55 protein-coding genes (1 of these 55 running past the window's edge) are annotated in these 56,988 nt (G+C 58.1%); 34 read left to right on the forward strand and 21 right to left on the reverse strand.

The annotated features are described in order from the left end of the window. From ACONT6_RS01465 to ACONT6_RS01480, 4 genes are all read right to left on the reverse strand, one after another. Window positions 1–834, reverse strand: the 5' portion of a protein-coding gene (locus tag ACONT6_RS01465; RefSeq protein WP_428820120.1) for an ELM1/GtrOC1 family putative glycosyltransferase. It extends 192 nt beyond the left edge of the window; only the first 834 of its 1,026 coding nucleotides appear in the window; the start codon lies at window positions 832–834; its stop codon lies beyond the left edge, outside the window. A gap of 42 nt (window positions 835–876) precedes the next feature. Next, window positions 877–1,707 (reverse strand): hypothetical protein, encoded by an 831-nt coding sequence (locus tag ACONT6_RS01470; protein ID WP_428820121.1) that lies wholly within the window; start codon window positions 1,705–1,707, stop codon window positions 877–879. Between the two features lie 48 nt (window positions 1,708–1,755). Beyond that, the gene (locus tag ACONT6_RS01475; RefSeq protein ID WP_428820122.1) at window positions 1,756–3,024 is read right to left on the reverse strand and encodes an O-antigen ligase family protein; all 1,269 of its coding nucleotides are present in this window, start codon (window positions 3,022–3,024) and stop codon (window positions 1,756–1,758) included. A 105-nt stretch (window positions 3,025–3,129) separates the two neighbouring features. Beyond that, window positions 3,130–4,245, reverse strand: a complete 1,116-nt coding sequence (locus tag ACONT6_RS01480) for a glycosyltransferase family 4 protein (RefSeq protein ID WP_428820123.1) — start codon at window positions 4,243–4,245, stop codon at window positions 3,130–3,132. Between the two features lie 203 nt (window positions 4,246–4,448). Between ACONT6_RS01480 and waaA the strand changes: the two genes are divergently transcribed. Beyond that, complete coding sequence (gene waaA / locus ACONT6_RS01485) at window positions 4,449–5,789, forward strand: lipid IV(A) 3-deoxy-D-manno-octulosonic acid transferase (RefSeq protein WP_428820124.1); 1,341 nt, start codon at window positions 4,449–4,451, stop codon at window positions 5,787–5,789. Window positions 5,790–5,898: 109 nt separating this feature from the next. On the opposite strand, the gene ACONT6_RS01490 is transcribed toward waaA, so the two are convergent. After that, window positions 5,899–6,798: a glycosyltransferase gene (locus ACONT6_RS01490; protein WP_428820125.1), complete on the reverse strand. Its 900-nt coding sequence runs from the start codon at window positions 6,796–6,798 to the stop codon at window positions 5,899–5,901. A 52-nt stretch (window positions 6,799–6,850) separates the two neighbouring features. Beyond that, the gene (locus ACONT6_RS01495; protein WP_428820126.1) at window positions 6,851–7,699 is read right to left on the reverse strand and encodes a glycosyltransferase family 2 protein; all 849 of its coding nucleotides are present in this window, start codon (window positions 7,697–7,699) and stop codon (window positions 6,851–6,853) included. Window positions 7,700–8,021: 322 nt separating this feature from the next. Between ACONT6_RS01495 and ACONT6_RS01500 the strand changes: the two genes are divergently transcribed. Next, a complete protein-coding gene (locus ACONT6_RS01500) occupies window positions 8,022–8,921 on the forward strand; it encodes a glycosyltransferase family A protein (protein ID WP_428820127.1) in 900 nt (299 codons plus the stop codon). A gap of 127 nt (window positions 8,922–9,048) precedes the next feature. After that, on the forward strand, window positions 9,049–9,795 hold the full coding sequence (locus tag ACONT6_RS01505) for a 3-deoxy-D-manno-octulosonic acid kinase (protein WP_428820128.1): 747 nt from the start codon (window positions 9,049–9,051) through the stop codon (window positions 9,793–9,795). Here the strand turns inward: ACONT6_RS01505 and ACONT6_RS01510 are convergent. Further along, on the reverse strand, window positions 9,780–10,808 hold the full coding sequence (locus ACONT6_RS01510) for an NAD-dependent epimerase (protein ID WP_428820129.1): 1,029 nt from the start codon (window positions 10,806–10,808) through the stop codon (window positions 9,780–9,782). The two genes, ACONT6_RS01505 and ACONT6_RS01510, sit on opposite strands and share 16 nt — an antisense overlap. Before the next feature lie 162 nt (window positions 10,809–10,970). After that, window positions 10,971–12,479 carry a TolC family outer membrane protein gene (locus ACONT6_RS01515; protein WP_428820130.1) on the reverse strand — a complete coding sequence of 503 codons (1,509 nt, stop codon included), beginning with the start codon at window positions 12,477–12,479 and terminating at the stop codon, window positions 10,971–10,973. Between the two features lie 469 nt (window positions 12,480–12,948). Here ACONT6_RS01515 and ACONT6_RS01520 point away from each other — a divergent pair, with 469 nt between their 5' ends. The 19 genes from ACONT6_RS01520 to ACONT6_RS01610 all read left to right on the forward strand — a co-directional run bounded on the left by ACONT6_RS01520 (window position 12,949) and on the right by ACONT6_RS01610 (window position 30,396). Beyond that, the gene (locus ACONT6_RS01520; RefSeq protein ID WP_428820131.1) at window positions 12,949–13,662 is read left to right on the forward strand and encodes a paraquat-inducible protein A; all 714 of its coding nucleotides are present in this window, start codon (window positions 12,949–12,951) and stop codon (window positions 13,660–13,662) included. Next, complete coding sequence (locus ACONT6_RS01525; RefSeq protein ID WP_255463465.1) at window positions 13,659–14,330, forward strand: paraquat-inducible protein A; 672 nt, start codon at window positions 13,659–13,661, stop codon at window positions 14,328–14,330. Before ACONT6_RS01520 ends, ACONT6_RS01525 begins: the two co-directional genes overlap by 4 nt. Beyond that, window positions 14,327–16,687, forward strand: a complete 2,361-nt coding sequence (locus tag ACONT6_RS01530; RefSeq protein ID WP_428820132.1) for an MlaD family protein — start codon at window positions 14,327–14,329, stop codon at window positions 16,685–16,687. Before ACONT6_RS01525 ends, ACONT6_RS01530 begins: the two co-directional genes overlap by 4 nt. Window positions 16,688–16,740: 53 nt before the next feature. Further along, a complete protein-coding gene (locus ACONT6_RS01535) occupies window positions 16,741–17,304 on the forward strand; it encodes a DUF4136 domain-containing protein (protein ID WP_428820133.1) in 564 nt (187 codons plus the stop codon). A 103-nt stretch (window positions 17,305–17,407) separates the two neighbouring features. Next, window positions 17,408–17,974, forward strand: coding sequence for a DUF4136 domain-containing protein (locus tag ACONT6_RS01540; protein WP_428820134.1), 567 nt, complete (start codon window positions 17,408–17,410; stop codon window positions 17,972–17,974). A gap of 34 nt (window positions 17,975–18,008) precedes the next feature. Next, window positions 18,009–18,635 (forward strand): NUDIX domain-containing protein, encoded by a 627-nt coding sequence (locus ACONT6_RS01545; protein WP_428820135.1) that lies wholly within the window; start codon window positions 18,009–18,011, stop codon window positions 18,633–18,635. Window positions 18,636–18,849: 214 nt separating this feature from the next. Further along, complete coding sequence (locus ACONT6_RS01550; protein WP_428820136.1) at window positions 18,850–19,386, forward strand: DUF1249 domain-containing protein; 537 nt, start codon at window positions 18,850–18,852, stop codon at window positions 19,384–19,386. Between the two features lie 53 nt (window positions 19,387–19,439). Further along, window positions 19,440–20,243 carry a phosphodiesterase gene (locus ACONT6_RS01555; protein WP_428820137.1) on the forward strand — a complete coding sequence of 268 codons (804 nt, stop codon included), beginning with the start codon at window positions 19,440–19,442 and terminating at the stop codon, window positions 20,241–20,243. A 212-nt stretch (window positions 20,244–20,455) separates the two neighbouring features. Continuing rightward, the gene (locus tag ACONT6_RS01560) at window positions 20,456–21,118 is read left to right on the forward strand and encodes a hypothetical protein (RefSeq protein WP_428820138.1); all 663 of its coding nucleotides are present in this window, start codon (window positions 20,456–20,458) and stop codon (window positions 21,116–21,118) included. Window positions 21,119–21,194: 76 nt separating this feature from the next. Beyond that, a complete protein-coding gene (locus tag ACONT6_RS01565; RefSeq protein ID WP_428820139.1) occupies window positions 21,195–21,842 on the forward strand; it encodes a YqiA/YcfP family alpha/beta fold hydrolase in 648 nt (215 codons plus the stop codon). A 66-nt stretch (window positions 21,843–21,908) separates the two neighbouring features. Beyond that, window positions 21,909–23,795, forward strand: coding sequence for a DNA topoisomerase IV subunit B (parE, locus tag ACONT6_RS01570; protein ID WP_181254291.1), 1,887 nt, complete (start codon window positions 21,909–21,911; stop codon window positions 23,793–23,795). Window positions 23,796–24,102: 307 nt separating this feature from the next. Then, window positions 24,103–24,756, forward strand: coding sequence for a hypothetical protein (locus ACONT6_RS01575; RefSeq protein WP_428820140.1), 654 nt, complete (start codon window positions 24,103–24,105; stop codon window positions 24,754–24,756). 127 nt (window positions 24,757–24,883) lie between these two features. Further along, window positions 24,884–25,318, forward strand: coding sequence for a hypothetical protein (locus ACONT6_RS01580; RefSeq protein WP_428820141.1), 435 nt, complete (start codon window positions 24,884–24,886; stop codon window positions 25,316–25,318). A 120-nt stretch (window positions 25,319–25,438) separates the two neighbouring features. After that, a complete protein-coding gene (locus ACONT6_RS01585) occupies window positions 25,439–25,840 on the forward strand; it encodes a hypothetical protein (protein ID WP_428820142.1) in 402 nt (133 codons plus the stop codon). A gap of 614 nt (window positions 25,841–26,454) precedes the next feature. Further along, window positions 26,455–26,874: a hypothetical protein gene (locus ACONT6_RS01590; RefSeq protein ID WP_428820143.1), complete on the forward strand. Its 420-nt coding sequence runs from the start codon at window positions 26,455–26,457 to the stop codon at window positions 26,872–26,874. Between the two features lie 115 nt (window positions 26,875–26,989). Then, a complete protein-coding gene (locus tag ACONT6_RS01595; protein ID WP_428820144.1) occupies window positions 26,990–27,664 on the forward strand; it encodes a penicillin-insensitive murein endopeptidase in 675 nt (224 codons plus the stop codon). Window positions 27,665–27,776: 112 nt separating this feature from the next. After that, window positions 27,777–28,502 carry an alpha/beta fold hydrolase gene (locus tag ACONT6_RS01600; protein WP_428820145.1) on the forward strand — a complete coding sequence of 242 codons (726 nt, stop codon included), beginning with the start codon at window positions 27,777–27,779 and terminating at the stop codon, window positions 28,500–28,502. Window positions 28,503–29,009: 507 nt separating this feature from the next. Further along, the gene (locus ACONT6_RS01605; RefSeq protein WP_181254285.1) at window positions 29,010–29,378 is read left to right on the forward strand and encodes a DUF4870 domain-containing protein; all 369 of its coding nucleotides are present in this window, start codon (window positions 29,010–29,012) and stop codon (window positions 29,376–29,378) included. A 136-nt stretch (window positions 29,379–29,514) separates the two neighbouring features. Further along, the gene (locus ACONT6_RS01610; protein WP_428820146.1) at window positions 29,515–30,396 is read left to right on the forward strand and encodes a hypothetical protein; all 882 of its coding nucleotides are present in this window, start codon (window positions 29,515–29,517) and stop codon (window positions 30,394–30,396) included. A gap of 51 nt (window positions 30,397–30,447) precedes the next feature. On the opposite strand, the gene ACONT6_RS01615 is transcribed toward ACONT6_RS01610, so the two are convergent. Both ACONT6_RS01615 and ACONT6_RS01620 read right to left on the reverse strand, forming a co-directional pair. Then, on the reverse strand, window positions 30,448–31,083 hold the full coding sequence (locus ACONT6_RS01615; RefSeq protein ID WP_181254284.1) for an HD domain-containing protein: 636 nt from the start codon (window positions 31,081–31,083) through the stop codon (window positions 30,448–30,450). Window positions 31,084–31,102: 19 nt separating this feature from the next. Next, window positions 31,103–31,900: a class II aldolase/adducin family protein gene (locus ACONT6_RS01620; protein WP_428820147.1), complete on the reverse strand. Its 798-nt coding sequence runs from the start codon at window positions 31,898–31,900 to the stop codon at window positions 31,103–31,105. A gap of 105 nt (window positions 31,901–32,005) precedes the next feature. On the opposite strand from ACONT6_RS01620, the gene ACONT6_RS01625 reads away from it, so the two are divergent. Beyond that, a complete protein-coding gene (locus ACONT6_RS01625; RefSeq protein WP_428820148.1) occupies window positions 32,006–32,701 on the forward strand; it encodes a Crp/Fnr family transcriptional regulator in 696 nt (231 codons plus the stop codon). A gap of 40 nt (window positions 32,702–32,741) precedes the next feature. Here ACONT6_RS01625 and ACONT6_RS01630 read toward each other — a convergent pair whose 3' ends face one another. From ACONT6_RS01630 to ACONT6_RS01640, 3 genes are all read right to left on the reverse strand, one after another. Further along, window positions 32,742–33,827, reverse strand: coding sequence for an alpha/beta hydrolase (locus ACONT6_RS01630; protein ID WP_428820149.1), 1,086 nt, complete (start codon window positions 33,825–33,827; stop codon window positions 32,742–32,744). Window positions 33,828–33,903: 76 nt separating this feature from the next. Beyond that, complete coding sequence (locus tag ACONT6_RS01635; RefSeq protein WP_428820150.1) at window positions 33,904–34,818, reverse strand: bile acid:sodium symporter family protein; 915 nt, start codon at window positions 34,816–34,818, stop codon at window positions 33,904–33,906. Window positions 34,819–35,153: 335 nt separating this feature from the next. Then, the gene (locus ACONT6_RS01640; RefSeq protein WP_428820151.1) at window positions 35,154–35,738 is read right to left on the reverse strand and encodes an N-acetyltransferase family protein; all 585 of its coding nucleotides are present in this window, start codon (window positions 35,736–35,738) and stop codon (window positions 35,154–35,156) included. Between the two features lie 452 nt (window positions 35,739–36,190). Here ACONT6_RS01640 and ACONT6_RS01645 point away from each other — a divergent pair, with 452 nt between their 5' ends. After that, window positions 36,191–37,630 (forward strand): DEAD/DEAH box helicase, encoded by a 1,440-nt coding sequence (locus tag ACONT6_RS01645; protein ID WP_428820152.1) that lies wholly within the window; start codon window positions 36,191–36,193, stop codon window positions 37,628–37,630. A gap of 97 nt (window positions 37,631–37,727) precedes the next feature. Here the strand turns inward: ACONT6_RS01645 and ACONT6_RS01650 are convergent, their stop codons facing one another. Together ACONT6_RS01650 and ACONT6_RS01655 are read right to left on the reverse strand one after the other, a co-directional pair. Beyond that, window positions 37,728–38,774 (reverse strand): NADP-dependent oxidoreductase, encoded by a 1,047-nt coding sequence (locus tag ACONT6_RS01650; RefSeq protein ID WP_428820153.1) that lies wholly within the window; start codon window positions 38,772–38,774, stop codon window positions 37,728–37,730. 122 nt (window positions 38,775–38,896) lie between these two features. Further along, on the reverse strand, window positions 38,897–40,198 hold the full coding sequence (locus tag ACONT6_RS01655; protein ID WP_428820154.1) for a M20 family metallopeptidase: 1,302 nt from the start codon (window positions 40,196–40,198) through the stop codon (window positions 38,897–38,899). 132 nt (window positions 40,199–40,330) lie between these two features. Between ACONT6_RS01655 and ACONT6_RS01660 the strand changes: the two genes are divergently transcribed. Beyond that, window positions 40,331–40,657 carry a tetratricopeptide repeat protein gene (locus ACONT6_RS01660; protein ID WP_428820155.1) on the forward strand — a complete coding sequence of 109 codons (327 nt, stop codon included), beginning with the start codon at window positions 40,331–40,333 and terminating at the stop codon, window positions 40,655–40,657. 51 nt (window positions 40,658–40,708) lie between these two features. Here ACONT6_RS01660 and ACONT6_RS01665 read toward each other — a convergent pair whose 3' ends face one another. From ACONT6_RS01665 to ACONT6_RS01675, 3 genes are all read right to left on the reverse strand, one after another. Continuing rightward, window positions 40,709–41,701, reverse strand: a complete 993-nt coding sequence (locus tag ACONT6_RS01665) for a family 43 glycosylhydrolase (RefSeq protein WP_428820156.1) — start codon at window positions 41,699–41,701, stop codon at window positions 40,709–40,711. 141 nt (window positions 41,702–41,842) lie between these two features. Next, window positions 41,843–43,444, reverse strand: coding sequence for an AbgT family transporter (locus tag ACONT6_RS01670; protein ID WP_428820157.1), 1,602 nt, complete (start codon window positions 43,442–43,444; stop codon window positions 41,843–41,845). A 294-nt stretch (window positions 43,445–43,738) separates the two neighbouring features. Then, a complete protein-coding gene (locus ACONT6_RS01675; protein ID WP_428820158.1) occupies window positions 43,739–44,488 on the reverse strand; it encodes an OmpW/AlkL family protein in 750 nt (249 codons plus the stop codon). 204 nt (window positions 44,489–44,692) lie between these two features. Here ACONT6_RS01675 and ACONT6_RS01680 point away from each other — a divergent pair, with 204 nt between their 5' ends. Next, on the forward strand, window positions 44,693–45,400 hold the full coding sequence (locus ACONT6_RS01680) for a glutamine amidotransferase-related protein (RefSeq protein ID WP_428820159.1): 708 nt from the start codon (window positions 44,693–44,695) through the stop codon (window positions 45,398–45,400). Between the two features lie 171 nt (window positions 45,401–45,571). Here ACONT6_RS01680 and ACONT6_RS01685 read toward each other — a convergent pair whose 3' ends face one another. Beyond that, on the reverse strand, window positions 45,572–46,120 hold the full coding sequence (locus ACONT6_RS01685) for a thioredoxin family protein (protein ID WP_428820160.1): 549 nt from the start codon (window positions 46,118–46,120) through the stop codon (window positions 45,572–45,574). Window positions 46,121–46,361: 241 nt separating this feature from the next. Between ACONT6_RS01685 and ACONT6_RS01690 the strand changes: the two genes are divergently transcribed. From ACONT6_RS01690 to ACONT6_RS01725, 8 genes are all read left to right on the forward strand, one after another. After that, the gene (locus ACONT6_RS01690) at window positions 46,362–47,282 is read left to right on the forward strand and encodes an urease accessory protein UreD (RefSeq protein ID WP_428820161.1); all 921 of its coding nucleotides are present in this window, start codon (window positions 46,362–46,364) and stop codon (window positions 47,280–47,282) included. A gap of 41 nt (window positions 47,283–47,323) precedes the next feature. Continuing rightward, the gene (locus ACONT6_RS01695) at window positions 47,324–47,626 is read left to right on the forward strand and encodes an urease subunit gamma (protein WP_428820162.1); all 303 of its coding nucleotides are present in this window, start codon (window positions 47,324–47,326) and stop codon (window positions 47,624–47,626) included. A gap of 26 nt (window positions 47,627–47,652) precedes the next feature. Next, window positions 47,653–47,988, forward strand: a complete 336-nt coding sequence (locus ACONT6_RS01700; RefSeq protein ID WP_428820163.1) for an urease subunit beta — start codon at window positions 47,653–47,655, stop codon at window positions 47,986–47,988. After that, window positions 47,985–49,700 (forward strand): urease subunit alpha, encoded by a 1,716-nt coding sequence (gene ureC, locus ACONT6_RS01705; RefSeq protein WP_428820164.1) that lies wholly within the window; start codon window positions 47,985–47,987, stop codon window positions 49,698–49,700. Before ACONT6_RS01700 ends, ureC begins: the two co-directional genes overlap by 4 nt. A 20-nt stretch (window positions 49,701–49,720) precedes the next feature. Further along, a complete protein-coding gene (gene ureE, locus ACONT6_RS01710; RefSeq protein WP_428820165.1) occupies window positions 49,721–50,248 on the forward strand; it encodes an urease accessory protein UreE in 528 nt (175 codons plus the stop codon). After that, window positions 50,214–50,903, forward strand: coding sequence for an urease accessory protein UreF (locus ACONT6_RS01715; protein ID WP_428820166.1), 690 nt, complete (start codon window positions 50,214–50,216; stop codon window positions 50,901–50,903). Before ureE ends, ACONT6_RS01715 begins: the two co-directional genes overlap by 35 nt. A 73-nt stretch (window positions 50,904–50,976) precedes the next feature. Beyond that, window positions 50,977–51,618, forward strand: a complete 642-nt coding sequence (gene ureG / locus ACONT6_RS01720) for an urease accessory protein UreG (RefSeq protein WP_181254269.1) — start codon at window positions 50,977–50,979, stop codon at window positions 51,616–51,618. A gap of 38 nt (window positions 51,619–51,656) precedes the next feature. Beyond that, complete coding sequence (locus ACONT6_RS01725; protein ID WP_428820167.1) at window positions 51,657–51,866, forward strand: hypothetical protein; 210 nt, start codon at window positions 51,657–51,659, stop codon at window positions 51,864–51,866. Window positions 51,867–51,987: 121 nt separating this feature from the next. Here ACONT6_RS01725 and ACONT6_RS01730 read toward each other — a convergent pair whose 3' ends face one another. Then, complete coding sequence (locus ACONT6_RS01730) at window positions 51,988–52,938, reverse strand: response regulator (RefSeq protein ID WP_428820168.1); 951 nt, start codon at window positions 52,936–52,938, stop codon at window positions 51,988–51,990. Further along, window positions 52,935–56,498 (reverse strand): hybrid sensor histidine kinase/response regulator, encoded by a 3,564-nt coding sequence (locus ACONT6_RS01735; RefSeq protein WP_428820169.1) that lies wholly within the window; start codon window positions 56,496–56,498, stop codon window positions 52,935–52,937. Before ACONT6_RS01735 ends, ACONT6_RS01730 begins: the two co-directional genes overlap by 4 nt. Window positions 56,499–56,988 lie beyond the last annotated feature (490 nt).

The following is a 56,988-nucleotide window of genomic DNA, read 5'->3' on the forward strand; positions in this document are numbered from 1 at the left end:
GAATTTGGCAATCGCCTGGCGGTATCTTGCCGGAGGCTGCGCATTGGCCGGCCGCAGGCTCAATAGCGGGCGTGCCAGATTCATCGACTCACACAACATACTCATGCTGTCTTCGGTGCAGGCGATACTTTCAGCAGTGGGCAACAGGTCGGAGAGTGCCTGCGCGGAACCTGGCCAGCACCAGGCTTCTACCAGATCCGCGTCCAGCTGCTCCTCACACAGATCGCGCAAGTATGCGGGACTGCGCCGCGAGCCGGCCACGATCCAGCGGACCCCGAGCGCACGCGCCTGCACATTGGCCCAGCGTAAAATGTCTTTCCAGTCCTGTTGCCGGTACTCGTAGCCGCTGCCGTCACCACCGAGTAGCAGCGCCCGGGTTCCCGGGTTGGGCGCCTTGGTACTTACCCTGGCCGGGGCGATATCCACCACCACATTATTGCGCTCGAATCCGGCGCTGGGTTCCAGGGTCAGCAGCGCGGACACGGTGCCGGCGGAAAGTTTTCTTGGGGAGCCAATAAAGATATTCGGCACACCTTGCGAATGCGCGAGGGCGGCACTGGCGAAGCTGGTGTTGCCACCGGCGGAGAGGATCAGGTCGGTGGCAGCGGGCGTGGGAGAAAATCGGTAACAGTGCAGCACGGCGCGGGCGAGCAACGGGTGGCGGGAAAGCCTGTTGCATGCGGCGGCTAGCAGGGGGCGCAGCCATTTTGCCCGCAACCGGCACTGGTAGATGTCCACTTCCAGCGCAATCCCCTCGGCACGCAGCCAGTCGAGCAGGCCGTGGGCCTGGTTGACGTGGCCGGGAATGCCGTCACTCAGCACACAGACTTTCATAGTATGCGGATGTGCAACACTGCAGTGGCGGGCTCGCGCATATCAGTCGTAAAAGGGTTCCGAGGGGTTGGCGTAGTAGATCTGCATCAGACTGCGTCGTTCAGACTCGCCGTGAATTTCAGGGCGACCGTGCCAGCTGTGTTTACCCACCACAAACGCATAGGCGCTGTTGGGTACAAACGGGAAGCGTTTGACCTCGCGGAAGCCGCTCTTTTTCCCCAGCCCGAGCTTCCTGAATTCATATTGCAGCCGTCCGATGATGCCGCGCTCGTACAGGCTGGTACCCATGGATTCCTGGCTGCGGTCCGCGGGCAGGTACACCTGCATGGTGACAATTTTGCGGGCCACGTCCCGGTGTGGGGAAATCTGGTATCCACTGTGATCGCAGAAGTAACCGGTTTTGGGGTGTGCCTCAATATCCGGCACCGCGCCGGTGGGCACCTTGAAACGAGACGCGAGATCGGTGCCCAAACACTCAAACAGGGCCTGCTTCACCTCTGGAGCCTGCATACCCTCGGTGATACCGCGCCACAGGGTTTGCGCTTCGCCTTCGAGTCGCTCCAGGTTGCCCGGATTGAACGGGAATACCTGTCGCGTGCTGCTGCCGTCGCTGCGCATGGCTTCCTTGTGATTCAGGCCCTTGCAGTACTCCGCCGGCGGTGGGCAGGCGAGAATGCGCTGGTAGACGCTGTCCGGGAAGAAGTTTTCCAGATACAGGTGGGAAAAGGGTTGGTCCTGGGCCACAGTCTCGCGCAGGCGGCTTACCAGATGATCCCGCACGGCCTGTGCGATATCCGCAGTAGCGCCCGCGGCCGCTTCGGCTGAGGTTTCAACAGAAGCTTCGACGACGTCAGTTTCTGGACTTGCTTGCATAACGTTTCCCTGTCTCGTTGTTCTTGTCTGTTTGTGAATGGGGCGGGATCAGCGCACCTGTGCCTGGCGATCATCGCCAGTGGACAGCCTGGAGCGGGACACAACCAGGGCAATGGTCATCCATGTTAGCACCATCATTTCTGAGCTGAACAGTTCGCGGTGGGTGTTCACCGGGAACCAGGCGCAGGCCAGAATCAACAGTGGCACCAGCGGCCGCTGGTGCTCCGCCAGGCTGCGGTAGTCTGCCCGCCAGACCAAGCGGAAGAACACGATTGCGGCGGCGATAAACAACAGACTGCCGACAATACCGGAGCCTGCAAGTATCTCCAGGACCACCTGGTGGGTGTAGGGTTGCTCTAACCTGGTGCCGGCCCAGCTCTCGGGCAGATTGAGCATATAGTTGCCCGCCCCGGTGCCGAACCACAGATTATCCATAAATTGTGTCCATGCCTGGGCCCACAACTGTGCGCGCACCGGGATGACCGCACTCAGGCCCTCCACATCAAAACTTTGCGGAATGGTGGCGGCAATGCGCTTGCTGACCTGGGGATCGCTGACCAGCCACCAGCCGGCCACCGCGATGCCTGCGGGTACCATACACAGCAGCCACGGGGAGGCGAGCAGTTTGCCGCGGTTCAGGTACAGCCACACCGCAGAGATCAGGATAAAACTGACCCAGCCCGCGCGAGTGTTACCGAAGATGGTGATCGCCAGACACAGTAGGTAGATCACGCTCTGCAGGGGCAGGCTCCACTGGCGCACGGGGGGGGCGAACAGCACCCAGGCGCACAGCATGGAAATATAAAAGCCGAACTTGTCCGGATGGCTGAAGTAGCCACCCAGCCGCTCCGACCGCGGTACACCGAACAGGTCGAAGCCCATCATCGCCTGGAACAGACCGTCGACGATCCAGAAGCCGATGATCGCAAACAGGCACAGCTGGATCTTGCGCCAGATGGCGTCATCCCGGGCCCATATCAGCACCGGCATACCGGCGAGCAGCAGGAACAGCTGAAACCCGGCCAGCTCAAGGGGCTTGCCCGGGTGTTCGCTGAACGTCGCCGACAGCGCCAGCGCCGCTGCAGCCAGCAGGTTCATGGTGCACCAGCTCTGCGCACCCGGTGCCCACCAGCGCTGGCGATCGCGCACCAGCAGCACGATGGAGGTAATCGCCAGAACCAGCACCGAAAGCTGGAAGGTGCGCGACCAGGGCAGTACCCACACAAAGCTGCTCAGCAGCAGCGCAATGGCAACATGCCGGTCCAGGAATCGGGCGGCGAGGGATTGTTCGGCAGGTGCAGGGGAAACGGTAGACATACAGCTATTTTGTCCGCGCGGCGGCTCTTCTTCGAATTTGCCGGCCATTGTACGTGGCTCGCACAGAGGGGGCTATAGACCCTGTCTCGCTTTGCCAGTGGGCGCTTACTTGCCGGGTGGTGTCTGGCACAGTGACCGGTACAGAGACAGTGTGTGTCTCACCATGGTATCGAGGGTGAATTCCGGGGCGAGGATGGGGCGCACGTCGCTGTCGAGCAGGGTGTTGGTGGTTTCCAGCAACTGCTCGGCAGAGCCGGGCGCCACCAGTCCCTGGGGAAAGCAAGCGCGCAGGGATTCCGCGGGGCCGCCGATATCGTAGCCGATCACCGGGGTGCCCATGGCGGCGGACTCGATCACGGTGCGCCCGAAGGGCTCTACGCGCTGGGACAGGTTGTAGACCAGAACGGACTCACCGTACCAGTAGGGCATGTCGTTGCGACTGCCGGTAAAGGTTACATAGTCGGAGATACCCAGCTCTCGCGCCCGCAGTTGCAGTTCCTCGGCATAGTGCTCCTTGTTGGGCTCGGCTCCACCGACGATCACCCCTTGCACGTCACTGCGCAGGTCCTTGAGGTTGGCGATCATTTCGAGAAAAGCGTGCTGTCCCTTCCAGCGGGTGAGACGCCCGGGGAGCAGCAGCCAGCGCTTGTTCCTGAGCGCCGGGAATTCGGATTCGACCTGCTGACGCCAGTCGGCGGGCGGAGTGATTCCCGGGTTGAACTCAGCGGTGTCGACGCCGCGGTAGATCAGCTCCGGCGGCTGTTGCAGATAACGGGCGTAATTTTGTGTGAGGTAATCGCGCACACATTCGCTGATGGCGATTACACGCTCACTGCGCGCCATGATGGCGCTGTAGCGATTGATGGAGTAAAGCCCGTGTGCCGTGCTTACCAGTCGCGGGCGTGTTTCCCGCGGAAGCTTCCGCCACGCCAGGTACGTCAGCCAGGCGGGAACCCGGGAGCGCACGTGCAATATGTCCGGGTTCAGTTCGCAGATTTTCGCGCGCAGGGGCGCGACCTGGAGCAGGCTGGAAAGTGACTTTTTATGTACCGGCAGGGTGATATGCCGGCTGCCCTCGGCTTCCAGTTGCGCCACCAAGCGCCCGCCACTGGAGATAACAATGGACTCGTGCCCGGCCTTCACCAGCCCCCGGGCGACATCCAGCGTGCCACGCTCGACGCCGCCGTAGTTCAGAGCCGGTAGCAGTTGCACGATTTTCATGAGCGGTGGTTCACAGTGGTTGGTGTTGCGGGTCACAAGAAGCGAAGCCAGAGCCCTGTCCGAGGAAATGCGTGGGCAAGTGCGGCGGATTCCGGTTAAATGGGCAGCTTGAAGTTGGGGTAGAATGCTACCAAACAGCGGGGGTATTTCCACGGAATTTGTCGTGATTCCCCGAGAGATCAACCTGTACCAGTTTTTATTTGATGCGCCACCTTTACACCTGGTTTTTTCGCCTTTCCCTTCCGTTGATGCTGTTGCATCTCTGGTGGCGCGGTCGGGCGGATCCTGCCTATCGCAAGCGCTGGAGTGAGCGGTTCGGGCTGGTGCCCTCGCGACCTGGTGCGCGGCGACGCTGGCGTGAGCGCTTCGGCATGGTGCCGGACCGCGCGAGCCGCGCGCCACTGATCTGGATTCACTCGGTGTCCGTGGGCGAGACGCTGGCAGCGGTGCCGCTGATCGAGGCCCTGGCTGCACGTCATTCGAAATGGCAGTGGCTGGTCACCACTACAACCCCCACCGGTTCCCAGCGGGTGCACAACGCACTGGAACCCATTCTCAACGGGCGCCTATTGCACTATTACCTGCCGTTCGACCTGCCCGAATGCCTGACCCCGTTCCTGGACGCACTGCGGCCCAATATCCTTGTGAGCATGGAAACGGAGCTGTGGCCCAACCTGTTGTCTATCTGCGGCAAGCGCGAGATCCCCACGATACTGGTTAATGGGCGCCTGAGTGCCAAATCCGCCCATGGGTACGGCAAGTTTTCGCGACTCAGCCGGGAGATGCTAAGCCACCTGTCGCGGGTTGTGGCGCAATACCCGGCGGATGCCGAGCGATTCATGGCACTGGGGGTACCTGCTGAGCGGGTGTCGGTAGTGGGCAATATCAAGTTCGATCTGCACATCGATTCCGGCCAGATCAGTGAGGCGCAGGCGCTGTCACACCAGTGGCAGGGCGCGGGCAAGCGGCCGGTGTGGCTGGCGGCGAGTACCCACGCCGGTGAAGATGAAGTGGTATTGCAGGCGTATAACGCGCTGCGTGCAGAATTCCCCGACCTGCTACTGGTGCTGGTGCCGCGTCACCCGGTGCGTTTTGACAGCGTTGCGCGGCTTTGTCGCGAACAGGGCCTGCGTATTGCGCGCCGCAGCGATGGTGTGGCGCCCGCAGCGAACGATCAGGTGTTACTGGGGGATACCATGGGCGAGCTGCTGCGTTTTTACGGCGCCAGCGACGTGGCTTTTGTCGGCGGCAGTCTCGTTGATGTTGGTGGCCACAACATGATCGAGCCCGCAGCCTGGGGCGTTCCGGTGGTATGTGGCCCCCATCTGCACAACTTCAGCACCGTCTCCAGCCTGATGCAGGAGTCGGGCGGGTTAGTGGTGGTAAAGGATGCCGGGCAGATGGCGCAGCAGGTGGGTGCCTGGCTGCGCGATGATCAGAGCCGCCAGCAAGCCGGTGCCAGTGCGCGGGAAGTGGCAGCGCAGAACAGTGGTGCGCTGGCGCGGACCGTGGAGGAAGTCGAGTCGCTGATGCGGGTGTTCTGACTTGCGAAGATAAAGTCTGCAGTGACTATTAAAGTAGACATTAAAAAAGCCGGTCGTGTAAGCGACCGGCTTTTTTATGCTTCTCGTTTAATCCTTTCGGGCGACCGGCTCAGTGTTTGTCGGTCGCCTTGCGCACGCTGCTGCGGATCTGGGTATTCAGTTTACTGCCGGTGTAGCGGCCCTTGCTCACATGGCGAATGCGGTACACCCCGGGAATGTCGAGCGGCTCCCCCTGGGTGCCCAGCAGCCAGCGGAAGGCGCGGTCTTCGTGGGCTTTGCACCAGCTGTCGGCGGGTTTCTGGTAATAGGTCAGACTGTCGCAGTAGCCACCGGCACGGGCGATATCGCCGTGGGCGATCTGCAGCGGGCCGGTGGCGCGGTCGCGGGTCTGTTCCACAAAGCGGCTGTCGTCGATATCGATGACGCGCAGTTCCGCTGGATCGAAATTCAGCATTGGATCGTCGTCGGCCAGCAGCGAGGTAATGCGCTCGCGGGACGGGAACACCAGGCTGTCCTGACGCCCCTGCAGCAGCTCGGCCAGCTGATCGATACAGTGCTCGCGGAACATCAGGTCGCAATCGGTAAACCAGATCCAGTCTGCCTTGGTGGCGAGCGCGGCCTCATTGCGGCCGATGGCCCGCCGGTACAGGGACTCTTTGGGCAGCTCGCGCCAGTTCCAGGTCACGCCCGGCACTTGCTGTTTGCCGAAGAAGTCGAGTACCGCGGCGGTGCGGGTATCTTCGCCGTTGTAGTACACGGTCATGGTTACCGTGGCCTTGGTCGGCGGGTAAAGAGCCAGGGAGCTCAGTTGGTAAATCAGGAAATGCGAGTACTGCCAGCAGTGGCTGACAATCTCGATATCCAGAATGCCGGTGCGCGCGGCGCGCTCGTTCCTGGTCGGCAGCGGCTTCTGGAACAGGGAAGCGGGTACCCAGCCGCTGGCTGCCAGGCGCAGAAAGCGACTGACTAGCGGGTCTGACCAGTGTTTTTTCGGAGTGGTTGTGTCCATGGTATAGCTCTTCTGCCGGGGCATCGGGATTCGGTGTGGTTGCGCTGCCGTTTTATTGAGGGGGCTGCTCGGGGGTATAGCCGCTTTCGGTCAACTGGCGGATGCCCTGGGGCGTCTCCACGATGCCCTCTTTGGCCACCCGCAGGCGCAGGGCCTTGTTGCGCGCGACAATTTCGGGGTCGGCGTAGCCGCGGGGATGGTCCAGGTGGACGCAGATTGCATCAAAGCGAACATGGCGCGGCTTGATGCCGGCATTTTCCAGACGCACACCAAATTCCCGATCCAGACCGCCCCAGGCCATGCGTTCGTCAAAACCATTGACCTTCAGGATGTCCTCCCGCCAGGCCGAGGCATTGGAGCCCTTCAGGTTGCAGGCGGTGGGGGTGAGGCGGTTAAGCAGTGGGGCCCAGCGTTCGCTGGCGCGCAGTTTCAGCGTCTTGCGGCGGGCTTTCAGGCCATTGGCCCTAAGCCACGCGTAATCGAAGCAGCGTCCGGACTCGATATCATCCCGGGTGATTGCCTCGCTGGTGCTCATGGGCAGTTTGAAGTAGCTGCCGGAGAGAAAATAACCGGGTTCCGCGCGACGTTTGTGTACGGCGAGGAAATCCCCGCGTGGGATGCAGTCGCCATCGGTGAACACGATATAGTCCCCGCGCGCCTGCAGAATCGCCTTGTTGAGGATACGGCATTTGCGGAAACCGTCGTCTTTCTGCCACACATGGCGGATGTCGAGTCCGGTTTCTTCGCGCAGTCGCGCCACCAGTTCGGCGGTTTCCGGGCCGGAGCCGTCGTCTGCCACGATCACTTCCAGCGGCGGTTCGCTCTGGCAGCTGTACCCCCACAGAACCTTTTCCAGCCAGACCGGAGAGTTGTAGGTTGTCATGATCACGGAGATTTTCATGGCGGCTAATTCCAGTGCAATCAAACGGTGTCAGAGTGTATGGCCCGGGCGCTGTCGGCCCGGTTGACTGGCTAGTCTGGCAGTATAGGCTTTGCCGGAGCGGTCACAGCCGGTAATCGCAAAACACTGGCCATACTGATCTGGAGCATGGGTTGAGCCAAGTCCGTGGCGCAAAAACGGCGCATTCTAGGGTGTTTCGCCGGCAACTGCACCCGACGTATGTCGCAATTCGCGCTCAGGACGGTATCTCGGAGCGCTCTGCAGGTCATCGGCACGGGGCGAGTTCTGGTATGCTGCGCGAAATTTCTACGGACACCTAGAAGTGCACATCTTTGTTTTTTCTTATAATCGCGGCCCTTTCCTCGAGAACTGTATCCGCTCCATCGAGACCTGTGCACCGCAATGCGGCCTGACGGTCATTGATGATGGCAGTGATGACCCGGATACCCGCCGGATTCTGGCGGAGATCGGGCAGCGTCACCGGGTTGTGGATAAAACCGCGGAGTCCGGCCACAAGCTCGGGGGGCTCTACGCCAACATGCAGGCCGCTTACGAGATGGCGGCAGATGACGAGCTGATCTGCTTCCTGCAGGACGACACCCAGATGGTGCGTCCATTGAGTGACGGGGATCTGGACGAGCTGCGCCAGAGCTTCGCTGCGCAGCCGGATCTGGGATTCATTTCCCCGGCGTTTGTGCGCGGGATCTCCCTGAAAAGGAAGGCGGACCGGGATTTCCGCTTTGATGAGGCGCGCAATTTCTGGTTCTGGTATCCGCGCAAGCGCTCCACCGGCACCTGGTTTTCTGCATTGTTGATCGCCGATCCGCGCCGTCTGCGCGAGGTGAACTGGCAGTTTGAGGTGGGGGAGTCGGTCAACAACCGCAAGGCGGCCAAAATCTTCTGCCGCATGGCGCGCATGCGCGCACCTTTTTCCATGTGGTTGCCGAACGGTCGCGCCTACCGCGGCAAGCAGAAATCGCTGGCGCTGCGGTTTGGCGAGTGGTCGCGTCGCTGCGGCCTGTATCCGCTGGAGACCATGAGTGCGCAGGAGGTCGAGGCCCTGAAAAATGCCGAGCCGCCGCGCTTGCCGGTGGCGGAAGAGTGTCTCAAGACCACCCGCGGCAGAATCCGCACGCCCTGGGCGTACGATCCCATGCAGGGGGCCGGCTGGCTCAAGCTGCTGGACCGCATGGAGCGTAAACTGCGCGGTCTGTTTTCCTGACACAGGATTGCCGGGCTATGTGGGGCTGAAGAATTGCCCGGCAACAGAACGATCAAAACTTACAACAGCTAACTGGCGATGACTGCGCAGAGAATTTTGGCATGACATCGCATTGAGGGTATTTCCGGTGGGGTATCGGCAATTCAGAAACGGACTTGCGAATGTCATCTATGACGAAGACATCGTCAGTGCCGACTGCGAAAAGCTTTTTGACCTGGCGTGGCTGCAGGCCAACAGTCACTGTGCCCAGGTGGAGCGCGGCAAGGCGGTGATGTTCGAGCACGACGGCGTGGAGCTGGTGTACAAGCAGTACCACCGGGGCGGGCTGGCCGGTCGCCTGGTTGAAAAAACCTATCTGTACAGCCGCCTGGCAAACACCCGCGTGTGGCGGGAATTCAATATGTTGCGGGCCATGCGCGCGCTGGGACTTCCGGTTCCGCGGCCGGCGGCTGCACGTTGCGTGAGTGTGCCGCCGCTGGTCTATCGCGGCGCGTTGATTACCGAGCGGGTCGCAGACTCAAAGAACCTCACCGAGGTGCTCTGCGAGCGCCCTGTGGAAAACGCGGACTGGGAAAAGCTCGGTGAACTGATTGCGCGCTTTCACGCAGAAAACGTGTATCACGCGGACCTCAATGCCAGCAATATTCTACTGACCGGCAGCGGCGATTTTTATCTGATCGACTTCGATAAGGGGGTCATCCGGGATTCCCTGTCCCCGCAGGATGCGGAATCCAACGTGTCGCGCCTGCGCCGCTCCCTCGACAAGTTGCAGGGCAAGCACTCCCCGTTCCATTTCTCCGATGACAACTGGCGCGCGCTTACCAGCGGCTACGCCAGTGCCCGCAACAAGATCCGGGATTACACCGAGAAGTAATCCCGATACCACTCAACAAACTTCTGCACCCCTTCGCGCACCCCGGTATCCGGGCGGTAGCCGGTGGCCTGCTGCAATTTGCGCGTGTCCGCGTGGGTATCCGGGATATCCCCCGCCTGCATCGGCAGTAGTTCGCGAATCGCCTTCTTGCCGAGCGCTTCTTCCAATGCATCGATATAGTCGGAAAGCTGCGCCGGGTTGCCGTTGCCGATATTGAAAATGCGGAAGGGCGCATTGCTGGTTGAAGGCATCGGTTCCGCCGCGCTCCATTCCGGGTCGGCGGTGGCGATCTGGTCGCTGGACTTGATCACCCCTTCGACGATGTCGTCGATATAGGTGAAGTCGCGGCTGTGGTGCCCGTGGTTGAACACCGGGATCGGCTTGCCCTCGAGGATCAGGCGGGTGAACTTGAATAGCGCCATATCCGGCCGGCCCCATGGACCGTACACGGTAAAAAAGCGCAGTCCGGTTGTGGGCAAGCGGAACAGATGACTGTAGCTGTGGGCCATAAGCTCATTGGCGCGCTTGGTGGCGGCGTAGAACTGCAGCGGATGGTCCACCCCGTGATCCTCGCTGAACGGCATGGTGGTATTGCCACCGTAGACACTGCTGGTGCTGGCGTAGGTGAGATGCGGGGTTTCCGCGTGGCGGCAGGTTTCCAGCAGGTTGGAGAAACCCACCAGATTGCTCTCCACATAGGATTCCGGGTGCTCGATAGAGTGGCGCACGCCGGCCTGTGCGGCGAGATGGATTACCCTGTCAAATTTATGGCGCTCGAACAGGGCGTCGAGGGCGGGTTTGTCGGCGATATTTGCACGTACAAATTCGTATTCGATGGTATCGCCCTGCTGGTGGGCGAGTTTTTCCAGCTCCCGCAGGCGATCCTCTTTGAGGCTGGTTTCGTAGTAGTCGTTGACATTGTCCACGCCCACCACGGAATCGCCCCGTGCCATCAGGGTCTTCGCTACGTGGAAGCCGATAAAGCCCGCGTTGCCGGTAATCAGGTACTTCATGGGGTTGTCCACACCGTAATTGGTTCTCGCAAGGGACCGCTGCCTATCCCCGAAAAATACTCCCGGAAGGTGTTCCCGGTGGGGTACCGCAATTGTAGTCAGTCCATAAAAAAGGCCGGCACTATAGCAGTGCCGGCCTTTTAATGGTGTGCTGGAGGTGGATTATTTGGTGAGTGGTGCTGCGCCACTATCCAGGATATGCGTGCGGGAAACCGGGCTGGCCGGGTTCAGGCGCGCATCCAGCTGCTGCAGGTCTTCCGGTGCCAGCAGGCCTGCCACCAGTTTCAGGTTCAGGGTGTTGAGGATGTAGTCGTACAGTGCATTGGCGTAATCGGTCTTGGCCAGTGCCAGGGTGCGCTGGGCCAGCAGCACATCGACGATATTGCGGGTACCCACCTCGTAACCGGCCTGGGTTGCATCCAGGGCGCTCTTGGCGGAGATCACCGCCTGTTCGCGGGCTTCCACACGGCTGGTGTCGGTGGTGACCGCGCGGTGCAGGGTGCGCGTGTCCTGAATGGTGTTGCGCTCGGTCAGGTTGCGGATGTCCTCGGACTGGAACGCCAGGTTGCGCGCTTCGCGGCGACTGGCGCTCAGGCGGCCACCGGTGTAGATGGGCATCTCGAAGGTGATCGCGGCAATCTTGGTTTCGGTCTCGTCGTCGATCGGGGAGCCGGTGGAGAAGGGCTCAAATCCCGGGAACGTGGTGGTACCGTTTCTGTCACCGTCGCGGTAGCCCTTGTCGTAGGACAGGTTGCCGTACAGGGTGGGCAGGTGCTCGGCGGCCGCGGCGCGCGCGTTGTAGCGCGAGGCATCGGCGTTCAGGCGCACGGCCTTGAGGGTGTAGTTGTTGGCCAGGGCAAATTCTACCCAGGAGGCGCGGTCTGCGGGATTCGGTGCAGACACGGTGAAGTTCGGCTGCAGCGGCGCCACCACATCGTGATTCTGGCCGGTAAGTACGGAGAGCGCGTCGAAGTTGCTCAGCAGGTCGTCCTGCGCGGTGAGGCGACGGGCCACGGCGCTGTCGTACGCGGAGCGCGAATCGTACACGTCGGTGATCGCGGTCAGGCCCACTTCAAAGCGCTGCTGGGTCTGTTCCAGCTGCTTGGCCAGAGCCTCTTCCTCGGCGAGGGCGGCTTCCAGTACGTCGTGGGCGCGCAGGACGTCGAAGTAAGCTGCCGCTACACGGATCATCATATCCTGCTGGTTGGCGCTGAACTCGGCTGCGGCCTGTTCACTGAGGGTCTTGCCCTGTTTGTAGCCGAACCAGGCCGGCAGGTCGAACAGTGCCTGGGTGAGCCTGGCACCATAGCCGTGACTGTCGACATCACTGTCGCCGGTGGATCTACCCGTGACCAGCTGGTTGTTGATGAAGTTCTGGCTGATGGAGTCCGATTCGGTGCGGGTCTTGGTGTAGTCCGCACTGGCATTGATCTGCGGCAGCAGCGAGGAGCGGCCGAGGTTTTTCGCTTCCAGGCCGGCGCGATAGGCAGCGCGGTCAGCAGCCAGTTGCGGATCGTTATCCAGTGCCTGCAGGTACACTTCCCACAGGGTGTCCGCCTGGGCCTGTACAGCGCCGAGGCCGGTACCTAGTCCGACAACGGTGGCGGCGAGCAGAGATTTGAGTGGGCGGCCAATACGCTGAGCAAGGCGCCCTTTTGCACTTCTTGTCATTACTGTTGATTTCCTGTGACAGCTGCGGTCTTCAAGTTTCCGTGGCATCGTGCGTTAGCAACGCCCACTGTGTTCCTGTAAACCCCGCTTCCTTTTCTGCTTGTGCTTCTGAAAGGATCTGAAGCCAGTCTGTAATGTGCTCTGAAGGCGGCGCTGGCTTGGCCCGGAATGCAGTTGCATCCGTTTTCGATACGGAGTTCGGGCCTGCGGTCGCGAGAGTGTACCTCTCGGCCGCATAAGCGTCGAGGCGACGACCAGCGCAATTTGGTATATCTTCGTTAAACTGACGCGAACTTGCGTCCAGTGGCAAAAGGTACCTTTGTGCCGGCCTGCGCGTCACTTCCCACGCCGCTTCCCGGTAACTCTGACGCAGCGGAGGCCGCTTGTGGATGCACCCGGTGTAGATGTGCCCGGAAGTGTCGTATCAGCGGCCCACTGGCGCAGTGCAGTAAACGGAAATGGGTAGGGCATGGGGCAAGAATCCCGACAGGACACTCACCGCACGGCGATACCGGCAGGGCCGGAAGGCTCCAGTGCCCAGTGGCAGAGAGCCTGTCACCAGTGCGACCTGCTGCTGACCCGTGCACACGCACCGGTAGGGCAGCGGCTGATCTGTCCGCGCTGTGGCGCCGCCCTGCATCGCAATATGGAGCGCAGCGTTGCGCATACTGCCGCGCTGAGTCTTACGGGCCTGCTTCTGTTTATTCCCACCGCCACCCTGCCACTGCTTGAGTTTTCCCTGTTTTCCTTCGGCGCGGAGAACACGCTGATGAACGGTGTGCAGTCGCTGTTTGCCGAGGGGTATTACTGGCTCGCCTCGCTGGTGTTGTTCTGCAGTGTACTGGCGCCACTGGGCAAGTTCCTGTTGCTGGCCTTCATCTCCTGGGGCAGCGCCTGGGCCAGTATGGCCAGACCTGTGGCGCGGGCGCTGCGCTGGTATCACCACCTGCAGGAGTGGGGCATGCTGGATGTCTATATGCTGGGCATTCTGGTGGCACTGGTGAAGATGTCGGACCTGGGCAAAATGTCGGTAGAGCCCGGGCTTTACTGTTTTGTGGCCATGATGGTGGTGTCCAGCGCGGCCACAGTGTCCTTCGATGCGGAAACCGTGTGGGCGCGACTGGCCCGCCGCACCGCTGCTGCGGATAAGGGTGCCTCAGCGCAGTCGGAGGGAATGTCGTGAAGCGTCCGGCACGGGCATTGTCTTCGGGATTCTGGACCTGCCTCGGGTGCCGTCAGCTGGTGCGGGCACCGCAGGCGGATTCCTGCCTGTGCCCCCGCTGTGGCGCGCGCATGCATGGACGTGTGGATGGCAGCATCATGCTGACCTGGGCGCTGACCATTACCGGGGCGCTGTTGCTGATCCCGGCCAACATCCTGCCGGTGATGACGGTGATCTATCTGGGCTCGGGAGACCCGAGCACGATCATCGGCGGGGCGATGGAGCTGTATCACGCGGGGCTGTGGGGCATTGCCCTGATCGTGTTTGTGGCCAGTATTGCCGTGCCGGTGATGAAACTGGTGGGCCTGGTGATGCTGTGCCTGATGGTGCAGCGGCGCTGGGATGTGTCTCCGCGCCAGGCGATGCGGATTTACCGGGTGGTGAATGCCATCGGCCGCTGGTCCCTGCTGGACCTGTTTATGATCTCGATACTGGTGGCGCTGGTAGACATGGGTGCAATCGCCGAAGTGGCTGCCGGTGCCGGCAGTACTGCGTTTGCCACCGTCGTGGTTGTGACCATGTTCGCAGTGCGCGCATTTGACCCGCGTCTGGTGTGGGATGTATACGAAGAAAAAGTGTCTGCGAAAGAAGCGCACGCACACGAGAAGCTTCACAGGGAGAATGGATGAGCGAACCGCCATTGGAATACGACGCCCAGTCCGAAGGTCTGGCGCGCCGCAGTCGTGGTCTCTCGCTGGTCTGGCTGTTGCCGCTGGTGGCAGCACTTATCGCTGCCTGGCTGCTGTACAAGGATTTTACCCAGGGGGATATTCGCGCCACGATCCTGTTTTCCACCGGGGACGGCCTGGTAAAGGGTAAGACCGCGGTGAAGTATTCCGGTGTGGAAATCGGGGTGGTGGACGATTTCCGCCTGGTGCCCAATGCGGAAAAGCTGGGTGGCCAGGACGGAGTGCTGGCTGAAGTTTCTTTCAATCGCAGTGCGGCTTACCTGCTCACCGAGGGCAGTAAATTTTGGCTGGTGAAGCCGGAGGTGTCTCTTACCGGTGTGCGTGGCCTCGAGGCGCTGGTGTCCGGTAACTATATCGCCGTGGAGCCGGGCAGCGGTGCCGCGCGCAAACATTTTGTCGCAGTGCCCGAGCCGCCCGCCTATGTGCGCGGGGATGGACTGCGGATTACCCTCAAGTCGCCGCGCCTGGCCTCCCTCAATCGCGGCTCACCGGTGTACTACCGCCAGCTGAAAGTGGGGCAGGTGGAGAGCTACCGGCTGGCGGAAGATGCCAATGAGGTAGAGATCGGCCTGTTTATCCGACGTGAATACGCTGACCTGGTGCATCGCGGCAGCCGTTTCTGGAATACCTCCGGCGTCACCATCCAGGGTGGCATTAGTGGCGTCAACGTAGAGCTCGAGTCTCTCGCTTCGCTGATTGCGGGTGGTGTCAGTTTTTATACCCCCGAAGCTCAGCGGCATTCCCCGCTCTCGGAAGACGGCCAGGAATTCAAACTCTACAAGAGCTTTGCCGAGGCGGATGCCGGCATCCCGGTGACGCTCAATTTCGACCGGGGTGTGAGCCTCGCGGAGGGATCTACCCAGGTTATCTACCAGGGTATCAAGGTGGGTGAGGTGAATGCCGCCAAGGCCAACCGGAATATCGATGGCATGGAAGTCGAGGTGCTGATGGACCCGATCACAGACGACCTGCTCACCGAAAACACCCGATTCTGGCTGGCGCCGCCGACCCTGGATTTCACTTCCGGCGTGAATGACCTGCTCAAGGGCAATCGCATCGAAGTGGACCTGCGTCCCGGTGAACGCTCGGTTCGAACGTTTGACGCCGCAACTGCGCCGCCCGCGCGGGACGCGCGCACGCCTGGATTGCACCTGCGGCTTACCGCCAGGAATACCGGTTCCATACAGCGCGGTGCCTCCGTGTACTACCGCCAGATGGAAGTGGGACGGGTACAGGGGATGGAGCTGGCGGACGACGGCTCCAGCATCAACGTATATGTGGTGATCGAGCCGCGCTATGCGCACCTGGTCAACGGTGAGAGCCGCTTCTGGAACGTAAGCGGGGTGCGCGCCAGTGCCAGCCTGCAGGGAATCAAGGTGGAGACCGATGCGCTGTTGTCGGTGGTGCGCGGTGGTATCGCTTTTGGCAGCGGCCCCCATCACAGCAAGAATGCCGGGCGCGCGCAGAGCGGTGACAGTTTCCGGCTTTACGGCAGTCGCGACGAGGCGCTGGAAGAAGGGATCAATATCTACATCGATCTCACCGGCGATGAGGGGCTCAAGGAGGGGGCGCCGCTGCGCTATCGCGGCATTCAGGTGGGGGAGATTACCCGCCTGCGTCTGAATTACGAGCTGGATGGTGTGCGCGCCAGGGCGCGCCTCTACCGGCGTGCGGAGCGATTTGCTCGCACCGGCACCCGCATGTGGGTGGTGGGCCCCAAGATCGGCCTGGGCGGTGTGGATAATCTGGATACCCTGGTGACCGGACCTTTTCTGGAGCTGGAGCCGGGGCTGGGCAACGATCCGCAGACCGAATTTGTGGCCCTTCCCGCCAAGCCCGAGCCGGACCTCGCCGATACCATGATGATGCCCGGGCTGGCGCTCATTCTCGACGCACCGCGGCGTGGATCGCTCAAGCGCGGCAGCCCGGTTTTTTACCGCCAGGTGAAGGTCGGGCAGGTGACCGGCTATCAGCTGGGGGAACTGGCGGACCGGGTTTACATCTATGTTTATATAGAGCCTGAATATCGCACCCTGGTGCGCGAACACAGTAAATTCTGGAATGCCAGTGGCGTGGATGTGAACTTTGGGGTGATGACCGGGCTCGATGTACACACGGAATCTGCCCAGTCGCTGCTGGCAGGGGGGATCGCTTTCGCCACACCGGAAAATGCGGAGATGGGGCTTGAAGTGGAGTCCGGCAGCCATTATCCACTGTACGGGAAGCCCGAGAATGAGTGGCTGTTGTGGAGCCCCAAAATCGAGCTGTACCCAGCGTTGGAAGGCAATTTCAAATAGTCCGGCCCATGGCCGGAGCCTCGACATCATGTCATACGAGATAGGGAGAACGGATGCGTATTACAATAACCAGCCTGCTTGCGGGTCTGCTGACGGTGGCCGGGCTCACTGGCTGTGGCACTCCGACCCAGATCAACCGGATCGAGCCGCGCACAGCACCAGTGAGCTTCCAGACCTATGCCTGGGGCACCGAGGTGCTGACTGGTGACACCGGCGCGCCGGCACAACTTGTGGAGCTGGATACGGAGCTGCGTCGCACCGTGGGTGCCCTGATGCAATCCCGCGGCTATCGCCAGGTGCAGAGTGTGGATAGTGCGCAGATGGTAGTGGAATACCAGATCGCAGTTATCGAGGAAGAGTTCGCCAGCGAGGAGGAAAACGAGAGCTGGGATGCGCAGTTCGACAGCAATGCCCAGCGCGGTGTGGTCGAGTTGCCGGAGCGCAGCGGCGCGCCTCGGGTAACCCTCTCGGTAGGTATCGGGCCGCACAATGGCATGCCCATATGGGGTGGCAGCGCCACCAAACTGATGGCGCGCCCCGAGGACAAGAACGAGCGCCAGCGCATTCTCAACAAGGCCGTGGGCGAGTTGCTCAAGGACCTGCCGCCGGCGAGCTGAATCTGGTTGAGGGGAGGGTTCAGCCCTACCCGCCAGCAGGCCTCCAATTTTTTCACAGTTCGGCAAGGACGCCGGTACTCTCATAACAAATTCAGGAGAGCATATGGCTTCTTTGCTTCAACGTTTTCGCGGTGCCGCCCTGGGGTTAGTCGTGACCCTCGGGCTCAGCGCCTGTACCGCCCCGAACCCGGTCGCGGTGGATTACGACCCGTCCTTCAAATTCGCTAACCTGCGCAGCTATTACCTGCTCGATACCCTCGCCAACGGCCCGGTATCGCCATTTGAGAGCAAACGCGCCAACCAGGCGGTGAACGAGGTGCTGAAGGCGAGCTACCAGCCGGCGGCCAGCCCGGAGGAGGCCGATTTCCTGGTGCGTGTACAGCTGTTCAGCAGCGACAAGGTTGCGGTGTACGAGGACCCGTTCAGCATTTACGGCGGCTACCGCTATTTCGGCTTCGGCTGGAGAGCCCCGTTGCGGGTGCGCGAGTACCGCGAATCCTCCCTGATCGTCGATGTGCTGTCCCCGGATGATGCACCCCTGTGGCGCGGCAGTATGCCGTCCGTGGCGGGTCGATACGACGCCCCAGAGCAGCAACTGTTTCGCCTGCGTGAGGAGGCCAGCATGATCCTCGCCAAGTTCCCACCCTACAATGATGTCGGCTACGACTGATCCAGCGGCAGTAACGGAATCGGAACACACAGCCATGAGTGATAACAAGGATCTCAAGCCGCAATTTACCCGCGGCGCGGTGGATATTATCTCGCGCAAAACCGTGTACGACGGTTTCTTCGAGATGCAGAAGCTGCGCCTGCGCCACCGCTTGTATCGCGGCGGCTGGGGCGGGGAGATGGAGCGCGAGCTGTTCGTGCGCGGCAGTGCAGTGGGGGTGCTGTTGTACGATCCCCGGCATCAGCTGGTAGCACTCACCGAGCAGTTCCGTGTGGGCGCGCTGGAGCGCGAAAACGGCCCCTGGTGCCTGGAAGTTGTGGCCGGCATGGTCGAAGAGGGGGAATCCCTCGAAGAGGTCGCCCGTCGCGAGCTCCAGGAAGAGGCCGGACTGGAAGTGCAGGCGCTGCACTACATCCGCAGTTACCTGCCCAGCCCCGGCGGCACCAGCGAGCGTATGCACCTGTTCTGCGCCTGTGCCGACCTACGCGATATCGAGGGCTACTTCGGCCTCGCTGAAGAACACGAGGATATCCGCCTGCGGGTATTCCCTCTGCAAACCATGCTGGACGCGGTCGCCAGCGGCGACAGTGCCATCGATAACGCCGCCAGCATCATCAGCCTGCAGTGGCTGCAGCTGAATCGCGAGCGATTGGAACGCTGAGCGGGTAACCGGTCGCGGCGCCATTGCTCAGATATCCCCTTCTGATAGCTACAAGCAAATGGCAATTGCCGGCAAATATTGCCAAGTTAATGCAAGTTCGAGGGTAAATCCGCGCCTAGAGAGCCGGGGATCTGGTCGCCAGGACCCGGATTTCGCCCCAACGCGGGCAATTTGAGAGATCAATCACGGCGCAGACTCAACAGGAGTGTCGATAATGGCGGTACCGGCGAACAGCAGCCGCAGCAAGGCAAAATCACAGATTGCGACGAGTAGACGCACGGGCGCTATAAAAGAGCGCTACCGGGTGGATCTACCGACCTATCATGCAGACTGTGATGCCAACTACCTGCGCCTGTGTAAATTGATGCCGGAGCTCGCCAGCAATCACAGCTGGAGCTACCAGATACCCAGCGGCACCCTGGAGGTGGCGGTTGTAGAGCGCAGCAGGTACACCACCGAAGTGAGCCTGCATACCTCGCTACAGGATTCTGGGGTCAAGAACAGTAACTGGCTTGCGCCACCGCCGATTACGGTACGTCTCTATCATGACGCGCGTATGGCAGAAGTGGTGGCGGTGGATGGCCAGGGGCCGGTAGGCGGCGATGGGCTGAACTTCAGCTACCCCAATCCGGCCATGCACAATGAAGATGAGCGCCAGCAGGTCAATCGTTTCCTGAGTGAATGGTTGGCGCACTGCCTGGCAAACGCCCGCGCCCAGGTCGACCTCACTTTCGGTGGTCGCCAACGCTGAGAGCACGCCGGGCATCGCACGGGCGAACACGGATGTTTCGGCAAGGTGAGACAGTGAATATCGAGGCAGTACAACCGGCAAACCGGCTGATCCAGATTACCGACCCCCATATTGGCGGTCGGCCGGATTATCAGTTGCTGGGCCTGGACACTGGCCACACCCTGGATGAGGTGCTTGCCGCCGTCGCTGCCGAGCCTACTACGCCCGAATTAATGGTTGTTACCGGCGATGTCTCTGCCAATGGTACCGAGGCAGCCTACCGCCGTTTCCTGCGCAAAATGCAACCCGTCTCTACTCCCTGGTACTGGCTCCCCGGCAACCACGATACCGCCCGTAGAATGGACGAACTCGAGCCGAGGCGACGCCCCGAGGTGGTGGCGCTGGGCAACTGGCGCTTGCTGTTGCTGGATACCAGTGTGCCGGGGCAGATCTGCGGCGGTTTCACGGATGTGGAACTGACGCGTATCGCGAAACTGCTGGAAGACCTCCGCGACCACCCGCTGATGATCATGATGCACCACCAGCCGGTACCGGTAGGCAGTCACTGGATCGATGGCCATATGCTGAAGACCGGGCGCGAGGCTTTTATCGAGATGGTGTCCGGCGCCGATCACGTGCGCGCGATTACCTGGGGCCATGTACACCAGCAGTTCGACAGCCAGCTCGGCCACATCGGCCTGCACGCAACCCCTTCCACCTCGGTTCAGTTCACACCGGGCAGCGGTCCCTTTGCGGTAGACAGTGAGTTGCCGGGCTACCGCTGGTTCGATCTGCGCGATGACGGCAGTTACGATACCGGCGTTGAGCGGGTGGCGATCGCAGAATACAGTGTGGATTTTGCATCGTCTGGATACTGATCCTGCGCTCGTCGCATAGGTCGGGCTATTCGCCCCTTTGCACTTTTTAACCTGCCTCACGTGACTCATTGTCCAGCCACCTATCATAATATGGCACGTGAATTCGCGGTTCAGTGGTACCGGATTCCTGTGGCGCACCGCCTCGAACTGCTCGAGTCTCTCCAGTCGGTGTGCTGCAATCATACACGTGTCCAACAGGAAGAGAGGTCACCATGTACACACCCCGTAAGAGTTTCCTGAGTCTGTTGTTGCTCACCGCCGCACTGCTGGCGGGCTGTGCCCAGCAGCCGGTGGCTACCCCGGAAGATGAAGCCGATGGCCTGCTGCCGCGCAAAACCGGGCTGGATATCGTCAGTGCCGCCTACGCCTTCGATCTCAGTGGCGCCAAGGTTTACCTGGAGCCAGTGGCGGTCGAGTACAACAAGCGCTATCCGCGTATCGGTTCTCCACTGCGCGCCAAAGATTACGAACTGGATGAAAAAGACGTCGCCAAATTGCAGGAAGTGATGGGTGAAACCCTGAGCGAACGTTTTCTCTCCCCGCGCCGCAGTGAGCTGGTGGCTGACCGCTCCCAGGCGGACTACGTCATGAAGCTGGACCTGAGCCGCTTCTCCCTCGGTGCGCCGCTCGATCCGCAGCCGTTTCTGTGGCGGGTCTACACCGACCAGAGCGCCTACGGAACCCTCTCCGGCGAGCTGCAGGACAGCAACGGCAATCCGGTAATGCGCTTCAGTGACCGTCGCGATATCGGCGAAAACTTCGGCGGTGTTGGCCCCGCAGGGCGTTTTGAACGATTCACCAGCGTTACCTTCTGGCGCGATATGAAAATTGACCTGCGCCGTGCCTTTGCCAGCCTGGATGAATCCCTGCGCTAGCGTTTAGTCACATCCTGAAGCTCTATGGTGAGCGGGCGCCGGTACATATGCCGGCGTCACCGCTATAATCCCCGCCATGCCAACACAACAAAACTCCCAATCCCGCCACCACAGCTCGTCGGCTGAGCGCCCGTTGCTGATCTACCTGCACGGCTTCCTGTCATCACCGCAGTCCTACAAATGTCAGGTACTGAAACAGTGGTTGCAGGAATCCCGCCCCGATGTCATTTTCTATGCGCCGTTGATTTCACCTTATCCGGCGCAGGCTGCAATGACCCTCGGCAAGATGCTGGAGGATTTCCGCTCCAATCACCGCGGTCCCATCGGCCTGGTGGGCAGCTCCATGGGCGGCTTCTGGAGTACCTGGCTGGCCGAGCAGCACCGGCTCCCGGCTGTGATCATCAATCCCGCAGTGAAACCCTCGCGCTTTATGCCAGGTTATCTCGGGCAGGACCTCAAACCCTACAGCGGTGAAATGCAGACCTATCGCCTGCAGCCAACCGATGTGGATAACATGCGGCAACTGGAAGCGGCGATACCCGGGGAGCTGAGTGGACGTTACTGGCTGCTGGCGCAGCGTGGCGATGAAACCCTGGACTGTCGCGAAGCCGAGGATTTTTACCGCGGCCAGCGCCAAACCGTGGAAGAGGGGGGCGACCACAGCTTCCAGGGATTTGCCCGTTATACCGAGGCACTGGTAGATTTCCTGTTTCCGAATAATTAACTGAACCCGAAAAGACCCAATAACAAACTCCAAGCAGTAGGCGCCGGCCACGGCGAACAAAACTCTATGGCGAATTATTCCGCAGAAGATATCGAGGTATTGACGGGGCTGGACCCGGTGAAAAAGCGTCCCGGGATGTATACCGAGACCACCCGTCCCAACCACCTGGCCCAGGAAGTGATCGACAACAGTGTCGACGAAGCCCTCGCCGGCCACGCCAAGAAAATCGAGGTGGTACTGCACAAGGACCACTCCCTGTCCGTTAGCGACGACGGTCGCGGCATGCCGGTGGATATCCACCCGGAGCAGGGGCGTCCGGGGGTAGAGGTAATCCTGTCCACCCTGCACGCCGGCGGCAAGTTCTCCAAAAACAACTACCAGTTTTCCGGTGGTCTGCACGGGGTGGGTGTTTCCGTAGTAAACGCCCTGTCCAATGTGCTGGAAGTGACCATCCAGCGGGATGGCAAGGTGCATCGCATCGGCTTCCAGAATGGCGACAAGGCCTCGGATCTGGAAGTGGTTGGCGAGTGTGGCAAGCGTACAACCGGCACCAGCGTGCGCTTCCTGCCGAACCCGAAGTATTTCGATTCCCACAAGTTTTCCGTACCGCGCCTGCGCCACCTGCTGCGCGCCAAGGCGGTGCTCTGCCCGGGCCTGAACGTCACCTTCATCAATGAGCAGGACGGCGAGTCGGACCAGTGGTATTACGAAGACGGCCTGAAAGATTATCTGGCTGCGTCCAACCAGGGCTGGGAAGTGCTGCCGGCGGAGCCTTTTATCGGCAACTTTTCCGCGGAGACCGAGGCAGCGGACTGGGCCGTACAGTGGCTGCCGGAAGGCGGTGAGGTCACCGTTGAATCCTATGTGAACCTAATCCCCACTGCCCAGGGCGGCACCCACGTGAATGGCCTGCGCGCGGGCCTGCTCGACGCCATGCGCGAGTACTGCGAGATCCGCAACCTGTTGCCGCGTGGGGTCAAGCTGGGGCCAGAGGATATCTGGAACCAGTGCTCCTATGTGCTCTCCGCCAAACTGGCAGACCCGCAGTTCTCCGGGCAGACCAAGGAGCGCCTCAGCTCCCGCGAGGCCACCGCATTTATTTCCGGCGTCGCCAAGGATGCCTTCGGCCTGTGGCTCAACCAGCACACCGAAGATGGCGACAAACTCGCCGAGCTGTGTATCAGCAATGCGCAGAAACGCCTGCGCTCTGCGAAAAAAGTCGCGCGTAAAAAAGTCACCCAGGGCCCGGCCCTGCCCGGCAAGCTCGCCGACTGTTCCAGTGGCGATACCACGCGCTCGGAATTGTTTCTGGTGGAAGGGGACTCGGCCGGTGGCTCCGCCAAGCAGGCGCGCGACCGCGAGTTCCAGGCCATCATGCCCCTGCGCGGTAAAATCCTGAATACTTGGGAAGTGGACTCCAACGAGATCCTCGCCAGCCAGGAAGTTCACGACATCGCCGTCGCCCTTGGCGTCGACCCCGGCAGCGACAACCTGGAAGGCCTGCGCTACAACAAAATCTGTATCCTCGCCGACGCCGACTCCGATGGCCTGCACATTGCGACCCTGCTGTGCGCGCTGTTCCTGCGTCACTTCCGTCCGCTGGTTACCAACGGTCACGTATACGTTGCCATGCCGCCGCTGTTCCGGGTGGATATCGGCAAAGAGGTCTACTACGCACTGGATGACGCCGAGCGCCAGGGAATCCTCGATCGTATTGCCGCGGAGAAAAAGAAAGGCAAGATCCAGGTCACCCGATTCAAGGGCCTCGGTGAAATGAACCCGCTGCAACTGCGCGAAACCACCATGGACCCCAACACCCGCCGCCTGGTGCAGCTTTATATTGACGCCGGCGACGACAGCAACCAGCTGCTCGACATGTTACTCGCCAAGAAACGGGCCGGTGACAGGAAGCAGTGGCTGGAGAGCAAGGGCAACCTTGCCGAAGTTAGCTGAATGCAAAGCCCCGCGATGCGGGGCTTTTTTGTTCATATAGATCGGAAATTTACCCTGCGCAATTGGCGCATGGTGGTGCCGACATTGCTTGAATTTCGGTTGTATTCGAAGGGTAATCTGACCTGCGTATAACTGATAAAAAGCTGAATAGCCATAAAAGAAATGTCTAGATATAGCCATTTAGACATTTCAACGGGCATGGTTACATATAGGTATAATGTCTAAATATAGATATCTGATGCCTATATGTAGACATTATGTCTATATCTGGGGCTTTTGAATAAAACTGTTATGCGAAGGGGAGATCATGAGTACACCTCCACACAGCAAAATCATCAACAGAGTAGCAAGGCAGGTATTGAAGCCGATTGGCGTGAAACGAAAAGGCCAGTCGAGAATTTGGTTAGATGATAACGGTTGGTGGATTACAGTAATTGAATTTCAACCTTCTGCGTGGTCAAAAGGCAGCTATCTAAATGTGGGTGTTAATTTTCAATGGTACCCACAAGAACATCTCTCTTTCGATATTGGCTATAGAGAGGCTGGTTTTGTTGAGTATGAGTCAAATGAGCAGTTTGAGCCACAAGCTCAAGAATTTGCAAATCTAGCAAAATCTAAAATACTGGAAATACGAGAAAAGCTATCTAGTCCAAAAGCAGTTAAAGAGTACGTAGTTTCTTCATTGCAAGATTATCGACCAACTTTATGGGGTGAATTTCACCAGGGTATGTCATGTGTCATAGCCAAGGAAAAAAACGAGGCCATTGCCTACTTCAATCAGGTGCTAAGCAATCCTCATGATACGGGATGGGCAATAGATCTTAAGGAGTTCGTTTCCAAATTGATCTCGCTACTTGAGTCAGGCGAAGATGCAACCCATTTCCTAAATGAAATAGTAAATAAATCTCGTGAGCTAAAGAAATTGGAGCCGACAGATGTGCAGATCTCAGAAATCGCATAACAATGCGCTGCAGGCCGACGGCCAACTTTGTGCGCTTTATGCGCGGTCGTTGCGCTCCCATTATCGCGCATAAAGCGCCCAAAATTGTCCGCGGCTGAGCGCGGCGTTAGCCTTCTGGGTAATTGACATGGAATTTATTGACCCATTCCCTACAAAATGCGAATTTTGTAACGAGAGTAATATTTATCCTGTAAAAGAACTTTTGGCTTACAAAGCGATTTGTAAAAGTTGCGGGTCGAAACTTATCGATGGGCCACTAGAGATGCATAAGGGTAAACGATCAGTTGCAATTGAGTTACGGCCTGCAACCCTGATTTGGGAGGCGTGTGAGAAGTTTGACTTAGATCTTGAGTGTATAAGTGATGAAGAGTTCGATGATATGCGCTTAGTTTCAGATTTTTTAAAGAATATTGAGAAAATGGGATTCGACGGCGAATTAGAATCGATTTTAGAGCTATCTTCATTCAAGAGAGTTAGCCAGTCAATTGACCCATCGAAGCTTGGTCAATATTCGGTCGAAGAGCTTGCGGTACTGGCTTATCCCGAGGTAAAACCAGGCTAACAAACAGCAGCAGAGCGACAGCCAACGCTACGCACCTTTTGTGTTACTCGCTGGCGCTCAAACATTAACACAAAAGGCGCTCCGCGCTGCCTGCGCTGGGCGTTATGCAGAGGAGGTACTGTGAATTTGCTGTTTCCTAAGAAACTGGGTACGCCTCACATTCAACTAGGTATTTCTGTCGATGAGGGACTTAAAATTCTTCGTGAATTTGGGGACATCAAAGAAGAACAAGGTAAGGAGCGCTCATACACTGTTGATATACCTGAGTTCAGCTTTGCGATTTACGAGGAAAATGGACTGGTCAAATCAGTTTGGTATAACGATCCACTAGGCCGCTTTTGGAATATGGGAAAGAGGCGCAAAGTGAAGCTCTATCTTGAACGGTATGGAAGCCTTGACGACTGGGAAGAAAGGATGAATAACGGTTGGATGAAGTACTTCTTTAACCCTCAATCGAACTCCGCAATGGTTTACGGTATTCATATGGACGTAATTAGATTCAACCAATGGAGCGGTGCATAACAAGTACACAAAGTCTGTTCCTGCCGATTGGGCCTCCACCGGACGCCCTAATCGGGCGCTGCTATGCAAGCGTTATGCTATGAATCTACGAAACAGCATTTTTATTCTAACGATAATTTTTGGAAGTAGAGCCCTGGCATGTGAACCGATACAGCCAGCTGTAATTCCACCGTCATCACCTGACGGTGAGTTCCAGTATATTTACCCAGACTTTCAAAAAGAGTTAGAAAGTTCCATCCGTACCGCGAAGGACGTTGCGGTTGTCAAAATTCATAGTGATTCTTTATCTGAGTCTGAATATGGGCAGCAAGTTGCTGTAGCAGTTTTAGGGTTACTTCATGGTTGGGGGTATCAGTCTGGCCGCTATATGAAGTACGTGAGAAATGAATCCTCTTGTGGAAAACCTAAGGAAATTGGCGGGTCAGGGTGGTACGTTGCAATATTACGTAACAGTGAGGTTTATTCGGTAATTCCATATCGTTCAGTAGAAGAGCAGATCAAGTCGCGAGGTAGGCCTGAATATGTATACTCTGCAATTGGCTTGCTCCGGGATCAACATAGCAATTACGGGCAGTGAAGCTACGGGCCTCCGCGGGTGTTAAGTAAAAATGGTAATGAAGGCTTGGAATAAAGATTGGCACCAGTTTTACGAAGATATCGTAAATGATTTCAATGAGGGTCTAGACGATGCGGCGTTGTCCAGGAAATATGGCGGATATACAGTTCGCTGGTCAGGTACCGTAACGGACCTAAATCTCGAATCTCAGTCGTTGCTAAGTGTAGGCATTGCTATGGATGTCAGAGAGAAATATATAAGTAAGGGCTATAAATTTATTTGTAATGCGGTCACTCTTTTCATAGATGATGCACTAAAAAGTACATGGAATAGTGTAGATATAGGTGAAGTTGTGGAATTTGAAGCGCTCATCTATGTGAAAAATGGCCCTTTTCATGGTGTTAGAATCTCAACTTTCCCGGGAGATGACTCAGCAATTCTTTTACTTGGCCTGCATCGTGCCAAGAAAGTGGCTTAACAAAGCAATGCAGTCGACGTCTTACTTTATACACTTTTCACACAGTCGCTGCGCTCCCATTTTCGCATATAAAGCGCCCGAGGCAAGCTGCCCCTGCTGGCGGCGTTAGCACAATATGAAAGTGAAGCATCTGATTACAATCATACTAATGACACCGCTGGTGGCTTTTGCTGAAGCTAGTACATGTTATGGCACAACCTCAAATGGGCGGCTTTCTCACGGTGTTAAGCTACCGTCAGAGGGAAAAAACTTCGTTACCTACAGTACAATGGCCCGGCTCGCCGGACGGACGTATGTGCATTCTGAAGTAAGAAGCATCATCGTGGCAGCGTATAAAGACATAGAGGCGGAGCAGCCAGACAAAGTCTATAAATACGCTGAAACAGGTTTCGAAGAAGGTGGCGAGTTCAAACCGCATAAAACACATCGAAATGGCTTGTCGGTTGATTTCACAACACCTGTAAAAGACAAGAGCGGTAAGTCTGTACACTTGCCAACCACCCCATTCAACAAGCTTGGCTATAACATAGAGTTTGATGCAAACAGCCAATATGATGGCCTGTATATCGACTATGAAGCTATGGCGGCGCATGTAGTAGCCTTGCATAAGCAGGCAAAGAAGCACGGCCATGACTTATGGCGTGTTATATTTGACCCAAAATTGAAGCCAAATTTATTCAAAACAAAGTACGGCGAATATTTAAAGACTAATGTACAGTTTTCGAAAAGGGCTTCATGGGTTCGTCATGATGATCATTATCATGTCGACTTTGATATTCCGTGCAAATAATAGCGCTAACAAGCGGCATCAGTCGGCAAACGCTGCCACCAATTTCGTGCCAAAATTGGCGCCAGTTTAACCTCGCCGCTGAGCATGGCGTTAGCACACACAAGGAGATATTGTGCAGGTCCATGAATTTGGTGATTCTCAGGGTGTCCCAGTCATTTTCTTTATGGGTACACCTCAAACAGGTGAGTCTGGGCATGAGTTTTCAGTGCTCGCGAGTAAAGTTGGTATCCGGCTAATTTGTCCTACCCGTCCCTGGTATTATGAATTCGATTCTGCCCCGTCATTCGACAAATGTTCGGAAAAAACAAGCGCGTATCTACAAAGCAACGGAATCGATAAGTGTCATGTAATCGGTGGTAGTGGGGGAGGCCCGTTCGCTATGCACTTCTCTACAGCTTATTCTGAAGTCGTTCACTCTTGTTATCTTTTAGCGTCGATGGGTACACCGAGTATCTTTGTTGAGAAGGTGAAGTCGCCCCCCACATTGGAGCTCCTAGAACTTCTCCGGAATGATAACTATGAGTCAACGATTGATTACCTCACGTCATTGGGCCTTTCAGAAGACTTGGCTCATGGTGCGTGGTCTGACTTTAAAGTGCTTCTTGGTTCGTGGGAGTCGATCGAATTTCAGAAATCACCAATTGTGTACATCCATCACGGAGAAGAAGATGAGAATGCTCCAATTGAAAGCATTCGAGACTTAGCAGGAAAGCTACCCAGTTCACAAATTCGTATTTCTTCCCAAGCGAGTCACATGGGGTTGGCTGAAGATGAAGAGCTTTCGGAATTTAAATTAATTTTTAATGAAATCGCGGCCTACGAGCGCACCGCGTGCTAACAGTGCGCTGCAGGATGACGGCCAACTTTGTGTACTTTATGTGCGGTCGCTGCGCTAACATTATCGCGTATAAGGCGCACAAACCTGTCCGCGGCTGAGCGCGGCGATAGCAGTTTGAGCAAGTTATGAAGATAAAATTACTACTGAGTTTCATCTTGGGCTGCTTTTGTACATTTCTACTCCTTTTGTTTATGACGAGTCTCGTTGGTGCGCAAGGTAAAGGTGCTGCAAAAAGTATGGAATATGCTGCCTTAGATGACGGAGTTATATGTGACTTTCCTTTAGTGAAGGAAAATATTCTTTTCGAGGAGAAGTGTACGTGCTGGTATTTAGGTGACGGAAAGGGATTCGAAGGTTTGTGGGGTGGCTGTAATGCACTGAGCTTGACAGATGAAACATTCGGAAAGCTTCCAAAGTGCGGTGCGCGGTAAGGCTGCTAACATTGATCGGCGTTTTTATTCTGCTTCGGCGCTGGGCGTTACAAATCAGTAGAAATTGGAGAAAATCATGGAAGAACTTAAGCCTTGGGGCCTAGAGAAAAATACCTATTTAATGCTTATGCACCTAAGTCAGCTGGCTGGGTTCTGTATCCCTGGCGCTGGATTTGTATTGCCGATCGTTATGTGGGCGGTTAATAAAGACCATTCCGAAGAAATTGATAAGCACGGTAAAGTCATTCTCAATTGGATGATTAGTGCGCTTATTTATTCGGTGGTTCTCTTTATCTTGGTGTTTGTAATTGTCGGAATTTTTGGATTTTTCATATTGTTGCTCTTGGATATCATTTTTGTAGTAATTGGGGCGGTTAACGCGAGCGAAGGAAAGCTCTGGAAGTACCCGTTAAGTATCCAGTTCTTCAGAATAGAGAATCCATAACGCAGCCAGGTCGGATGCTCTCGAAGTGTTGCTCTTCTGGCTGTGATCGCACAAGAAGTTCGCGGTCGAGGAAGATATCCAAGCTGGGCTTTTAAAAACGAGTGCGTTTTCTTTAGATCGCCATCTGGAGCCAGTTATGCGGACAGCTATTATTAGTTTATTCGCGGGACTTGTTTTTCTCCATCCTGCGGCGGCGCTGGCCGAGCCGAAGTTCACCATAGAACCCGTGAAGGGAAATGTCTATCACTTTACCGCGGGCAATTATCGTTCGGTATTTATGGTCACCGAAGCGGGGATCTTCGTAACCGATCCGATCAATCCAGAAGCCGCCCGCTGGCTGAAATCAGAACTGTCCTCACGGTTTGATCAGCCGATTAAGTACATGGCGTACAGCCACAATCACGTGGATCATGTGCTCGGGGGCGAGGTATTTGCTGAGGCTGGCGCGGTGGTGGTGGCCCAAGAGTTGGCCGCGGAAGATATCGCGTGGACGCAAGTCCCCACCGCACCCGCGGATATTACCTTTGATGATTTCATGGAGATTGAGTTCGGATCGAGCACTGTTGAGTTGCGTTACCACGGAACCAACAACGGCCGCGGTTCGGTAAGTATGCGATTCCTGCCGGCGAATGTCTTATATGTCGTCGACTGGATTGTGCTGGGGCGCATGCCCTATAAAAACCTGATTGGCTACGATATCCACGGCATGATCCGTTCCACGGAAGCGGTGCTTGCAGGGCCCGAGTTTGACCTGTTTATCGGTGGGCATGGCAAGTCTGGCAAGCGGGAGGATGTGGAGCGTTACCTGGCGTATCTGAAAGCTCTATATGCCGCCGTGCGCGACGGAATGCTACAGGGAAAAACGCTGGATACACTCAAAGCGGAAATCCAGCTCGAAGAATTCAAGGATCTGCCGATGTATCGGGAGTGGCTCCCGATGAATGTGGAGGGGGTTTACAAAACTCTGGTGGAGACTTCGTATTTCAATTTCCGACCGGATATCGATGCCGAATTCTGATCTGTGTTTTGCCCCCTCCGTGCGAGGGTTATGTCGAATCTAATCGGTAGTTCAGGCCGTTTCTTTTTCCGGTTGATTGCTCTCGAAGTTGTTCACCGCTTCTTTGTACAGTGACTTTTTCGGCTGGGCGAAAACCCGCTGAATCATGGGTTCAAAAAACGACAGCGGCAGAACCTCGGCCTCGGTATCGAATGCCGGCGCGTCAAACTCGCGCACGAACTCCAGGGTGCGCTGGTAGTACGGGTGGTCTGCATACTGTTTGTATTGATCGCGGTCCATGCCCAGGTGGTGGAAGAAGTAGTAGCCCTGGAAAATGGCGTGGTGCTTGATCATCCAGTGATTGGCTTCACTCACAAAAGGCTCCAGCAGAACCGCGGCAACATCCGCGTGGTTGTAAGAGCCCAGGGTGTCGCCGATATCGTGCAGCAGTGCACACACTACATACTCTTCATCTTTTCCCGCCTTGTGTGCCAGGGTGGCGCTCTGCAGGCAGTGGGTTAGCCGGTCTACCTGGAATCCGCCGAAGTCACCGTCGAGCAATTTCAAGTGCTCGATAATTCGCTGTGGCAGCTTTTTTGCGAAGGGGCCGAACGCCTCTGCGATGCATTTCCAGTCCTGGGCACTGCCGTGCTCCATGTGGCTGAAGGTGGCGTGAGGCTGGTTCTTTGTATGGTTATTATTGCTCATGGTTTGCTCCGGGATTGGGTTAGCGGCGATAGCTAGCGTCGATACGGTCGAGTTTGCGTAACAGTCCGGGCCAGGCCAGCAGCCCGCCCTGGTTCCTGGTGACCTTGTCACCTTCGCTGACAATCTTGTCGATGATTTCCTGCGGGACCGGTGTCAGTGGGCGGTTGCCGGCCAGTGCTGCCACCTGAATCTCACAGGATTTCTGCAGCAGGTACATAAACAGGAAGCAGTCGGCCACCGTGGATGCACAGGTCAGCAGGCCGTGATTGCGCAGGATCATGAACTTGGCGGTTCCCAGATCCTTCACCAGCCGGGCTTTTTCATCCTCGCGTACTGCAATGCCTTCGTAGTCGTGATACGCGAGGCTGGCGAGGGGGAAGAGTGATTGCTGGGAAAGTGGCAGCAGGCCTTCACTGTGGGCGGCTACGGCCACACCTTCAACGGTGTGGGTATGCATCACGCACTGCGCGTCCTCGCGCGCCTCGTGGATGGCGCTGTGAATGGTGAATCCCGCGGGGTTTACCGGGAAGGGACTGTCATCCACTTTTTCCCCATTGATATCCACTTTGACCAGGCTGGAAGCTGTAATTTCTTCAAACAGGGCGCCAAAGGGATTGATCAGAAAGTGATGTTCCGGCCCGGGAATACGTACCGAAAGATGGGTAAACACGATTTCATCCCACCCGTAGTGAGCAACCAGGCGATAGGCAGCGGCGAGGTCTACGCGCAATTGCCATTCCTCGGCGCTTACCTTGCCTTCCAGCGAGGGTAGGGATTCCAGTGTGGTTGGGGACTGCTGTATGGAGGACGGCTGCATGGAGTTCTCTCTCTTAATTATTGTGGATGTGCTTTTTGTTTACCGATGACCGCATTCTAGAAATTCAGCTGCGCCTCTGACTGTCAATTTGTTTACACTTGGCCAATGAATGACGTTCTTTCCGTTATCGAAACCTGTCCGTTACTCGAGGGGCTCTCCAAACCGGCCAAACTCTCCCTGGCTGAGCAGGCCCGCAATCGGGCGTATGGTGCCGGGGAGATTATTTATCCCCCGGGAGCGCTGCAGGGCAGCCTGTGCATCATTGCCCGCGGACGGGTCCGGATTTGTGCCAGCAATGTCGCTGGGCGCGAGGCGATTCTCGCGATCCTCGATGTGGGGGCCTGGTTTGGCGACACGGTTTTTTCCCCGGGAATGCCGCGGGTGTTCGGTGCTACGGCACACGAGGACTGCCAGGTGTTCGAAATCCAGGGGGAGGTGCTGCGGACCACGCTGAGGGATAACCCGGATGCCTATCCCGTCGCTCTGGACCAGGTCAGCCGACGGCTTTGGTCTGCGATGTCGGTGATTCAGGACGATGTCCTGCGGGGCACGGAAGCGCGTATCGGGAGGCGATTACTGTTTCTGGCGCAGATGCACAACCGCAGCGGGCAGGACGGCAATGTCGCGGTGAGCTTTGCCCTGACCCGCGAGTTGCTCGCCAATATGATGGGGATGACCCGGCAGGGGGTGCACCGGGTACTCAAGAATATCGAGGCTCAGGGGCTGATCGAGTTCGCGTACGGTCGTGTGACTATCAGCGATCCGGAGCGCCTGATGCGGTATGTTGATGGACTGGATTGACAAGGGAGCGAGCAGGCCCGGCTTCGGTTGCCACTCGCCTTCATTCCAGGTGTGCCTGTAAAAACTCAATCATATCGTTCAGTGTTTCCGGAGCGTCTTTGTCGAAGCAGTTACCGAGAAACTCATTACACCCGGTATCCAGAAACGCGTGATTTTTCCCGGGGTATTCCTTGAACCGGGCAGGCTGCCCGGCCGCTACCAGCTTGTCGACGAATGCCTTTACCGCGCTCGGTGGTGTCGTGGTGTCCTTACTGCCTACATGGGCGAATATCGGCGGCAGCTTCCTGTCCCCGGCGTCGGGGATAAGGTAAGCCGGTGACACGGCTTTGTAGAGTTCCGGGGCGCTTTCTACGCTGAACCCTTTGCCCATAATGCCGCGTGGCTCTGTGTTGCCCAGTTTCCAGAAAATATTACCGGGTGACTCAAAACCGCCCTGGGCTGCACGGTAAAGGTCGAATGCCCCGTAACTGAATACGGCGGCCTGCACCTGCAACTCCCCGTTATCCGCTATCTGCTCCGGCGTTTTTCCCGAGGGCATATAGGTGGGGCGGAACGCGAGGTTTTCTGGGGAGAATGCCTCGCCGCTCAGATTGTTGGCCGCCAGTACCACCATCGCACTCAGGTGGCCACCGGCGCTGTCTCCAGTGACCGCGATGCGCTCCGGGTTGCCCTGGTATTCCGAAATATGTTCCTTCACCCACAACACACCACCGAGCACATCTCCCACGATCTCGTCCATGGTGGTGGTGTTCTGGTTATCCCCCAGTAGCCGGTAGTTCATATTTGCCACGACAAACTCACCGTGGCGGGCCAGGTACTTTGCGGCTGCATCCATGATGCGGTTGTCGTTAATCAGCCAGCCGCCGCCGTGGAAGATCACCACTACCGGATACTGCTTGCGCCCGGTATTCGGCACGAAGATATCGGTGGTGAGGGTTTTATTCCCTGCCTGCACCCACTGAACATCCCGGTACTCCACAGGGGCTGGCAGAACTTCTCGGGAGTGCGGATCGGGGGATCCTGTGTCTGGCGCAACCGCTGCGGTTACACGCCCGGCGCCAAGCGCTAACAGGAAACAGGTGCACAGGAAGAAGGCGAGTAATTGGGAAGGGCGTGCCTGGGTCATGAGAGGGCCTCAAAATTACTATGAGGCCACTCTATCGAACGCTTGGTGCCAGTGAAATGACATGCAGGGTAAATACTTATCCCACTTCTGCAGGGTGGGACCTTTCCCCTGCGGATTCTGACGGTGTAACGGTCCTGACCAGGCGGCGCCCGTACGCCGCGAGCAGGAAACCGAGCGGAAACATGATTACACCGTAGATGGCCGAAGGCACGGACATATCGCTGGAATGCAGAAGGGTAAGTGTGACCATCAGCCCCAGCGTCCCGTTTTTGATGCCCAGTTCCGTGGCCACCGCGAGGCGCTCCCGGGTACCCAGTCCCACCACCCGCGTACACAGCAGTCCGATGCCAATACCCAGAATGTTGAGCGCGATGGTCGCAGGACCTGCCTGAATCAGCAGGTCGACAAAGCGATCGCGGATACCGTATACGATCCCTGCGACCAGTGCGGCCAGGACCAGTCCACCGAAAACACTCACAATACCCTCGGCTCGCGCCGCCAGGTTTGGCTGGAAGGCTTTAATGATCATGCCGATAGCTACCGGTAGCAGCACGATCACCGAGAGCATCACAACAGTTTTCCCCAGGGGGAGTGAGATTTCCTCCTGGGTGCCGAAGTAGAGCTTCAGCGCAAAGTTGGTGATCAGCGGCAGGGTCATGATGGTGATGAGACTTGCCGACACGGTGAGCACGATGGACAGGGCGACATTGCCCTTGGCCAGCAGGGTGAACAAATTGGAGGTGGTGCCACCGGGGCAGGCGGCAATGATTACCAGTCCCACCGCCATCGCCGGTGGCAGTTCCAGAAGCCAGGCCAGTGCGAATGCCGCAGCGGGCATCAGGATAATTTGTGCCAGGGTGCCGAAAATCAAACCTGTAGGCTTGACGGTGACCTGGTGAAAGTCGCGACCGGTGAGGGTCAGACCGATACCGATCATGATGATAAACAGGGCGATCGGCAGACCGATCGAGATCAGGGGGCCGGATTCCATGGGAACCTCCGAATTATTATTAGATATTGTGTTGTATAGCCCAAATTCTCCGCAGGCGAAGCCGGGCCCATCGCTGGTGTCATTCTAGGTAACCCGTTGGCGCGTAGAATGTCAAAAAATTGACAATTGCGACGGGTCTATCGCGGAGGTGTGGACTGCGGTGGATTTTCCCGGGAAGCGGGTGCGGGACATACGAAGGCTGTGAAGTGAGGGTGACTAGAAGGGCCGGATTCGTTTAAGAAACCGGCCCCAGTATCTGTCACGTGCGGAGCAGGTTTGCCCCGCACCGATCTGTCTTCCTGTCTGAGTCTCTGTTGTTGCGCATTGATTGCCGGTCAGTGCAGTTGCAGGCTGTAGCGCACCGTTGTGTAGTCGTGCGGGTCCGCCTTGCAGTTAAACCCCAGCTCTCGCGCTACGCGGTCGATGGCATTGTTGCCCGCGGATTCAACGGAGTAGATTTCATCGAGGCCGTCCGCCTTGGCCGCATCCACAAGTTCCTGAAGCAGACGCTTGCCCAGCCCCTTATTTTGCCAGTCGTCGGCGACCACCACGGCACATTCACAGGAGTGTCCGTCGGGATCGCAGGCAAAGTTGGCCACGCCCACAGCGTGCAGGGTGCCTGAGTCGTCTTCATGCAGCGCAATAAAGGCCTCGTGCTGGGCATCGTTGTCGTTGAGGATATGCATCAGTTGCTGACTGACTCGACCAATACCGCCTAGAAAGCGCATGCGACTGGAGTCGGCGGACAGGCTCTCGATCAGTTCCCGCTCCATGTCGCCATCAGCAGGGCACACCGGACGGATACTTACCTCGCGGCCGTCGCTCAAGGTGTACCGGGTGTCACCGTAACCCTGATCGGCACCGGAATATCCTGCTCCCACAGGCCCCGCTAATGATGAAGTGCGTCTCGTACCAGACATCGTTTGCCCTCCCCGTTGCATAGTGGAGAAAGTCTACGGTGGGGGAATTTCCATCGAAAGGTTCCACCGCACGGAGAGCCAGTAAGCCGGGGAGAAAGTGTCCGCTACGCAAAAATACAATTAAAACTGGGCAGTCTGCCGCGCTGTGTTATAGTGCCGCGGCTGGCAAGACTGCCAGTTGCGTCATCTGTAGGCCGGACTTACTTTCGGCTCATTTCTGGAACACTGTACTAAGCAGTGTGTCTGATTCCTTTCTACTGAATGCCGCACCATGCCGAAATAGAACTTTCGGCCAATGCCTCAGGCGGCAACCAATCTCACTCCGTGGAACATCGGCCCTTTAAGCGGGCACGGCGGACTGAGTATTCCAGTTTTGCCCGGAGCGACAGGCTCGGGCGTAACACGCAGGTTGGTGTGATTGTTCCACTGACCGCACTCAAGAAAGAATTTCTATGTTATTTGAAGACCTCGGCCTCGTGCCGGAAATTGCCCGTGCTGTAGCGGAGCAGGGCTATAGCAAACCCACCCCGATTCAGGAACAGGCCATCCCCGTAGTGATGCGCGGTGGCGATGTAATGGCGGCGGCACAGACCGGTACCGGCAAGACTGCCGGCTTTACCCTGCCGCTGCTGCACAAGCTGAGTGCCGGTGAGCGCGCGCGCAACAATCAGGTGCGCGCGCTGGTACTGACACCGACCCGCGAACTGGCGGCGCAGGTATTCGACAATGTGCAGAGCTACAGCCAGCACCTGCCCATGCGCCACTCGGTGGTTTTTGGCGGGGTCAAGATCAACCCGCAAATGATGCGCCTGCGCGGCGGTGCCGACATTCTCGTGGCCACACCGGGCCGACTGCTGGATCTGTATAACCAGCGCGCGATCAAGTTCGACAAGCTGGAAACCCTGGTGCTGGACGAAGCTGACCGCATGCTGGACATGGGCTTTATCCACGACATCAAGAAAATCCTGCGGGTACTGCCGGCGAAACGTCAGAACCTGCTGTTTTCCGCGACCTTCTCTCCAGAAATCCGCACCCTGGCCAAAGGCCTGGTGAACGACCCGGTAGAGATCGATGTAAGCCCGCGCAACAGCACCACCAAAACCGTGAGCCAGAAGCTGCATCCGGTGGACAAGGCCCGCAAGGCCTCGCTGCTGTGTCACCTGATCAAGGAAAACGGCTGGCATCAGGCACTGGTCTTCAGCCGCACCAAGCACGGCGCCAACCGCCTGGCCAAACAGCTGGAGCAGAGCCGTATCCCGGCGGCGGCAATTCACGGCAACAAGAGCCAGAATGCGCGCACCAAAGCCCTGGCGGATTTCAAAAGCGGCAAGGTACAGATCCTCGTGGCAACAGATATCGCCGCACGCGGTATCGATATCGATCAGCTGCCGCAGGTAGTGAACTTCGACCTGCCCAATGTGCCCGAGGATTACGTGCATCGCATCGGCCGTACCGGCCGCGCCGGCGCCAACGGACAGGCGGTGTCCCTGGTATCTGCAGATGAAATCAAGCAGCTGCGTGATATCGAAAAACTGATTCAAAAGCCCATCGAGCGCGAAGAAATTGAAGGCTTTGAGCCGGATCATCAGCTTCCGGAATCCGGTGGCAAGGCCGCTCGAGGCGCCCAGGTACGCCGCGATGGCGCCGCGCGCAAGAAGCCTTCGAGCCGTCGGGGAAAACCGGGCAACAATGGCAATGGTGAGCGCTCCGGTAACGGTGAATCTCGCTCGGGCAACCGCTCCGGCAATCGTTCCGACAGCCGCAACAACGCCCAGCGCGCTGAAAATGGCGCACGCGGCAACGGTAACCGCAAGCCGTCTGGCGGTGGTGAACGCGGTAATCGCACGGGCGGCAACAGTGATCAGCGTCCGCGCCAGCGGCGCGCAAACTGAGCACTAGACTGACCGGCAGTATTGCGCCGCTGTAGGGGCAATGCGTTGGAATTAAAAAAGGCGGGAGTCAAATCCCGCCTTTTTTGTTTACCCGGTTTCAGCTATCGCTGCCCACACGGACTACCAGCTTGCCAAAGTTTTTGCCCTCCAGCATGCCGGCAAAAGCTTCCGGTGCCTGTTCAAGATTGTCCACAACCTGTTCGCGGTATTTGATCTTGCCTTCGCTGTACCAGCGCAACATTTCCTCATAGAACTCATCGTAGCGGTGGCCGTAGTCGTCGAAAATAATGAAGCCCTGTACCTTCATGCGTTTGACCAGGATCTGGCTCATCAGCAGGCCGAGACGGTCTGGCCCCGGGGGCAGTTCGGTGGCGTTGTACTGTGAGATCAGGCCGCATACCGGGATACGTGCGCCGGTGTTAAGCAGTGGCAGGACTCCGTCCAAAACCTTGCCGCCGACATTCTCGTAATAAATATCGATACCGTCAGGACAGGCCTTTGCCAGTTGCTCGGCGAAGTCTTCTGCATAGTGGTCGATACACGCATCAAACCCCAGCTCTTCTACGGCGAAACGGCATTTTTCTGCACCGCCAGCCACACCTACCGCACGACAGCCTTTCAGCTTGCCGATCTGGCCGACGGTTGCCCCCACCGGGCCCGTGGCTGCGGCGACAACCAGGGTTTCGCCTTCCTTGGGGGCGCCGATATCCAGTAAACCCATATACGCGGTAAATCCGGGCATGCCAAGCAGGCCCAGTGCCAGAGAGGGTTGCGCGGGATTTTTACCGAGGTTGATCAGCATGGTGCCGTCGGATATCGCATAGTCCTGCCAGCCGCAGGTGTAGGAGAGCACCCAGTCGTCTTTCTCAAAACCGTCCAGGTGGGACTCAACCACCCGGTTTACGGTACCGCCAACCATCACCTCTCCGATTCCCACCGGCTCGGCGTAGGAGGCGGCATCGCTCATACGGCCGCGCATATAAGGGTCGAGGGAAAGAAACACGGTGCGCATCAGAACCTGGCCTTCTGATGGCTGGGGAATCTCGGTCTTTTCAAGGCGAAAATTGCTTGGCCCCGGCGCCCCAACGGGACGGGATGCCAGGACTAAACGGCGGTTTTGATCTTCAGACTGATTCAGGCCCATAAGCTGGTCTCCACTTTCGTGTTGAAGGTCGCCGGAAACCTGTCGTTTCCGCTGCGTGTAATAACCCGGTAAATGACCGCGTATAAAAAAGCGGGGCTTTTGCCCCGCTTTTTTTACTGCAATTAATTCGCGGCTTTGCTGGCCATATAATCCAGGGTCAACTGGGTAATCGCCTTGGTGCCCACCTTGAGCGCGCTCTCATCCACATAGAAACGCGGTGAGTGGTTGCTGGCTGCCGTTGCCGGGTTTGTCCCTTCCGGGGTAACGCCGAGGAAATAGTAAAACCCGGGAATTTCATTGGCGAAGAAAGAGAAGTCTTCAGCGCCGGTAATTTTTGGAATCACCATCACCTTGCTGTCGCCGGCCGCTGCTTGCAGGGCCGGGATCGCGGCCTCGGTCAGTTGCGGGTTGTTCGAGGTAACCGGGTAACCTTCCAGGATTTCCACCTCTGCCTTCGCGCCACTGCTTTCGGCAATCAGTTCGGCGGTGGTTTTCAGGCGTTTGAAAATCTCCTGGCGGTTGTCCATATCGAAATTGCGAATGGTGCCATTCAGGTAGACGCTGTCGGGGATGATGTTGTTGCGCACACCGCCGTCGATCACGCCGAAGGAAACCACCGCGGGTTCTTTGGTGATGTCGATCTGGCGGCTGACCAGGGTCTGGGTGCCCATCACGATCTGCGCCGCAGCGGTGATCGGGTCGACGCCGCCCCAGGGGCGCGAGCCGTGGGTCTGGCGGCCTTTCACATTGATGCGGAATTCATCGGAGCTGGCCATCAGTGGACCGGAGCGGTATCCAATCACGCCGCTCGGCAGGCTGGAGGTCACGTGCTGGCCAAAAGCCACTTCCGGTTTGTATTTCTTGAACAGACCCTCTTTCAGCATCAGTTCCGCACCACCTTCCTCGCCGTCCGGCGCGCCTTCTTCCGCGGGCTGGAAGATAAACAGGACATTGCCAGCCAGTTCATCTTTCATCTCCGCCAGTACCTGGGCGGCGCCCATCAGCATGGCGACGTGGGTATCGTGGCCGCAGGCGTGCATCACACCCACTTGCTCGCCGTTGTATTCAGTTTTGGCCTTGGAGGCAAACGGGACATCCACCTCTTCGGTGACCGGCAGTGCATCCATATCCGCGCGCAGGGCAACGGTGGGGCCGGGTTTACCGCCCTTGAGCAGGCCGACCACGCCGGTGTGGGCAATGCCGGTTTCCACTTCCATGCCCAGGGACTTGAGATGCGCGGTGATGTACTTGGCGGTCTCGAATTCGCGGTTACCCAGTTCCGGGTTCTGGTGCAGGTGGCGACGCCACTCGATGACTTCGTCTTCGGTCTGCGCCAGTTGCTTGTCGGCGTCGGTGGGGGCGGCGTGGATAAAGCTGGAAGTGCTGGCCAGGGCCAGGGACAGAGAAAGCAGTGTCTTTTTCACAAGGGGTTCCTGTTTTTCAGATCGCTTGTTGTTATGGTCGGTAGTCGGTGCTCGATGCCCGGCGAACCGGTATTGCCAGGGAGCGCTTGTGGCGCTGAACCTGAGTCTAACGCGAATTGGAGCGATTACCCCATGACCAATCCCATCATTGAACGATTACAGGCCCAGCTGGAAGCGGGCAAGGATTCCCCCCTGTTGCGCTTTGGCCTGGGGAGCGCCCTGTTCAATGAAAAAAATCATGAGGCAGCTGCCGGGCACCTGCGGGAGTGTGTTAAGCAAATGCCGGACCACTCTGCGGCCTGGAAACTGCTCGGGCGCAGTGAGATGTCGCTGGGTAATGATGCAGCGGCGACCGAGGCCTTTGAAAGGGGGCTGGCGGTAGCGCAGGAGAAGGGGGATATGCAGGTAGAGCGGGAAATCGGGGTGTTTCTGAACAAGCTGGCGCGCAAGCGCGGCTGAGGGGCGCGCTCCCTCTTGCGGGGAAGCGTGCCCGGTGGCGCTCACTTGGTGTCAGTCGGTGCGGGCGTTTTTCACCCGCTTGGCGAAATCGGCCACGCCCTGTTCGGTGCGTTCCACCTTGCGGATGGTGCCGTCTTCGTTGAAGTGCAGGTATTCGGCGGTGGAGTATCGTTGACGCTTCTCGCAGCTGGATACCGGTGACTTCAGCCAGCGGTGGTAAAACAGGATCCACTGCCCCTTGTACTCCACGATGGAGTGGTGATTGTTGCTCTGGTTTTCCTGTTCCATGAACACCCCCTTGTACTCCCAGGGGCCCACTGGCGAGTCGGACATGTAATATGCCAGCTCACGGTTGTTTTCCGGCATGGTGAAGTAGTACTTGTCACCGCGCTTGAACACCCAGGGGCCTTCCATTTTTGGTTCGTGGCCACCCATATCCATCTTCTTGAAATCGCCCTCGATACTCAGCATATCGTCGGCCATTTCCGCCACGTAGTAGTCAAAACTGGTGCCGTGGAAATACAGGTAGGCTTTGCCGTCGTCATCCACGAACAGGGCCGGGTCGTTGGCGTAGGGCTTGCGCCATAGGGGGCCGCCGATGGCGTCCTTGAACGGGCCGGTGGGAGAGTCGCTGACGGCGATGCCGATACCCATCCACTTGGTGCTCTTCTCCGGATTGACGCGGTCCTTGTGGCCGGTGCCGGCGGGGAATACCAGATAGTACTTGCCGTCCTTGTAGGCCGCATCTGGTGCCCAGGCGTAGTTGTCCGCCCAGCTGAGATCATCTACAGATAGCACCGCGCCGTGGTCTTCCCAGTTCACCAGGTCTTCCGATGAAAACACGTGCCAGTTCTTCATCCAGAAGTCTTCCTGACACTCCTCGTCGTGGGAGGTGTAGAGGTACATCTTGCCGTCTTGCCACACATGGCCGGAGGGGTCGGCGGTTTTAATATCGCTGCCGAAGTCGAGCGGGTTCTGGGCCTGGCTGGCGGATGCGCCCAGCAGCAGGGATAGCAGGGCGGCCTGCAGTTTATTCTTGTTCAAGCTTCACTCCTTCATCGGCGGAAGGTCGCGCCTTCCTGTCATACCGTTATTTTATTTGGTCTGGCCGATTTTACAGGGTGGCAGACAAAAAGAAACCGCGCCCAGGGGCGCGGTTTCGAAAGGGAGGAAGCGGGGTAGAGCTTACATATTGAAGTAAGTTGCCGCGCCCGGTCCGACCGGCATGCCGGCCACAAACACCCACAGGAAGAAGAGTGCGGTCCAGCCCACAAAGAAGAAGATGGAGTAGGGGATCATGGTGGCAATCAGGGTGCCGATACCCAGGTCTTTCTTGTAGCGGGTGGCAAATGACACGATCAGGCCGAAGTAACTCATCATCGGGGTGATGATATTGGTCACCGAGTCGCCGATCCGGTAGGCGGCCTGGATCACCTCCGGCGCGTAGCCGAGCAGCATCAGCATGGGCACGAAGATCGGTGCAGTGACCGCCCACTGGGCGGAGGCGCTGCCCAGGCTCAGGTTCACGATACCGCACATCAGGATAAAGAAAACGAACAGCAGCGGGCCGGTGAGGCCGATGCTCTGCAGGGCCTCGGCACCGAGCACCGCGAAGATGGTGCCCAGGTTGGTCATTTTGAAGAAGGCGACAAACTGCGCGGCGAAGAACACCAGCACAATGTACATGCCCATGGTGCCCATGCTCTTGGACATGGCGTCGATTACGTCGCGATCATTGTTCATGGTGCCCACGGTCTTGCCGTAAACAAAACCGGGGATTGCGAAGAACACCACGATCAGCGCCACAATGCCTTTCAGGAACGGGGAGCCCGCCACCAGGCCGGTTTCCTGATTGCGCAGCACGCCCCACTCGGGAACGATGGTGAGTGCCAGCAAACCGCACACACCCAGTACCGCGAGGCCCGCGAATTTCAGGCCGCGTTTTTCCTCGGGGGTGAGCTCGGTCATTTTGTCCTGGGACAGGTCAACGGAGGCTTCGCTGTTGTCGTATTTACCCAGCTTCGGTTCCACGATGGCCAGGGTTACCCAGCTGCCGACGATGGTGATCAGGAAGGTACTGACAATCATGAAGTACCAGTTCACCTCCGGGCCGACCACATAGTTGGGATCGATCATATGTGCGGCGGATTCGGTGATGCCGGACAGCAGCGGATCCACGGTACCCAGCAGCAGGTTGGCGCTGTAGCCGCCGGAGACACCGGCAAAGGCCGCGGCGAGACCGGCCAGCGGATGGCGACCGAGGGAGTGGAAGATCATCGCCGCCAGCGGGATCAGCACCACATAGCCCAGCTCGGAGGCGGTGTTGGAGATGATGCCGGCGAACACCACGATCACGGTTACGGTGCGCTTGGAGGCTTTCAGCACCATGCCGCGCACGGCGGCAGACAACAGGCCCGAGTGCTCGGCAATACCCACACCCAGCAGTGCCACCAGCACCGTGCCCAGAGGGGCGAAGCCGGTGAAGTTGGTGACCAGGGTGGTGACGATGGTCCTGAGCCCCTCCCCGGATAGCAGGTTGACCACGTGGATCACGCCATCTGCCGAACGTCCGGCAGCGCCTTCCGGGCGCGGGTCCACCACCGACAGGCCAAAGTAGGAGGCGATACCACTGAGGATCACCACGCCTACGGCAAACATTGCGAACAGGGTAATCGGGTGCGGCAGCAGGTTACCCAGCCACTCTACGGTATCGAGGAAGCGGGTAAACGCGGTCTTCTTGCCGGCGCCGGCGGGCTGGATGTCACTGGGGGAGGTGGATGTCGTCATTATTTCTCCTGTGAAGTTGCCTGCCGGCCAAAAATTAATCAGTTGGCGCGCAATCATACATGAGAAATGACAGCGATGCCTTTTCGTGGCGGAGGATCGTTTTTTATTTTCGCTATTTAAGGGTTTGGCGCAATGCCCAGCCTAATTTTCTGGCATAAGAAGTAGGTGCTGCCAGTGGCTGCTTGGACAAGGCAATTGTAGTGGAGATGTGAAGCAAGGCCCGGGGGCTCTCAGGGAAGGGGGGACGCGGGGATAAACCCGGTGGGGCACTGGTGTGCCCCACCGGGAGGACATTCAGAACTTGTAGCCGAGACCTATGGAGTAGACAAAGGGATCGATATCCACATTGGTCGTGATGCGGGTGCGATAACCCTGATCGTTGCGGAAGCTGATCTTGGCGTCGGTATCGATATCCAGGTACCACACCGCGGCATTGAACAGCCAGTTGCTGTCGCGGCCGAACATGATGTCTACCCCCAACTCGCCGGCCAGGCCCCAGGAGTCGTCCAGCTTCAGGTTTGCGTTGCTGCTGGCACCGAGCACATCGTCGAAGTAGTCCTGGGCGATGCGGCTGAGGTCTTCATCCATAAAGGTGGTGAAGTTGACGCCGATACCCACATAAGGTTGCACCCAGGATTCCTTGCACACCGGGAACCACTGTACCGTCAGGGTGGGTGGCAGGTGCTCGATACTGCCGAGATCCACCCTGCCCAGCAGGCCGCCGGCGGGATCTGGCAGGCCGACAACGGCGAGGTCGTGTTCAAACGGCAACGCTGCCAGCAGACCGAGGCCGAAGTGATCCGCAAACAGCCAGGTGCCGGTGATGGTGGCGCTGTCGCCTTCATCCACATAGACCCGGGTATCCGGCAGTCGCACGCTGCTGTCGATCACTAGCAGTTCTGAGTCGTCATCGGGGTCCACGAGACCCCAGCCAATACGGGCGATAAAGTCGCCCTGTTCGTAATCTGCCAGGCACTGGTTGGCACCGAGCGTGGCTGCCAGAACGGCGGCGGTTAGGATGGCGGCCTTATTGGCTGCTTTCATGAGTTCGCTCCTTGAACTTCTAAGGGGTGAGGCGCAACACTTTTAGTCTAGCCGGGAGTTTAGATGCGCAATTTTTTTGCGTTCACTCAGGTGTCAGCTTGATGCGGGTTGTCGACTTCGAGTCTGCGCGCAATAATGTGATCACAAATTTCGAGGTCGTATCTGACGATATGGCACGGCTGTGTGGATTCTTTTGGAGCGGTTATGAAAATAGGTGTGCTGAAGACGGACGATGTGCGCGAGCAGCTGGTGGGGGAGTTTGGCGAGTACCCCGAAATGTTTGCCGATCTGCTGAAGCGTGAGGATCCATCGCTGGAGTTTGTTACCTATGAGGTCCAGCACGGCCATTACCCGGATGATATCGATGAGGTGGATGCTTACCTGATTACTGGTAGCAAGACGGGGGTTTACGAGGACAAGCCATGGATTCCACCGTTGATGGAGTTTGTGCGCGAGCTGCACCGTCGCGAGAAGCCGACGCTGGGTATCTGCTTTGGTCACCAGTTGATTGCCCATGCGCTGGGTGGGGAGACGCGCAAGTCGGAGAAGGGCTGGGGCGTTGGGGTGCACAGCTACGAGATTCAGGAGACGCCGGTGTGGATGGTGGAGCCGCAGGAGTCTTTCAGCCTGCTGGTGAGCCACCAGGATCAGGTGGTAGCGCCGGCCCCGGGGACCAAGGTGATCGCGTCCAGTGATTTCTGTCCTTACGCGCTGCTACAGGTTGGTGAACACATGCTTACCATGCAGGCCCATCCGGAATTTACCAAGCCCTACTCGAAAGGATTGCTGGAGCTTCGCGAGGAGGTGTTTGGCGCAGATATGGTGGAGAAGGGTAAGGCCTCCCTCACCAACGATATCCACACCAGTGCAGTAGCGCGCTGGATGCTGGCTTTTTTGAAGAGTGCTTCGTAGGCTTGGGCGAAAGCTCTAATTTCCTTGTGTGGCGTCGAATCGACAGGGAGCGCACTTCAAAACCGCTGTGAATACATCCCTGTACGCTGCGTCGGCGACGTCCATGTCGCCGACGCTTTTGAAGTGCGCTCCCTGCCGCTTCGCCTTCAATTTGCAGCTATAGCTTCGTAGCTATTTCCACTTGATATTGCAGCCGATAGACGGCACCTGATCGTCTGCCGGTTTTTCCCCTGCCAGAACCTTATCCACAGCAGCGCGCAAATCCTTACCGTTCACCGGTTGGTTATTCCCGGGGCGGCTGTCATCAAACTGGCCGCGATACGCCAGTTTCCCCTCGCCATCAAACAGAAAAAAGTCCGGTGTACAGGCGGCATCAAATGCCTTGGCCACGGCCTGATCCTCGTCCACCAGATAAGCAAAGCGGTATCCCCGCGCGGCGACTTCTTCCTGCATTTTTTCCGGGCTATCTTCCGGGTAATTGACGAAGTCGTTGCTGTTGATGGCGACGATGCCGAGCCCTGCAGGCATGTATTCCTCTGCCAGATCAGCCAGGCCCACGGCGATATGTTTCACGAATGGGCAGTGGTTGCAGATAAACATCACCAGCAATGGTTTGCCGGCGTAATCGCTGCTGCTGACCAGGGTGCCGGTGGGATCGGGCAGCTGGAATTCGGGCATGGCGGTGCCGAGGGGAATCATGGTGGAGGGGGTTAGGGCCATGGTGTGTTCCTTTCTGTTCTGTGAGCGTTCCTGTGAATCCTGGGAGTTAACCGCAGTGGCTATATTGGCGGGTGCCTTCGAGTGTACGGTTTTTTGCCGGTTTTTTCAGGGCTCGCGGTCTGGTGCCGCACTACGTCAATTGACGCATACCGCTCCGATCTGAAACTTGTTTCCATTGGCCTTAAATCCAACCTGTCGCTGCGGTATCACCGTGTGGCGGGATTCAGACGTCAGTGTTTGCATGAATCAACTTGTCATACCCGATCCCTTTTTTACCGAGGCCACTGTTACCAAGGCCTTTGAGGCGGGGCGTTGGCGTGCGGATCTGGCGTTGCAGTTTGAGCGGACGGAACGCGGTTGCCGGCTGGCGCGCAATTACCACCAGGGCCCTCTGTACGTACAGAAGCCTTTCTTCCCGGAAGGGCGCGATCTCGCGCATGTTTATCTGTTGCATCCGCCCGGTGGCCTGGTGTCGGGGGATCGGCTGGAGGTGCGGGTCGAGGTAAAAAAAGACGCACGCGCGCTGGTGACGACCACCGGTGCCGGGCGGGTATACCGGGCGCGCAGCGACGGCTTGCTGCAGAGCCAGAATACCTTCCTGCAAGTGAAGGAGGGGGCGAGCCTGGAGTGGCTGCCGTTGGAAAATATTGCCTACCCGGGTGCCAATGGCGCCATGGTGACGCGGGTGGATCTGTCCCGTAACAGTCACTTCGCTGGCTGGGAGGTGACCTCGCTAGGACTGCCCGCCTGTGATGCAACTTTTGGTAATGGCCGATTGTTGCAGCGACTGGAAATTTTTCGCGAAGGGGTGCCGCTGTTGATCGAATCGCTGCGTCTGTCTGGGCAGCTACATGACAACAGCGATTCCGCGGACGATGTGCTTTCTTCGCGCGCGGGTCTGCAGGGTTACCCGGTCAATGGCCTGTTGGTGATGGGCCCGTTTGCGCCGGATGAAGCGGTGCGGGAGGCCTGTCGGGAAGTCATTGCCGCGCACGCCCAATGCTGCCTCGCCGGGATCTCCCTGGTATCGGAATTGATCGTGGTGCGAGCGCTGGGGCGTTGCGCCTTTGAGGTGCGCGCCCTGCTGACGGAACTGTGGGAATTACTGCGGCCCGAGTTGCTCGGTCGCGCAGCCTGTGCGCCGCGGATCTGGCGAACCTGATTTTTCACTGAATATAAATACCGGGCATTGCAGGGTTTTGCATGGAATTACTGCCGAGAGAAAAAGACAAGCTGCTGGTTTTCACCGCCGCGTTGCTGGCAGAGCGGCGGCTGTCTCGCGGACTGAAACTGAATTATCCCGAGGCGGTGGCGCTGATCACCATGGAGATTATGGAGGGCGCGCGGGATGGCAGGAGTGTGGCCGAGTTGATGGGCTATGGCCGCGATATCCTGCGTGCGGACCAGGTTATGGATGGCGTGCCGGAGTTGATTCACGAGGTGCAGGTGGAAGCGACGTTTCCCGATGGAACCAAGCTGGTAACCGTGCACAACCCGATTAGCTGAGGCGCCGGAACAATTTAAGGGCAATTATGATTCCCGGAGAAATTCAGGTCGCCGCAGACAAGGGCGATATCGAACTAAACCCCGGCCGCGAAACCCGCACTCTGCGGGTGGAAAATACCGGTGATCGCCCGGTGCAGGTGGGCTCCCACTACCATTTTTACGAGGTCAATCCGGCGCTGCGTTTCGAGCGCGAAATCGCGCGGGGCTTTCACCTGAATATCGCCTCCGGCACTGCGGTGCGTTTTGAGCCGGGCCAGGGGCGCGAGGTGGAACTGGTCGCTTATGCGGGAACGCGCGAGGTGTACGGTTTTCGGGGTGAAGTAATGGGGCCTCTGGATGAAACTGTCGGGGTGAAGTCATGAGCCGCATGGACCGGGAAAGTTATGCCCAGATGTTCGGTCCCACCACCGGCGACCGCGTGCGCCTCGGTGACACCGAGCTCTGGCTGCAGGTGGAAAAAGATTTCACCCGTTACGGGGATGAAGTGAAATTCGGCGGTGGCAAGGTGATTCGCGATGGCATGGGCCAGAGCCAGCGACCGTCCAAAGATACCCCGGATCTGGTGATCACCAATGCGCTGATCCTTGATCACTGGGGCGTGGTGAAAGCGGACGTAGCGATAAAAGACGGGCGTATCGCAGGTATCGGCAAGGCGGGCAATCCCGACGTTCAGGATGGCGTAGCGATTGTAATTGGTCCGGGTACGGAGATTATCGCCGGTGAGGGCTCGATACTCACCGCCGGTGCCATAGACGCGCATATCCATTTTATCTGCCCCCAGCAGGTGGAGGAGGCGCTGATGTCCGGCGTCACCACCATGATCGGCGGCGGTACTGGCCCGGCCACGGGAACCAACGCCACTACATGCACACCGGGGCCGTGGAATATCGGCAAAATGCTGCAGGCCACCGACAGCCTGCCGATGAATTTCGGTTTTCTCGGCAAGGGCAATGCCAGCCTGCCGGAAGCGCTGGAAGAACAGATTGAGGCCGGTGCTTGCGGCCTTAAATTGCATGAAGACTGGGGCACCACACCGGCGGCGATCGACTGCTGCCTGACCGTGGCCGACAAGTACGATGTACAGGTGGCAATACACACCGATACCCTGAATGAATCCGGTTTCGTCGACGACACCATCGGCGCCTTCAAGGGCCGCGCCATCCATACCTATCACACCGAAGGTGCCGGCGGGGGGCACGCGCCGGATATCATCAAGGCCTGTGCCTCTTCCAATGTACTGCCGTCTTCCACCAATCCCACCCGCCCGTATACGGTGAATACCGTAGACGAGCACCTCGACATGCTGATGGTGTGCCACCACCTGGATACCAGTATTCCCGAAGACATTGCGTTTGCAGATTCGCGCATCCGCAAGGAAACCATTGCCGCGGAAGATATTTTTCACGATCTCGGTGCCTTTAGCATGATTGCCTCGGACTCCCAGGCCATGGGGCGCGTGGGTGAAGTGATTACCCGCACCTGGCAGACCGCGCACAAAATGAAAGTGCAGCGTGGCAACCTGGCCGAAGACAGCAGCGGTGAAACCGCCGGCGCCGACAATTTTCGCGCGCGCCGCTATATCGCCAAGTACACCATCAACCCCGCCATCACCCACGGTATTGGCCACGAGGTAGGTTCCATCGAAGTGGGCAAGCTCGCCGATCTGGTGCTGTGGAAGCCGGCGTTCTTCGGCATCAAGCCGTCGATGATTCTCAAGGGCGGCATGATTGCCGCGGCCCCCATGGGGGATCCCAACGCGTCCATTCCCACACCGCAGCCGGTGCACTACCGGCCCATGTTCGGCGCCCACGGGCTGGCGGCGGCAAAAACCTCGGTGACTTTTGTCTCCCGGGCGGCCGCCGACAAAGGCGTGGCGGAACGGCACGGCCTGCAGCGCACGCTGGTGCCGTGCAAAAACACCCGCAGTATCACCAAAAAAGACATGGTGCTGAACGACTGGCAGCCGGACGTCACCGTGGACCCGCAGACCTACGAGGTGCGCGCCGACGGCGAACTACTCACTTGCGAGCCCGCCAGAGAGTTGCCGCTGGCACAGCGCTACTGCCTGTTCTGATTTTTTACGAGGAGTACTGTGTGACGCTGGATATCTATCAACGCCTCGGTGTGCGCACCGACATTGCCGCCGATGGCTGCGTGGTCCTGGACCATCTACAGCGGGATCGCGGGCGCCTGCGCACCAGCACCGCTGACGGTGCCGAAGTGCGGATTTTCCTCGAACGGGGCAAGCCGCTGCTGGTGGGGGAAATTTTGCAAAGCGAATGCGGCAAACATATCCAGGTCCAGGGCGCCGCAGAGCCGGTCACCACCGCCCGCTGCGACGACTGGCTCACCTTCAGTCGCGCCTGCTATCACCTGGGTAACAGGCATGTGAAATTGCAGGTTGGTAGCGATGCCGGTGCGCCCTGGTTGCGCATTGTGCCGGACCACGTTCTGGAAGAAATGCTCGAATTGCTCGGCTTGGCTTTGATAAAAGAACAAGCGGTATTCGTGCCGGAATCCGGTGCCTACAGCGGCGGGCATTCTCATGCCCACGAGCACGGCCATTCACACGGTCATACCGAAACCCATGCCCACAGCGATCATGAGCATCACCACCACTGACAGCGCGCTGCTGCGATTATTGCAGCTGTCTAGCGCCAGCTTGCCGGTGGGTGGCTACGCGTTTTCCCAGGGGCTGGAATACGCCATTGATGCTGGCTGGGTGCGCAATGCGGATGACACTCGTCAGTGGCTTACCCTGCAGTTACAGGAATCTCTCACCCAGGTGGACTGCCCGTTGTTGCTGCGCTGTCACCGCGCGCTGGAAGAGGGGAGCAGTGAACGTCTGCACTACTGGAATCACTATGCGCTGGCCTGCCGTGAGACCAGTGAACTGCGCCTTACCGACACCGCCACCGGCAGCGCGTTGATCCGGCTGCTGAAGCAGCTGCAGGTCGACAGCAAACTGCACTGTGACGAAGTCAGTTTCATCGCAGCCTTTGCTGTCGCCGCCCATCACTGGGGGTTGAGTGCAGACGCCGCTCTGCTCGGCCTGGTCTGGTCCTGGCTGGAAAATCAGGTCGCCGCCGCCACAAAATTGGTGCCCCTCGGCCAGACCCAGGCACAGCAGCTGATCGGCGAAATCCAGCAACAGGTGCCCTCTGCTATCGAGCGTGCGAAGCGGATCGAAGACTGTGAAATCGGCGCTGGCCTGCCTGCCCTGGCGATCGCCAGCGCGCGCCACGAACACCAGTACACGCGCCTGTTCCGGTCTTGAAGAAAACAAATACCGCGAAAGTTAATTGAAAAATCTTACAACAGAGTTCAACGAATATCGGGAGTTATCGATCATGCAAACCGGTAAAAAACAGACACTTCGGGTAGGCGTCGGCGGCCCAGTGGGCTCCGGTAAAACCGCACTGTTGCGCGAGCTGTGCAGCGCACTGCGCGAGCACTACGACATCGCGGTTGTCACCAACGACATCTATACCCAGGAAGATGCCAAGTTCCTCACCAACCACGAAGCCCTGAGTGCAGATCGTATCATCGGCGTGGAAACCGGCGGCTGTCCCCACACCGCCATCCGCGAAGACGCCTCCATGAACCTCGCCGCCATCGACGAACTGATAGCCCGCCACGGCGCGCTCGACGTCGTGTTTGTGGAAAGCGGTGGTGACAACCTGAGCGCTACCTTCAGCCCGGAACTCTCCGATCTCACCATCTATGTGATCGACGTATCCGCCGGTGACAAGATTCCCAGAAAGGGCGGCCCGGGTATCACCCGCTCCGATCTGCTTATCATCAACAAGATTGACCTGGCCCCACTGGTCGGCGCTTCCCTGGAAGTCATGGACCGCGACGCGAAAAAAATGCGCGGTGAACGTCCGTTTGTTTTCTCCAATCTGAAAGCACAGAAGGGGTTGAAGGACATTATTGAATTCATCGTGCGCGAAGGAATGCTGGAAGAAAAAAGCATTCCTGCTATCGCATAAGCCAAGTCGAGTATTGAGCACAAGAAGTAGAGGAAAGTATGAAAATAAAATCACTGTATCTGACGCTGTTCACAGCAATCTCCATGACCGCCGGCGTAGTCGCTTACGCCCACGAAGGTCATGCGCCCGAAGGTGTGGTGCACGAAATGCACCATATGCTTTGGATTCTTATGGCTCTTTCGGTCAGCGCGGTCGCCGTATTTTTATTGCACAAGCGAAGAAACTCAAAGAGCGATCAGAACGACTAAAAATCGGCGAAGTACAAACTCCGACGCAGCCTACATGGATGTACTTGTGGCGGTCCTGAAAATCCGCACCCGGTGCTTTGCCACCACAACCAGTTGGAAAAGTCGCCAGGCCTGACCTCTATCAAGAGTCGGGATTCAATGCCCGAATCGCAATGCCTGCCGCCGCGGTACGGTTCTCCACCCCGAGCTTGGAGAAGATGCCCTCCAGATGTTTGTTCACCGTGCGCGGGCTTACATCGAGAATTTCCCCGATTTCTCGGTTCGTCTTTCCGTTGCCAATCCAGAACAGTACCTCGGATTCCCGCTTGGTCAGTGACAGTTTTTCCCGCAGAATTTCTTCACCGGCAGGGCCGCCGTCATCTACCAGTTTCAACAGACAGGTGCCGCCGTCGCGCTGTTCGATAAAAACCACTGCCAGGGGTTTGTGTAACCCATCCAGTTTCAGTTTGTGGCCGCTACCCGGACCGCGCGAGAGCCACAACTTCAGGTCGGCAATCATCTTCTGTTGCAGGGCACCTTCCATGGCACCGGCGCTGCTGAGCAGGGCATAGGTCTGCGGTGTTGCCCAGTGCATTCGTCCGGCGGCATCCACAGTGCACAGGAACTGGCCGGTGGAGTCGAGGGCCTGGTGCGCACTCGAGGTCAGGCGCGCGTTGTTCAGGTGCACCTTCATCCGCGCCAGCAGTTCGTTGGGCTGGATCGGCTTGGTCAGGTAGTCGACGCCACCACTTTCCAGTCCGCGCACGATATCTTCCGAGTCCGTCAGTCCGGTCATGAAGATGACCGGGATCGATACCAGTTCGGGATCTGCCTTGAGCAGGCGGCAGGTCTCAAACCCGTCGAGTCCCGGCATTACCGCATCCAGTAGAATCATGTCCGGTCGTAGCCGCCGCGCGATATTCAATGCCTGGCTGCCATCCAGTGCCACCAGTACATCGATACCGGCCTGTTCCAGTGTGTCGTTGATCAGGCTCAGGGTATCCGGCGAATCGTCCACCACCAGTACGATATCGCCGGTCGGCGTATCCGCAGTGGCCCGTGCTGGGCTTGCGGTATCGTCGCAGGTATTCATTCACTCTCCTTGATTTCCAGGGCTTCGCTCAACTGCTCGAAGCGCATGGTATCCGCCAGTTGGCGGAACTCTTCAATACGGTTATTGGGGACCACGGATTCCGAGGCAATCCGGTCCAGCGTCCGGTGTACACCACTGCGGTAACCGATGCGGGCATAGGCCAGCAACTCCGCCAGTAGCGGATGATCTGGCAATGTTTTGGGTAATGCCTCGGGCGATACGGGGTGTATTGCCTGGGGTTTACCCATGCGGGGATTGTCGCTTGCGTAAACCCAGTCCAGCTTGAGCATGCGCGCCATGGTGTCGAACAGTTTCTGGTTCACCAGGGGTTTTACCAGATAGGCATCGTGATGGGCCGGCTCGCTATCTCCCGGTTTCAGGTGTCGCTCCTGGGCGTCCGCGGAGAGCATCACGATCGGCACGCCGATATCCCGTGCGCGCAGCTGCTCGGCGAGATCCAGGCCGTTCATACCGGGCATGGTCACATCCAGTAAAAACAGGTCCGGTGTCTGTTGCTGGACCAACGCGAGGCAGTCCTCTGCACTCTGCGCTTCCATCATGGAAAACCCAAGCGGTGTCAGCAGGTCGCCGATCAGGCCGCGGTGAATGGGTTCGTCATCGATCACCATCACACTGCGCCGCGGTCCACGATATCCACTGATGCGGCGCACCGGTGCTTCGCGGCTATGATCCGATTCAACCCACGACAACAGCAGGGAAACGGTAAAGCGGCTGCCCTTGCCGGGCTCGCTCTCGAGACGCAATTCGCCACCCATGATTTCTGTGAGCAGGTAGGCGATGGTCAAGCCCAGCCCGGTACCGGTGGCCACCGGGCTGGCTCCATTGCGCACCCGTTCGAAGGGTTTGAGAATACGCGCCTGATCCTCCGGGTCGATGCCAACCCCGGTATCGACGATGGCAAATTCGGCCACCTGGTTGCGGTAGCGGATATGGAAGTCCACCTGTCCCTCGCGGGTATATTTGATCGCGTTGGACAGCAGGTTGATCAGGATCTGGCGCAGGCGTTTTTCGTCGGCTATGACCGTCGACGGCAGCGGGTTGTGGATATGGCAGTAAAAGCGCACACCTTTCGCTTCCGCCTGCGGGCGGAACATCTCCACCATCTGTTCCAGTAATTCGGGCAGGCGCACCTGATTGCGGTAGATATCCAGGCGGCCGGCTTCGATCTTGGAAATATCCAGCAGTCCCTCGATCAGGTCCGTCAGGTATTCCCCACTGCGTTTGATAATGCGCAGGCCATTGCGGTGTTTTTCTGGAATATCCTGCTGCTGGTTGAGCAGTTGCGCATAACCGAGAATGGACTGCAGCGGTGTGCGCAGCTCGTGGCTGATACCCGAGAGGTAACGGCTCTTGGCACTGTTGGCACGATCCGCCTGCTCCTTGGCTTCCTGCAGTGCGCGATCGGTTTCCCTGTGCGCTTCGATCTCATTCAGCAACAGACGGGTCTGGCGGTTGGATTCCATCTGCGCCACGATTCGACTGTCGTGGGTGAGCAGGAACAGCCACGCGAGTACCCCGGCGATCAGCAGCAGTACCACAAACAGTGCCCAGAACGCCTGCTGAAGCAGCTCTGCCTCCGCGGTGGTGGTCGGACGCAGTTGGCCGTAGATCAGTGACAGCACACCGGCGATACACACACTGGCGCCCAGCAACAGAATCGCGAAGCGCCCCAGCCGCGAGTCCACTCCGCTGACTACCTGCGCCGGTACCAGCATCTTGATCAGCGCGCTGAGCTGCTGGGAAAAGCGTGCATCCGGCTTGCAGGCATCCAGGCAGCGGGAATCCAGCGAGCAGCACAGGGAGCAGATGGGGCCCTGGTAGGCAGGGCAGTGGCTCATATCAGCGGGCTCGAAATCGTTTTCGCAGATACAGCAGGTCTGGGCGGACACAATGGCTGTACTGACCGAGCGCTGCCCGGTGTCTGCATTTTCCCCCTCGAGAAAGTCGCGGTGGCGGGCCAGATAAAAGCGTCCACGGGTTGCAATGCCCAGTAGCGGTACCATCACGAAGCAGATGCCGAGGCTGATAAAGCTGGCAAAGTTTTTCGCCCCATCGCCGAAGTGGCCGAGGTAACACACGATGCCAATCAGCGAGGCGAGCAGCATCGAACCCACGCCCACCGGATTGACGTCGTAAAGGTGCGAGCGCTTGAACTCCACATACGACGGGCTGATACCAAGGGGCTTGTTGATCATCAGGTCCGCCGCCAGGCAGCCGAGCCAGCTGATCGCCACCAGCGAGAAAATACCCAGTACCCCTTCGAGTGCGCGATAGATTCCCAGCTCCATCAAAATCAGCGCGATGCTCACATTGAACACCAGCCACACCACCCGCCCCGGGTGACTGCGGGTAAGCCGCGAGAAGAAGTTCGACCAGGCGATGGAGCCGGCGTAGGCGTTGGTGACGTTGATCTTCATCTGCGAGATCACCACCATCACCCCGGCCAGAATCAGCGCCATGGTGGGGGACTGGGTCAGGTAGTTGAACACCATCTGATACATGCGCACCGGGTCTGCAGCCTGCTCTGCGGAAGCGCCGCCGGTAATCGCCAGATAGGCGAGAAACGAGCCGAACAGCATCTTGATCACCCCGATCAGAATCCAGCCCGGCCCGGCGAGGGTGAGCCAGAACCACCAGCGTGCGCGGTTTTCCCGGTTTTTCTCCGGCATAAAGCGCAGGTAGTCCACTTGCTCACCGATCTGTGCCACCATGGCAAAAAACACCGCACTGGCTGCACCGAACAGCATCCAGTTGAACTGGCCACTGTCGGGGTTGTGCTGAGGAGCGTAGCGGGTCCAGTCCTCGACCCGCGCCAGTTCGAACCAAGCGGCGATGCCGAGGGCAAGGCACTGCAACAGCAGCCACATGGGCTGGGTGCCTATCTGGAATTTGCTTACCGCGCGGATGCCGTGGGTCACGATGGGGATCACGGCGACGGCACACAGGATGTAGCCGATGGCGGGGGGGATTCCGAGCAGGGCGTGCAGGGCGGAGGTGAGGATCGCGGCTTCGATGGCGAAGAAGATGAATGTGAAGGAGGCGTAGATCAGCGAGGTGATGGTGGAGCCGAGATAGCCGAAACCGGCGCCGCGGGTGAGCAGGTCGATATCGAGTCCGTGCTTGGCGGCGTAGTAGGTGATGGGGAAGCCGGTGATGAAGATCACTGCGGCGACGGCGAGCATGGCGGCGACGGTGTTGATAAAGCCGTAGTTGAGGGTGACGGCGGCGGCGATGGCTTCGAGGGCGAGGAAGGCGGTGGCCCCGAGGGCGGTCTTGGCCACCTGTTCGATGGTAAAACGGCGCCCGCGCACGGCGGTGAATCGCAGTGCGAAGTCTTCGAGGGTCTCGTCTCCTACCCACTTGTTGTAGGTCCGTCGTACACGGAATACCTGTTGCGCGGGTCGCATGGCCTGTTGTTCGCTGTTGTTATTGTCGCCCGTAAATATATCTACCACCGGGAACTGCCTTACTGCTGTTGTCTGTTTCTTATTTTCCTGCAACAAGAATACCGGATGGGGCATGCTCGCTGTTGGTTTCATAAGCAGAAACCTGATGCTGAGGCGCCGATACCCGGTATTTCCTTGCGGGACCTTCTAAAACAGGGATGTTTTAGAAGAGCCCCCAGGGATGGGTTAAGGGGGGGGCGCCTAGCCCGTGTCCCGCAAGGAAATACCGGGTAGCGGCGCCGCTACTGGACTTGAGCAGTGTGTGCCACGGACCTCAACCAGTTGCTTCGTAAGTGGATCCAGTGGCGGAAGCGCTATCTGGTGCATGCTCTCGAGACACGCCGTGCACCCATCCCTGGGGGCTTGTCGAAAAGGTCCCTCTTTTCGACAGTCTCGAGAGCATGCACCAGATAGCACTCCCTTAAGCCCGGCTACCCGGCTCTGTTCTGGGTACTTAAAGGCACTTTCCAGGTTCGGTTTTCTTCATCCTTAGTGTACGTCTGCGCACTTTTCTGAAAACCGTCAAATGACGTAGTTACCGGCCCCAATACGCGTATGGCTCCCCTGTCCACCCCGCCGAATA

Origin of the sequence: Microbulbifer sp. MCCC 1A16149, assembly GCF_050368945.1 — a bacterium.
Taxonomy (GTDB): domain Bacteria; phylum Pseudomonadota; class Gammaproteobacteria; order Pseudomonadales; family Cellvibrionaceae; genus Microbulbifer.

Bases quoted from the DNA above. Each gene is read 5' to 3' on its own strand.
- ACONT6_RS01560 (WP_428820138.1), top strand. From the start codon at position 20,456: ATGTACACACCCCGTAAGAGTTTCCTGAGTCTGTTGTTGCTCACCGCC.
- ACONT6_RS01510 (WP_428820129.1), bottom strand. From the start codon at position 10,808: ATGAAGTACCTGATTACCGGCAACGCGGGCTTTATCGGCTTCCACGTA.
- ACONT6_RS01545 (WP_428820135.1), top strand. From the start codon at position 18,009: ATGAGTGATAACAAGGATCTCAAGCCGCAATTTACCCGCGGCGCGGTG.
- ACONT6_RS01630 (WP_428820149.1), bottom strand. From the start codon at position 33,827: ATGACCCAGGCACGCCCTTCCCAATTACTCGCCTTCTTCCTGTGCACC.
- ACONT6_RS01680 (WP_428820159.1), top strand. From the start codon at position 44,693: ATGAAAATAGGTGTGCTGAAGACGGACGATGTGCGCGAGCAGCTGGTG.
- ACONT6_RS01495 (WP_428820126.1), bottom strand. From the start codon at position 7,699: ATGAAAATCTCCGTGATCATGACAACCTACAACTCTCCGGTCTGGCTG.
- ACONT6_RS01690 (WP_428820161.1), top strand. From the start codon at position 46,362: ATGAATCAACTTGTCATACCCGATCCCTTTTTTACCGAGGCCACTGTT.
- ACONT6_RS01685 (WP_428820160.1), bottom strand. From the start codon at position 46,120: ATGGCCCTAACCCCCTCCACCATGATTCCCCTCGGCACCGCCATGCCC.
- ACONT6_RS01575 (WP_428820140.1), top strand. From the start codon at position 24,103: ATGAGTACACCTCCACACAGCAAAATCATCAACAGAGTAGCAAGGCAG.
- ACONT6_RS01625 (WP_428820148.1), top strand. From the start codon at position 32,006: ATGAATGACGTTCTTTCCGTTATCGAAACCTGTCCGTTACTCGAGGGG.
- ACONT6_RS01595 (WP_428820144.1), top strand. From the start codon at position 26,990: ATGAAAGTGAAGCATCTGATTACAATCATACTAATGACACCGCTGGTG.
- ureG (WP_181254269.1), top strand. From the start codon at position 50,977: ATGCAAACCGGTAAAAAACAGACACTTCGGGTAGGCGTCGGCGGCCCA.
- ACONT6_RS01530 (WP_428820132.1), top strand. From the start codon at position 14,327: ATGAGCGAACCGCCATTGGAATACGACGCCCAGTCCGAAGGTCTGGCG.
- ACONT6_RS01615 (WP_181254284.1), bottom strand. From the start codon at position 31,083: ATGAGCAATAATAACCATACAAAGAACCAGCCTCACGCCACCTTCAGC.
- ACONT6_RS01700 (WP_428820163.1), top strand. From the start codon at position 47,653: ATGATTCCCGGAGAAATTCAGGTCGCCGCAGACAAGGGCGATATCGAA.
- ACONT6_RS01610 (WP_428820146.1), top strand. From the start codon at position 29,515: ATGCGGACAGCTATTATTAGTTTATTCGCGGGACTTGTTTTTCTCCAT.
- ACONT6_RS01535 (WP_428820133.1), top strand. From the start codon at position 16,741: ATGCGTATTACAATAACCAGCCTGCTTGCGGGTCTGCTGACGGTGGCC.
- ACONT6_RS01645 (WP_428820152.1), top strand. From the start codon at position 36,191: ATGTTATTTGAAGACCTCGGCCTCGTGCCGGAAATTGCCCGTGCTGTA.
- ACONT6_RS01650 (WP_428820153.1), bottom strand. From the start codon at position 38,774: ATGGGCCTGAATCAGTCTGAAGATCAAAACCGCCGTTTAGTCCTGGCA.
- waaA (WP_428820124.1), top strand. From the start codon at position 4,449: ATGCGCCACCTTTACACCTGGTTTTTTCGCCTTTCCCTTCCGTTGATG.
- ACONT6_RS01590 (WP_428820143.1), top strand. From the start codon at position 26,455: ATGAAGGCTTGGAATAAAGATTGGCACCAGTTTTACGAAGATATCGTA.
- ACONT6_RS01660 (WP_428820155.1), top strand. From the start codon at position 40,331: ATGACCAATCCCATCATTGAACGATTACAGGCCCAGCTGGAAGCGGGC.
- ACONT6_RS01620 (WP_428820147.1), bottom strand. From the start codon at position 31,900: ATGCAGCCGTCCTCCATACAGCAGTCCCCAACCACACTGGAATCCCTA.
- ACONT6_RS01640 (WP_428820151.1), bottom strand. From the start codon at position 35,738: ATGTCTGGTACGAGACGCACTTCATCATTAGCGGGGCCTGTGGGAGCA.
- ACONT6_RS01580 (WP_428820141.1), top strand. From the start codon at position 24,884: ATGGAATTTATTGACCCATTCCCTACAAAATGCGAATTTTGTAACGAG.
- ACONT6_RS01695 (WP_428820162.1), top strand. From the start codon at position 47,324: ATGGAATTACTGCCGAGAGAAAAAGACAAGCTGCTGGTTTTCACCGCC.
- parE (WP_181254291.1), top strand. From the start codon at position 21,909: ATGGCGAATTATTCCGCAGAAGATATCGAGGTATTGACGGGGCTGGAC.
- ACONT6_RS01715 (WP_428820166.1), top strand. From the start codon at position 50,214: ATGCCCACAGCGATCATGAGCATCACCACCACTGACAGCGCGCTGCTG.
- ACONT6_RS01670 (WP_428820157.1), bottom strand. From the start codon at position 43,444: ATGACGACATCCACCTCCCCCAGTGACATCCAGCCCGCCGGCGCCGGC.
- ACONT6_RS01675 (WP_428820158.1), bottom strand. From the start codon at position 44,488: ATGAAAGCAGCCAATAAGGCCGCCATCCTAACCGCCGCCGTTCTGGCA.
- ACONT6_RS01520 (WP_428820131.1), top strand. From the start codon at position 12,949: ATGGGGCAAGAATCCCGACAGGACACTCACCGCACGGCGATACCGGCA.
- ACONT6_RS01515 (WP_428820130.1), bottom strand. From the start codon at position 12,479: ATGACAAGAAGTGCAAAAGGGCGCCTTGCTCAGCGTATTGGCCGCCCA.
- ACONT6_RS01490 (WP_428820125.1), bottom strand. From the start codon at position 6,798: ATGGACACAACCACTCCGAAAAAACACTGGTCAGACCCGCTAGTCAGT.
- ACONT6_RS01475 (WP_428820122.1), bottom strand. From the start codon at position 3,024: ATGTCTACCGTTTCCCCTGCACCTGCCGAACAATCCCTCGCCGCCCGA.
- ACONT6_RS01540 (WP_428820134.1), top strand. From the start codon at position 17,408: ATGGCTTCTTTGCTTCAACGTTTTCGCGGTGCCGCCCTGGGGTTAGTC.
- ACONT6_RS01470 (WP_428820121.1), bottom strand. From the start codon at position 1,707: ATGCAAGCAAGTCCAGAAACTGACGTCGTCGAAGCTTCTGTTGAAACC.
- ACONT6_RS01480 (WP_428820123.1), bottom strand. From the start codon at position 4,245: ATGAAAATCGTGCAACTGCTACCGGCTCTGAACTACGGCGGCGTCGAG.
- ACONT6_RS01635 (WP_428820150.1), bottom strand. From the start codon at position 34,818: ATGGAATCCGGCCCCCTGATCTCGATCGGTCTGCCGATCGCCCTGTTT.
- ureC (WP_428820164.1), top strand. From the start codon at position 47,985: ATGAGCCGCATGGACCGGGAAAGTTATGCCCAGATGTTCGGTCCCACC.
- ACONT6_RS01735 (WP_428820169.1), bottom strand. From the start codon at position 56,498: ATGAAACCAACAGCGAGCATGCCCCATCCGGTATTCTTGTTGCAGGAA.
- ACONT6_RS01605 (WP_181254285.1), top strand. From the start codon at position 29,010: ATGGAAGAACTTAAGCCTTGGGGCCTAGAGAAAAATACCTATTTAATG.
- ACONT6_RS01565 (WP_428820139.1), top strand. From the start codon at position 21,195: ATGCCAACACAACAAAACTCCCAATCCCGCCACCACAGCTCGTCGGCT.
- ACONT6_RS01730 (WP_428820168.1), bottom strand. From the start codon at position 52,938: ATGAATACCTGCGACGATACCGCAAGCCCAGCACGGGCCACTGCGGAT.
- ACONT6_RS01725 (WP_428820167.1), top strand. From the start codon at position 51,657: ATGAAAATAAAATCACTGTATCTGACGCTGTTCACAGCAATCTCCATG.
- ACONT6_RS01550 (WP_428820136.1), top strand. From the start codon at position 18,850: ATGGCGGTACCGGCGAACAGCAGCCGCAGCAAGGCAAAATCACAGATT.